We start from the raw sequence: 57,671 nt of genomic DNA, 5'->3' as shown, positions 1-57,671 counted from the left end.
CCCCAACCCGAGCTTTTGCGCATATTGCTCCAGCTTCTCCGCGCCGATACGTTTCGCAGCTTCCGCAAAAACGATGTTGCAGGATTGCGCAAAGCCTTCCTCCAGCGTCAAGTGTCCATGTCCCCCCTTTTTCCAGCAGGTGAATCCATACTTTCCAAGCTCTCCGTTGCATTCAAACGTTTCGTCCGGATGCACCGCTTTTTCTTCCAACGCGGCAGCAGCCGTCACTGTTTTGAATATCGAGCCCGGGACGGTTGCTTTTAGTGCTCTATTGCTCCAATGGCCTTCTGTCGGATCGACGTGTCCGGGATGAAACGAAGGACGGCTTGCCATGGCTACCGTATCCGCGTTCCGAATATCCAGCACGACAACCGCTCCTTCCGCAATCCCGAGCCGCTCCATCTGAAATTCAATATGGCTCTGAATGCCTTTGTTCAGTGTCGTAACCATTTTTAGCGGGTAGTAGGGATTGTCGGGCGATATTATTCTCACATCCAAACCGGGTAAAGGCCGCTTCATCCCGTCGGTAAATAAAGAAACCGAGGTAGCTCCGATGCCTTGCAGCCAATAATCAAACGTTTTCTCCAGACCGGCATTCCCGATTTTACTTGTGAGCTGAAGCTCTCCCTTTTGGATTTGGCCCGAAAACTGCTCCATGATCCGCTCCGGATTTTGTCCGATAAAACCGATGACATGACTTGCCGGCTGCTGCTGTGCATATCGCTGCTTGTAGCGCATCACCCGGACATCCGGTAATCCGAGCGCTTCAATCCGCTCTGCCTGGGAATCCGTAAGCGCGACGGGCCGGCCCGATTCGGACCAGATTTCCGGTGATTTCAGCCCGCTGACGAATATATGCCATTCTTTCCCCGGAATTCCCATCCATTCTGCAATCCGGTTCAGCGACTCCTCCCGCCGTCCTCCCGCACTGCCCTCCTCGCGTACAGGAAACACCGTCAGCACCTTCAACTCTTTACCGGTGAGCGGATCGCCGTTCCGGTCAACGAAATCTCCTCTGCCGCTATCCAGAACTATTCCGTTTTCCCGCTGAATCACAGAGTTCGCCAGTAAATCGATGCCCCTGCCTGTGAAGCTGCGGGTGGCGACGACTTGAATCCAGAATAATCTGATGTTCCAGACGGCCAAAAGACCGACAATCAGAAGTAAAGCAAGGAACATGCGATGCTTTTTCAGCTCGGTTTCGTCATTCATGCCGGAATCTCCTTTAATGCCTGTAATCTAGTAACAGTATGTTCAGTTGTCATGAGCTCCAAACGTTTCTTGACGGCGATGGACGGCAAAAAAAGCCTTCCCCCGCTTACAGGGAAAGGCTTTAGGCTATACCTGGAATTTGGAAAGAGACTCCTTCAACGAATTGGACAGCTCTTCGAGCTTGTCTGACAGCTTCACAAGACTGCTGCTGATGTTCAGCTGTTCCGAGCTTAAGGAAGCAACCTCCTCCGAGGTCGCTGACGATTGCTGCGCCACAGCGCTCACATTCGTCATCGCGTCATTCAATATCATTTGCGAAGATTCCAATTGGCTGATCGATTCCGTCACTTCCGAGAGCCTGTCAATCAACCCGCCCATTTGCGAATCAACCTGCTTGAAGATGGAATCCGCCTCTTTAACGGATTGAATCTGCTCCTGGAATATCGGATAAGCCTGGGAAAGTACGCTTACCGTTTCGTCTATCTCCTTTTGTATCTTCTCGGTAATTTCACCCACAACCGCAATCGATTGACGGGACTGATCCGCGAGCTTGCGGATTTCGTCGGCTACCACCATGAATCCTTTGCCTGCCGCACCCGCTCTGGCCGCCTCGATGGTCGCATTTAAGGACAGGATGTTCGTTTGCTTCGTAATGCTGTTCAGCATTTCCAGAATTTTTCGGATGGAGCTGGTGCTGTCCTTCAGGTTATCTACCTTCTCCACCATTTCCCGGGTCATCGCTTCCGTCGTATTCGTCTTGCCGATCAACTGGGACATATATTCAATCCCTTGTTTACTCGACTTCTGAACTTCCGATGCGGATGAGCCCATAACGATGTTCGCATCCACCACGTTTTTCATTTGCAAGCCGATGTTGTGGGTTAATTCATTCCCCCGCTCCGATTCCACAGCCAGGCTGGATGCACCGTTGGCTATTTCCTCCGTTGCGACGGCGATCTCCTTGGCGGAAATGGCCGTCTGCTTCGAAGCCTCGGACAATTCACCGGCGGTATTGAGCACATCCTGCGCAGACTGATTGGTTTGCTGCACGAGTCCGGTGATTTTCTCCATCATTTGATTGAAGCTTTCACCCAGCTGGCCGATTTCATCATTCCGTTTGACCGTCATCCGGACTCTTAAATCTCCCTGCTCTCCCTGTTTCATCAAGTTCCGGAGCATAATGATCGGCCTTCCGATCATTTGGGCGATAAAATAACCGATGATGACTGAAATCACCGCTGCGACAGCGGTCATCAGCCAAGTCATATTGGATATCGTTTTGGCGTCTTTGACCAACTCGTCCACAGGCATCTCGCCCACGAGCAGCCAATGGTTCTTTTGGGATTTGTAGTACACCAGCTGCATGTTTTTATTGTCGCTGAGCAGCCTGCCCATGTCATTTTCAAACGATTCCTTGGCAACGCCGAGATTGCTGTCATTTCCGATGGTCGTCCGATCTGCATGATAAATCAATTCCATATTCGGACCGGCAATAATCGTTCTTCCGCCTTCGCCCATATTAATGGAGCTTAATTCTTTATCAATGACGTCCAGATTGATCTCCATCAACAAGACCACATGATAATCGTTGGTAACCTTCAACAGCCGTCCCAATGCGAAGCTGGCCGCACCGGGGACTCCGACGTTTTGTGAGAATCCGCCCTGCTTGGTCCCCAGCCAGGAAACGGCTCCGTTGTTGTCCAGGATAGATTTGAACCAGCTTTCTTGTCCCATGCCCTCGCTTTTAAGGGTGCCTCCTGACCCTGCCAACGGATCTCCGGCGGAATTCATTAATTGTATGGAGGTAATGGCTTTATTCGAATATGAATATACGTTTAGCCTTTCTCCAAGCTTTTGACGAAGCACGAGATATTCATAGCTGTTTTTGTCTAGCTGATTCAACTCCTTCAGCACGTTCCTCAGATCTTCGTCGATTAAAATTTGCATGGATAAATCTTCATATGTATTGTACAGAATATCCAGCTTTTGCCCCGCTTGAACAATCGTCTGTTCGGAGGCTTCGGCCACCTTTCTTTGAATCACGTCTTTGGAAATGAAATAAGAAATGAAACCCACGCTCAAGACGAAAAACCAGATACTCAAAAGAAAAATGATAAACAGCTTTGTTCCAACCGATTTGAACAAGTTATTCAACCTGATCCCCTTTATCGCATCGATGGCACGTGAAGCATTGGGCGCCCCTTGACGGTTACGCCTGTTGGAAAATTTCAAACGAATCTGTGCTGTAAATGCTTTGCCGGCTTTTTGCAGGCTGGCTTTGAGTGAAGACCAGTAGTTCTTCACAGAGACCACCACCTAGATTTGGTATAGTTAGCTGAATGTGTAAAAACACAGCTTATACGTATTCGACAAGTTTAGCCATAATCCTTTTCTTTTTCCTGCACAATTCAAAAAAAAATATAGTTCTATCGCCCCAATCCAATAAAAGAGTTTTCCAGCGAATATGACAAAAAACACAGCTGACTTATTATATATCGGGACAAATCAACAAAAAATTTATAGTCTTTTTAGACTATCAATAAAAACCAGCTAATGGTTTGTCAACACTTTTGATTGCTTGACAGATAAATAGTTTGTATACTATTTTCTAAGCATGACAAATAAACCTCCATACAATGGAAGTTTATGGTTTTTTCTACTTATAATTGGTGTTTTATAAAGTGTAGGGTGCCCTTTTTTAGCATAGCGTAGACGTGATGTAATAACTTGTTGGCGCAAACGATCACGGCTACTTTATGGGGCTTGCCCTCACTTTTTTTCTTGCTACGCGTTGTCGGTTCGACGTATGATCGAACCGGAGAGTGTGTTTGGACAAATGAAAAACAACCGGAACTTCCGGCGTTTCCTGCTTCGCGGCTTGCCCAAAGTGAGCCTGGAGGTCGGGTGGCTTTCCCTTGCCCATAATTTATTAAAGTGGGCGGCGATGAACCAAAAAGGTCGAGTAAGAGAGTACGTATAGCCCCCTACTCGACCTTTTTTTCTGTATGGAAACGAGAAGTTAAGAAAACAGGGCCGTCCCTGCGTAGCTAAAAGCTACTTATGGGACGGCCCCTTTTATGCCATACCTTCTGTTTATTTGCCTATCTTCTTTCTCATCAGATCCAGCGGTTGAACCGGCCGGTCCACCTTCATTCGAATAAGCTGCAGCGGATGGCGTGCCGCATCAATCGGTTGACCGTCCTCCGTACGCAGCTCGGGAACGATCTGCTTAAAGAACGTTCCCTTGGGTCCGAAAAACTCCACCTCTTGACCCGGTTTAAAATGGTTGCGCTGCTGTATGAGCGCCGTTTGCGTATTGGCATCGTAATCCGTAACTACGCCAACAAAATCGTACGGCGCAGCCTTGTCCTCCGGCTCAAAGATATGGTCTTCGTGGTCCGGCTCGCCATAGAAGAAGCCTGTGTTCAGCGGCCGGTTAGCCGCTTTTTGAATCTCGTAAAGCCATTCCGGTTTCATCTCGTAATGCTCCGGATCGGCAAAATACGCATCAATCGCCTGTCGATAAGCGTTCACTACCGTTGCCACATAGTGTACGCTCTTCATCCGTCCTTCGATCTTGAAGCTGTCGACGCCCGCACGAATCAGTTCCGGCACATGCTCGATCATACACAAATCCTTGGAGCTCATGGAGAACGGGTTATCTCCTTCCTGGAACAGCGGGATCTCCTTCATGCCGATCTCCTGCTCCACATCCTCTTGAGACGTGAACAAATCGTACTTCCAGCGGCACGACTGACAGCACCCGCCGCGGTTGGAATCCCGGTCGGTAAAATGGTTCGAGAGCACACAGCGGCCCGAGTAGGAGCTGCACATCGCGCCATGCACGAATACCTCGATTTCGATATCCACATGTTTTTTGATCTCCAGGATCTCTTCCATCGTAGCTTCCCTGGCCAATACGACACGGTCCACTCCGTCTTCCTTCCAGAACTGTACGGCCTGACGGTTCATCGTGGACTGCTGCGTGCTTAGATGAATCTCAAGCCGCGGCGCCACGCGTTTGCACGTTTCGATAATGACCGGATCCGCAACGATGATGGCGTGAACCCCGGCATCCTGGATTCCCTTTAAATATTCTTCGAGACCAGGCAAATCCTCGTTATGAGCAAAAATGTTGGTAGCCACAAATACTTTGGCCCCGTACTTTTCGGCAAACTTGACGCCTTCCCGCATCTCTTCGAACGTAAAGTTGTCCGCATTCGAACGAAGACCGTACTGCTGGCCGCCGATATATACCGCATCCGCACCGTAATGGACGGCAAATTTTAACTTCTCCAAGCTGCCCGCCGGCGCCAGCAGCTCCGGCTTCTCGAGCCGGATGCGCTTGCCCAGCAGATCCTGCTGCAATAATGTCATCATTTCCACCTCGCTTTGATTTCTTTTGATCGATTTAATACACTTGCTCTTTAAAGAAAAACCCGTAAGAAAGCTCACGCCGCGGATCCTGCAGCGCGCGGATCGCGTCCAGCCACTCTTCATTGAATTCGTAGCGTTCCGGATCCGCGACATAAGCGTCGATCGCTTGCCGGTAGCTTCGGATCACCGTTTCATTGTACTCGGCGGATTTGAGCAGCCCCTCCACCTTGAAGCTGTCGATTTCGCCCTCCATCAGCTCGTGAAGACTATCCAGCATGCAGATATCATCCGAGCTCATAATGTGCGTACCGTTCTCATCCTCATAAACCGGATAACGTTCGTCCTGGCGTTCCTGTTCGATCAGGAACAGCCCTTCTTCCATTCCCAGCGACAACTTTTGCAGTTCCTCGGGCCTTCCCCGATGCTCTTTATAAATCGTGAGCAGGCTCCGCTTGGAATGATAAATATTCGTCATGCCGTGCACCTGTACCTGCACTTCCATTTCATCGGCCAGCTGCCGCTTGATATCGATCGTCTCCTCCAGGTTCAGTTCGCGGGCCAGCACCATCCGTACGGCGCCCTTACGTCCCCAGTACCGGGCGGTGGCATAATTCGTAGATGTCATCTCCGCGTTCCAATGCAGCGGCATCCCGGGTGCGGCGCTACGGACAGCCATTAACACAGCCGGATCGCCGAAGACAAGCGCATCGGGCCCGATCTCTTGCAGCTTGCTCAAATAAGCCTCCAAATCGGGAAGCACACCATTATCCATAATATTATTTACCGCGACATACACTTTAGCCCCATGCCCGTGAGCCCAGGGAACAAGCCTGCGAAGCTCCTCCGTTGTCACTTCTCCCGGGAGCCGTATGCCAAACTTGTGCTCGCCGACAACCACGGCGTCCGCTCCGGCTTTAATGTAGCGCTGAGCCTCTTCGGCGGAGCCTGCGGAGATCAAAAGCTCGGGTTTCTTCATCTTCAGCCTCACCTGCTTTATCTAAAATCACGGATTGCCCGTCTTGTTGCTCTCGGCAATATTTTTATTATGCTGCTCGAACGTTTCGGCGAACAAATGCCTCCTGGTCCCGTCCTTCTTGGTCACATAAAACAAATAGTTGGTCTCTGCCGGATAAATGGCCGCCTGAATGGAATCAAGACTCGGGCTTGCAATCGGGCCTGGCGGAAGCCCCTTATTCAAATACGTGTTGTACGGGCTTTCGATAAGCAAATCCTGGAAAAGCAGCCGTTCCCTTTGTTTATCGAATAAATATTGAACCGTGGCGTCAATTTGCAGCGGCATGCCTTGCTTTAGACGGTTATGAATAATTCCGCTGACAATAGGCCGCTCTCCGTCCACCACCACTTCCCTTTCAATCAGCGATGCGATGGTCAGCATCTGATGGAACGTCAAATTTCGCTGCGCCATGACTTCTTTCCAGTCCTGCGGCAGCTGGGCGAGCCGTTTGTCGAGCTCCTGCATCATCGAGGCGATCATCTCATTCGCATCGGCGTCCTTCTTCCATTCATACGTCTCGGGAAACAGATATCCCTCAAGCCGATAACGGATGGATGCATCCTCCGGAATAGACGCTCCAACCGTTCCTTCCGCAGCTTTATAGCTTTGCGCCGCCTGGAGGAAGGCCGTGCTGTCCATTCCGTGTTCCGCCTCCAGCTTCTCGGCGATCTGCCGCAGCGTAAAACCCTCGGGAACGGTAAGCCGCAGTCCCGCTTCCTTGACCGTCTCTCCCCGATTCAGCTGACCGATAATCTCATCCGGCGAGATCCCCGGCGTCATGTCGTATTCTCCCGCCTGGAAGCGTGCGCCCTCCCGCTTATACTTCAGGTACCATGTAAAAATGCGGGCATTGCGCACGATCCCCTTTTGTTCGAGCTCCAGAGCCAGCTGCGCCACTCCGGTTCCCGGAGGGAAAGAAATCCGCTGCGCTTCCGCCGATGGCGGCATGGGCTCCAACGCTTTCACCACATATAAAGCAAGACCGGCTCCGGCCCCGGCCATCAGGAATATAATAATAATCAGTCCCGATAAGACGATACGTTTCATCGACCTTCTTCTCTCCACAATGATGCTATCCCGCCCCTTCTTCAAGCCCGGCAAAACAAACGAAAAAGAGCGGATTATCTCCGCTCCAGGCAACGCATTAGGTAAAAAGTTGTATGCTTACAACTGTTCGTCAGCCGGAAAAGTCCATTCGTCGAAGAGCTCGGAGATATTCTCCCATTCATCGTCGTCTTCGATCGTTTCGAGCTCCAGTTCTCCATCGTCCTTGCGTGATACGCGGTACACTTCCGGCTCGTCATCCTTGCCTGGCTTCGCTTTTTCCAGCATAGCATAGGCCTGACCGTTTACGATCAACTCGGAGACGATGCGGTAAACAACGGATTCCTGATGCTCGTCATACAAAATAATATCATTTCCGTAGACTTCCCGCAACTGACGTGTAGGTTCGGCTTCCGACATGCGGTTCAAATGAAGGCCTCCTTTCGCAGATTACTTGGACTCTTCCTCATCTTCGTCGAATTCGTCCATCAGCGTATTGAAGGTTTCCTCCACGATATTCCATTCGTCTTCATCTTCAATCGTATACAGCTGCAGGTCGTCGCCGTCTTCTTCATAACGGAACGCATACACTTCGTCGGATTCCTCATCGGCATCGACAGGAACAACCATCATGTACTTATTGTCCGAGCCGTCCACTTCAAATTTCATGATCACTTCAAATTCTTCTTCATTGCCTTCATCATCGGGAATATAAATAATTTCCGGCTCTTCAAGCACTTGTTCCTGATTGGAACCTTGATCCTTCTGGGACACAGTCCATCACCTCTTCGAGTAAGATTGGGAATCCATGAATCCTTGCAAAATGAGTGCAGCAGCCATCTTGTCAACGACCTGTTTCCGTTTCTTGCGGCTGACGTCCGCCTCCAGCAGCGTTCGCTGCGCCGCAGCCGTCGTCAGCCGTTCGTCCCACAAATGCACCGGCATTTGTAGGGTTTCATGCAGTTCTTTAGAAAATGCGATGCAAATTTCCCCACGGGGTCCGATCGTGTTGTTCATATTTTTCGGAAGCCCGACCACAACTTCCGTTACCCCGTACTGCTGAACCAACGCTTTGATACGGTCCATATCCCGCTGTGCCGTCGTTCGGCGGATCACCTCAAGCCCTTGTGCCGTCCAGCCGAGCTCATCACTGACAGCGACACCGATCGTCTTGTCACCGTAATCTAATCCCATGTAACGCATAGCTGCTCCAATCGGCCTGTCTGCACCTTAAGATTTATACTGTTGGAGATAAGAACGAACGAGCTCCTCGATCAGTTCATCTCTCTCCCGCTTGCGGATGATGCTCCTTGCATTGTTGTGACGTGGGATATAGGCCGGATCGCCGGAAAGCAGATAACCGACGATTTGGTTGATCGGGTTGTAGCCTTTTTCCTGAAGCGCGTCAAACACCGTTAAAATGACCTCTTTGGGTGACGTCTCGATCTCTTCCGCCTTGACGTTATATTTCATCGTTTTATCCATTGAACTCATCTGGAAAAGCACCCCCCTGTATTCATCATAACCCACATATTCCACATATTCGCCATTTGCCTAAATATTCCTCTTGACAAGCAAAATTATTTTAATTCTAAGAGCTTCTCAACGCTTTGGATCGCTTCCTTCAGCTTCGACGGATCTTTACCGCCGGCTTGAGCCATATCCGGTCTCCCGCCTCCGCTGCCTCCGCAGCGTGCAGCCACTTCTTTAATCAGCTTGCCGGCATGATAGCCTTTGGATACCAAATCCGGCGTAACCGCGGCTGCAAGATTCACCTTGCCGTCTGCCGCAGCTCCAAGCACGATGATGGCTGAGCCCAATTTGCTTTTCATCTGATCCACGATGTTCCGAAGCGTCTCCATATCGCCTGCCGATACTTCCGCAGCAAGAACAGCCACGCCGTTCACCTGCTTCACCCGTTCTGTCAGGGATCCCGCTTCAATACCGCTCAGCTTCGCTTTCAGCGATTCGTTCTCACGGGATATCTCTTTCAGCTGTGCAAGCAATGCGTTGATCCGTTTAGGCACGTCTGCAATGTTGGACTTCAGCAGCCCCGCGGCGTCTCTGAGGAACTGCAGTTGGCCGTCCAAATATTCATAAGCGGCGCGACCCGTCACCGCTTCAATTCGGCGCACGCCCGAACCGATACCGGATTCGCCGACAATCTTGAACAGCCCGATTTGGCTTGTATTTTGAACATGGCAGCCTCCGCACAGCTCAAGGCTGTAACCGCCTACGCGCACCACACGGACGATATCGCCGTATTTTTCACCGAACAAGGCCATGGCTCCCATGGCTTTGGCTTCCGCTATCGGCTTTAAGGAAATGTCGACATCCATGCTTCTCCAGATTTGCGCATTGACGCGCCGCTCAATATCCTGAAGCTCCTCTGCCGAAATGCTGCCAAAATGAGAGAAGTCAAAGCGCAGACGTTCTGGCGCCACGAGAGAACCCGCCTGGTTGACGTGATCGCCGAGCACTTCTTTCAGGGCCTTATGCAGCAGATGCGTCGCCGTGTGATTTTTGATAATATCTTCGCGCACTTCCTGGGTTACTGTCGCCTGCACCTGATCGCCTTTGCGCAGCACGCCCGATTCCACTACGACCGTATGCACATGCTGACCATGCGGAGCCTTGCCGACATCCTCTACTTTGAGCACTGTATCTCCGGCGGTGATATAACCGTGGTCGCTGACCTGCCCCCCGCTTTCGGCATAGAACGGCGTCTTATCAAGGATCACCTGACACGTCTCTCCGGTCCCTACCAAATCGACAAACCGATTCTCATGAACGATCGCCAGCACTTTAGCCGCAGTTACCAGATCAGTATAACCAACAAACTCGCTTTTAACCGTGTAGTCGGCCAAAGGACCTCCCTGTACCTTCATGCTGTCCGCATCTTGACGGGCCGCACGGGCACGGTCGCGCTGCTCCTGCATCGCTTGATCAAAGCCGTCGCGATCGACAGTCATCCCTTGCTCGGAAGCGAAATCCTCGGTCAGGTCAAACGGGAAGCCGTAGGTATCGTACAGTTTGAACGCATCGGGTCCGCTGATTTCTGAACTTCCTGCTTTACGCGCTTTGTCTACCATTTCCGCAAGGATGGCCAATCCGTCGGACAATGTCTCATGGAAGCGCTCCTCTTCGGTACGGATCACTTTTTCAATGAACTCGCGTTTTTCTACAACTTCCGGGTAATAAACGCCCATGATCTCGCCGACTACCGGCGTGAGCGTGTACAGGAACGGTTTGTCCAGACCAAGCACCTTGCCGTAGCGAACCGCGCGGCGAAGCAAGCGGCGGATGACATAACCGCGGCCCTCGTTGGACGGCAGCACGCCGTCTCCGACGGAGAACACCACCGTGCGAATATGATCGGCAATGACCTTCAGCGCAACGTCGGTTTCTTCATTCTGCTTGTAAGTTACGCCCGCCAGCTTGCACGTTTGCTGAATGATCGGCTGGAACAGGTCGGTATCAAAATTGGAATCGACGTCCTGCAAAATGGATGCAAAGCGCTCCAGACCTGCTCCCGTATCAATGTTCTTGCTCGGAAGCGGTGTATAGCTGCCGTCTTTATTGTGGTTAAACTGGGAGAACACCAGATTCCACACTTCAAGGAAGCGTTCGTTCTCACCGCCAGGCCAGCATTCCGGATCATTCAAATCGCCGTAGGCATCGCCGCGGTCATAGAAGATCTCCGTACAAGGACCGCAAGGGCCTTCGCCGATATCCCAGAAGTTATCCTGCAGCTTGTAGATGCGCTCCTCCGGAAGACCGATTTTTTTGTTCCAAAGCTCGAACGCTTCCGTATCCTCGGGATAGACGGTGACGGACAGCCGGTCCGGGTCGAAGCCGATCCACTGGGGACTGGTGAGAAACTCCCATGCCCAGGTGATAGCTTCCTCTTTGAAATAATCTCCGATCGAGAAATTCCCGAGCATCTCGAAGAACGTATGGTGACGGCGCGTTTTGCCTACGTTCTCAATATCGTTGGTGCGAATGCATTTTTGCGAGTTGGCGATCCGCGGATTGTCCGGCACGACGCGGCCGTCGAAATAAGGCTTCAACGGAGCCATTCCGGCGTTAATCCACAGCAGCGACGGGTCGTTATGCGGTACAAGCGGCGCACTAGGCTCGATTTTATGTCCTTTGCTTTCAAAAAACTCCAACCACTTGGAGCGGATTTCACTTGCTTTCATGAGATGTTGTTCCTCCTCCATCAACCTTGATTTTAAAACAAAAAACGCCCCTGATAAACAGGGACGATTTGCTCGCGGTACCACCCTGGTTATTGTGCGGCTTGCAGCTAGGCGGCGTCTGCACAATCTCCTCTGAACGGACGTTAACGGGTCCAACCGGCGGAGTTTATCCGCACTCTGAAATGAGCGTTCGGTCATCCTTCATCAGAAAGGCTTTCACAGCTGGAACGATCGCTCAACGCCTTGCGCAAGAACGGGCCGCTCCAAAGCCTTCTCTCTGGCTAATGGGCCTATGACCTACTGAATTTCTTCGACGCTTTCTTGTATAATCAAATTGACCTATTCAAACCAAAATTATACTGATCCCAAGCAGCGCTGTCAACATCCGCTGCAGCCCAACAAAGCTTCGTTACTTTACTCTGCCCAGGCGACCCAGGTTACCAGCCGATGCTTAAACATATGGATAACAAAATCCACATAGAAATCCTTTCTGACAATCCATTGGTACTCTTCATTATGATGTGCATAAAACAGGACGTCGGTGTAGATATCATTATCATCGAAAAAGGCCCGTATTTGTTTGACGGCTTTCTCCACCCCGACGTCGGGCCGGTGCAGCTTCATCCGGAATTCCACATCCGGCCCGTTGATGTGCTCTTCTATCGTCAGCAGTTCTTTATCGTATTCATACTGCAGCATATCTCACCCAGCCTTTCAGGAACGGTTTACATTAAATATCTCACATAGATATATATATTGGCAATCACGACGGTCACCAGCATGAGCGGGAAGGCCACTTTCATGTAGCCCATGAACGTCATCGGATGTCCTTCCCTCGCTGAAATCCCGGCTACAATCAGGTTGGCGCTGGCCCCGATTATCGTGCCGTTGCCCCCGAGGCAGGCGCCAAGCGCAAGGCTCCACCACAGAGGTTCGACGTTGCCCACTCCCATGGCTCCCATCTCCTGGATCAAGGGAATCATCGTGGCCACAAACGGAATGTTATCCATAAACGACGAAGCCAGTGCACTAAGCCACAGGATCAGAATCGCCGAGCGTGCAGGATCACCGTCTGTAATCCCGACGGCATATTCCGCCAGAGAAGCGATAATTTGCGTTTCGACCAATGCCCCTACGAGTACGAAGAGCCCGATAAAGAAAAAGATGGTTGTCCACTCCACATGATGGAACGCCTCCTCCAGGTAACGTTCACCTGTCAGCAGCAGAAGCAGAAAGGCACCGGCCAGCGCTACAGTGGCGGACTCGATATGAACGATCTGATGAAGAAAGAAACCCAAAATCGTCAGCGCGAGAACCGTCAGGCATTTTTTCAGAAGCACAGGATCCTGGATCTCCGCCTTTTCATCAAGCTCCATGATACTCAAACGAAGTTCTTCGGTCGTTTGGATCGATTTCCTGTACAGCAGTGCGAATATAGGCAGAATGACTGCCATGATGACGATGACGACCGGCGTCAAATGGACAATAAAGGCATTGAAGGTCAGTTCCTTCACAGCGCTGCCGATCATAATATTCGGGGGATCTCCGATCAAGGTAGCCGTACCGCCGATGTTGCTGGCCATAATTTGCGAGATGAAAAAAGGAATCGGGTCCACCTGCAGCCGCCGTGTAATGCTGAGCGTGACGGGAACGATCAGGAGGACCGTAGTGACATTATCCAAAAATGCCGAACAGAACGCCGTAACGGCACCGAGGACAACCAAAATGCGGACCGGATAGCCGCCTGCTTTTTTGGCCGCCCATACCGCCACGTATTTGAACACTCCCGTCTTCGCCGTAATTGCTACAATAATCATCATCCCGATCAAAAGGCCGATCGTATTCAAATCGATATGTTGAAATGCCGTCTCCTGATCCAGAATACCAAGTCCCACTACGAAAATGGCACCGATCATGGCAACGATGGTACGGTGAATTTTCTCGGAAATGATAAAGCATAAGAAATTAGAAATAATCCGAGTGCAGTGATCGCTTGCTGACTCATGAAATGTAACCCCTTCCAGAGCTTTGTTTGTAAGACGTATATTACTTAAAAACGAAAAAAAAGCCCCACGCTATGAGCTCCTTCTCTGTACGCCAGCTATGTATCGACGTTGAGCCGTTATCATGGAACATTATACGCCTAACCTCACTTTCTGACAAGAATGAAACCGCCTAAAAAGGGTTAGACGGTTTTGCGATGAATGAAGTACAGAAATACGTGCTGAAGAATCACCTTCATCACCGCGAAGAACGGAACAGCCAGAATCAACCCTGCAATCCCTGCAACTTCTCCGCCCACCAGCAGTGCGAAAATAATGAACAGCGGATGCATGTTGAGAGAGCGGCCAACGACTTGCGGCGAAATGACATTGCCCTCGAGGATTTGACAGATCGTATTTACCAGGATGACCAGCAGCAGCATTTTCCATGATATCGTGGATGCCACGATTAGCGCCGGGGCTGCGCCCAGAAACGGCCCCAAATAAGGGATAATATTAAACACCGCAACCACGCATGCCAGCAGCAATGCATAAGGGAGTCCAATCAACCAGTAACCGATATACGCCAGAAGTCCGACGATCATGCATACGGTAAATTGTCCGCGGATGTAATTTCCCAACGCCGTATCAATGTCCACCAGCATCGAAACAATTTCTTTGCGATGGGCTTTAGGGACGATCGCCAGTGTCGTTTTCTCAATGAGCTGCAGATCTTTTAAAATATAGAAGGCCACAAACGGAATGATTAAAACAAGAAACATCGTATTGATGGTGCTCCCGATCCCGCCCAAATAACCGGCGATCGCAAGCGAAATGCTGTTTTCCAGCTTGGCCAGCGACTGATTGATGCCCTCCCGCACACTGTCCGGCAAAAATTTAAGACCGTTGAAATTGTCCACGACACTTTGTGCTTTAAACGCCACATCCGGCATATGCTGGTTCAGCTCGGCAAGCTGTTTGACCAGCATAGGAATGACATTCATCAGCACTACCGTAGCGGAAATGATAAATACCGCATAGATCGTAAGCACAGCGACCGTACGCGGTACCTTGCGGGCCCCAAGCAGCGAAACCACAGGATTGAGCACATACGAAATAATCAATGCAATGATAAACGGCGTCAGGATTTCGCGCAAAAATAAATAAATGCCCACGATGATCGGACGAAGCTGAAGCAGCATGAACAATATGGCAAGCCCGAGCAGCGTATAGATCATCCCGATGAACACCCGATGCTTCGGAAACTGTTCCATAGACTCCTCCACCACCTTGTAAGCTTAACAGGGTAAAACCACCCTTTACAGTATATGTACAAGCTGACGGTCTTAACCCTGTTCTGCCATTTCCCGCGAAAATTAGCATAGTTGAGCTTCCGGCGAATACAATACATAAAAAGCAGCCTACGGACAAGACAAAAACACCGTTCCCCCAAGAAACCTAAGGCTTCCCGGCAACGGTGTTCATCGGATGGGTCCGGCGACCCCAACGACTTTGTTAATTGGCATGTACTTGCGCTATTTCTTCCTCAAAGAACAAATCGTCCAAGGAGCTCAAAGTCCCGTCCTCTTCCACTTGAAAGACAGACATTTTCTCTCCGTTCACGGTTAATTCGATAAAGCAGCCCCAGCAGTAAAACTGGTGCGAACCGATTTTTCCAATATCCTTGGAATTGCAATTTGGACAACGTAGCATACAATCACCCTATTCTTCTTTTGGTACGAAGATTTCCTCCAACGTATCGCTTGCTTGTACGGGAACAATTAAAGCATCCTTACCGATCTTTACCGAATCCGGCATAGGCAGCCATCTGCGCCCTTCCTTTAAATCAGAAATGAAACCTTCGGTCAATTCATAACCTATTACCTTTATACCCACAACCGGTTCCAAATAAACATCTTCTACCATTCCAAGCTGCTGTCCGTTTACGGTAATGACCGGAAGGCCCTTGAGTTTGGAATCGCCGAATAGCAAGGTCCGAAAAACTTTGTCGGCCTCAATGGAACGAACCGCTTCTTCCGACCTGATGGTGACGGCATCGTCGCCAAGCGCAACGACGTCTGCCGAAGCAATACAAGTCATGTCGGAAAACCAATGCCTGGCCTCCAAAAGTAGCGCCTCCACCTGCCATCCCTCATCCATAAGGAGATCCTTCGTATGGCCTACCTGCTTACCAGTTTCAACGCAAATGATCGGCAAACCGATGACATCCCGCGCTTTCTTCACAAGGTTTGCCTCCTTGAGATTTTTAAACATTTGCTTAACGAATAGTACGCAAACGGCTGACAATGGTTTCAAGGATACCCGCAACTTCTGCAATTTGCTGCTCAGTGTTGTCGGCGCCGAAGCTGAAACGAATGGCCGATGCCGTCACTGCCTCCGGAAGCTTCATCGCTTTTAGCACGTGGGAGACTTCCAATGAACCCGAGGTGCAGGCCGACCCGCTTGCCGCAGCCACACCCGCCAAATCGAGATTCATCAGCATCGTTTCCGTTGAAATCCCCGGGAAGCTGACATTCAAAATATGCGGGAGCACCTCCGTCGGATGGCCATTGATAACAAAAGCATCGGCAGCCAGACGCCTTTCTAACTCCTTCACCATTCCTTGACGTAGTTTTTCCATCTTTTGTTTCAATTCATACCTGTTTTTTTGCATGATTTCTACAGCCTTCGCGAAGCCGACGATGCCTGCCGTATTCTCCGTTCCCGCCCGGCGCTTGCGTTCTTGCGAACCGCCATACAAAAGCGGCGAAATCTTAGTTGTTTTTGATATATATAAAGCACCAATCCCTTTGGGACCGTTCAGCTTGTGCGCGGAAAAACTCATGAGATCGACCGGCAGTCGGCTCAGATCCATCGGAATATGCGCCAATGCTTGAACGGCATCGACATGAAAGCATATCCCCCGTTCTCTTGCCAGGCGCCCGATCGCTTCAACAGGCTGCAGTGTCCCGGTTTCGTTGTTGCCATACATGACGCTGATCAAGATGGTATCCGGACGGATGGCTTCTTCTACATCCGCTAAGGAAACCTGACCGAAACGGTCAACCGGGAGGTAGGTGACCTCATAGCCAAGCTGCTCCAGCCGCTCACAAGCATGAAGAACCGCGTGATGCTCTATGCTTGTCGTAATGATATGCTTGCCGCGGGACCGGTACGCTTCTGCCGCACCGAACAATGCCATGTTGTCGCTCTCCGTCCCGCTTCCGGTGAACACCAGTTCGGAAGGAGAGCAGCCAACGAATGCGGCAATGCGATCCCTTGCCGCATTCAGCGCCGTACGCGCCTGCCGTCCTGCCGCGTGCGTGCTGGAGGCATTGCCGTACATTTCAGATAGATAGGGAATCATCGCCTCCACGACTTCCGGATGTACGGGTGTCGTAGCGGCGTGATCCAAATAAATGAACTTCAAAGCGTTTCACCACATCTGTCTAGTAGGATTTAGGAATGAACCTGATCGGAGGAAAAATCTGCTGAGACTAAATATAAAACATGTAGCTGTCGTTCTGGCTGCCTTCTTCCTTGTAGGAGATCAGATCGGCGAGCGTGGTGGAATCAAGCACATGTGCAATACCGTCGCGGATTCTAATCCATAAGTTTCGCTTTGCAGGATCGTCCTCTTCTGTGAAATCAACCGGACTGATCGGTCCTTCCAGCACCCGGATGATATCTCCGGAAGAGATTTCCTCCGGCGATTTGGATAATATATATCCTCCATAAGCCCCGCGAATGCTCTTGACCAGCCCCGCATTCCTAAGCGGTGCGATCAATTGCTCCAAATAATGCTCGGAAAGCTGGTGCTTCTCCGCGATGCTTTTTAAAGAGGTAGGGCCTTCTCCGAACTTCGTGGCCAACTCCATCATGATTGTAAGCCCGTAGCGGCCTTTAGTGGATATCTTCAAATCGAGCACCTCGTTTATGACATCAGAAAGTATAGATTTGATCTGGTTGATCAGCTTTCTGTCGTTGTGTACCAATCCAAACTGCCTCTATTAACAGTCTGGCATCTTTGAAATAAATGCAATAAAACAATTTTCAGTTAAATAAGCATTTTGCATCGATTCTATCGTAACATAAAACCATGTATTATGGGAGAAAAACCGTGACATATTAATGAAAAATTTTATTCTTTTTGCAATTCGATGTATAATACAAGAATGCCAGTCAAGGAAAGTGGGGTATGAGACATATGACGAAAAAAGCACGCGTCGTCCTCGGCATGTCCGGCGGCGTCGATTCTTCGGTTTCGGCGCTCCTTCTTAAGGAACAAGGCTATGAGGTTATCGGCGTTTTCATGAAAAATTGGGACGATACGGACGAATTCGGCCACTGTACCGCAGAGGACGATGCGGAAGATGTAAGGCGCGTTTGCGACCAAATCGGTATTCCCTATTATACGGTAAATTTTGAAAAACAATACATGGATAAGGTATTCACATACTTTTTGGACGAATATCGCAAAGGCCGCACCCCGAATCCGGACGTCATGTGCAACCGGGAAATCAAATTCGGGGAATTTTTGAACAAAGCGCTGGAGCTCGGCGCAGATTATATCGCAACCGGGCATTATGCCCGTGTGGAGCACCGGGACGGAGCGTACAGGCTGCTTCGCGGGTTGGATTCGAACAAGGATCAAACCTATTTTCTCCATGCTTTGGATCAATACCAGCTTTCCAAGGCAATGTTTCCGATCGGCCATCTGCCGAAGCCTGAAGTACGCGCGATCGCAGAGAAGGCCGGATTGGCTACGGCCAAGAAAAAGGACAGCACCGGGGTATGCTTCATCGGCGAACGCAACTTCAAGGCGTTTCTCAGCAGCTATCTTCCGGCCAAGCCCGGCGAGATGAGAACGCTCGAAGGCGAGATCAAAGGCCGTCATGACGGCCTCATGTACTACACGATGGGCCAGCGTCAAGGACTCGGCATCGGAGGCTCGGGCAGCGGAGAACCATGGTTTGTCGCCGGCAAAGACCTTGAGAACAACATTTTATATGTCGTTCAAGGAGAAAAACACCCTGCCCTCTATTCAACGGGTCTCCAGGCTACCGATTTGACCTGGATCAAGGGAGAGGCGCCGAAGGAACCGCTTCGCTGTACAGCGAAATTCCGCTATCGGCAGCCGGATCAGGACGTCACCGTTCATTTCGGTGAAGGCGGCGCCTGCGAGGTCGTGTTCGACCAGCCGCAAAAGGCCATCACACCGGGCCAGGCGGTCGTCTTCTACGACGGTGACGAGTGTCTGGGCGGCGCAACCATCGATAAAATCATACAATAATCTGTAAAAGAAAAATTCCTTTTAACGCTCTCTTGAACACTTAAAAATGCTGTAACGTCAACAAAGAAGTTATGTTCGCCTTCATGAACATAACTTCTTTGTTTATCCGCCTCGGGCTCATCCTTCATGTGCGGACGGATCGGGGGCGACATCCGATGCCTTTCGTTTCACCAATATTCTCGAAATCCGCAAATGGTCGATTTCATCTATAATAAAATCGTATTCATCATTCCAAGTCAGCTGCTGATGCTTCTGCGGGGGCATCTCCACCTGAGAGTAAATCCATCCGCCGATCGTATCATAGTCATCCGTTTCGATCCGGATTCCAAAGTAGCTGTTCACCTCCTCGAGGAGCATACGCCCGTCGATGGAACAGGTTGCTGCATCCCTCCACTCCATCTTTGGCCGCTCCTCGTCAAATTCATCCTGGACCTCCCCGACGATTTCCTCGATAATATCCTCAAAGGTGACAAGACCGGATGTTCCTCCATATTCATCGATCAACAGGACCATCTGCGTCTTTTTCTTCTGCATTAATTTAAGCAATGCGCTGATTTGCATCGATTCGGGCACTTTGATTATTTCTCTTATGATCACCTGCATATCTTCTGCGGTCTCCGGCAATTTCAACAAGTCTTTAATATGTACGAAACCGATAATATTATCTTTATCCGGGTCGCATACCGGATAGCGCGTATGCATTTCGTTGATAGCGATCATTTTATTTTCTTCATAAGTTCGATTTGCATACAGACATATCATTTCCGTCCGGGGAATCATGATTTCCCTTGCATTCGTCTCCGAGAAATCGAAAATATTGTCCACCAGCGTCAATTCCGTGCTATCAATAAATCCGCTCCGGTTGCTCTCCTTCATCATAACGCGAATCTCCTCTTCCGTATGAGCCGATGGGCGCTCCGCATGAGGTTCGATTCCGGCCAGACGAAGCAGCGCATGGGAGAACCCATTGATAAACCAGATGAACGGGTACATCAGCTTGTAAAAGCCTGCCAAGGGAATCGAAGCATAGAGCGTCACCTGCTCGGACCTGCGGATAGCATACGATTTGGGCAACTGCTCTCCAAGGGCGATATGCAGTACGGTGATGAGTGTGAACGCGGCGACGAAGGCTATCGTCTGTACAACGGCATCCGGCAGCTGCAGCGGCCCCAAAGCCAGTACCAGCCATTTTGCGACAACAAATCCCCCTACCCATCCGAGCCCGAGTGAGGTCAACGTAATGCCCAGCTGGCAAGCGGTTAAATAGGCGTCGAGGTTTCCCATGACGGACTTCGACCATCGGGCCCTCTCCGGGCCTTTCTCCGCCAACGTTTCGATCCGGCTCCGGGACGTCTTTACCATCGCAAATTCGGCAGCAACGAAAAAACCGTTCAGACACAACAGCAACAGAACAAAACTAACGTTCAAAATCAACGTCAACGGATCGCTACTCAATGGCTTTTACCTACCCACCCGCTTCAGGCGAACAGGCGCACCTCCCTTGGATTTACAATTGCTTCAAACCGCTCGACGGCTTTCGCCAGAATCATATTTCACAAATACATTAATACACTATACAATCCACCGTCAGACTAGAACGAAAAATCGCCATAGCTTATTCCATCGGACGAGCTGGTGCCGGAACAAAAAAACGTCCGGCAGTGGAGTTTACCGGCCGACAGTAAATCCTCTTACTGGATCTTCATAGATGTGACACATCTTTTATGGGACAGTACTACTTATGTACGTGTGTACAATAGCAATCGAAAAGAAAACTAGCTGCCACTTACATGCTAATATAAGTGTAGTAAATTGTTCATAAGGAGGTTAAACTATGGGAACAGGTAATCCAGTAACGATAACAGTAGAAACGATCGTTCATTGTCCCGTCGAAAGCGTATGGAAATATTGGACGGAACCGAAGCATATCATGCAATGGAATAAGGCTTCCGATGACTGGCACACCCCTTACGCCGAGAATGATCTAAAGGTCGGCGGTAAATTCGTCTCAAGAATGGAAGCCAAAGACGGCAGCTTTGGATTTGATTTCGGCGGAGTATACGACGAGGTGAGCATTAACGAGAGCATCTCCTATACGATCGCCGACGGCAGGAAAGTGAAGGTCGCATTTATTCGCCAAGACAACGACACGCAAATCACCGAATTGTTCGAGGCGGAAGAGACCAACGCCATCGAGATGCAACAAGCCGGATGGCAGGCGATTTTAGACAATTTCAAAAAATATGTGGAAACTGCAAAAAAAGAAGATTAAAAAACTTTTGCGAGTTTGGTTGTTTAAATTATTCCAAAGGGGCTGTTAAACAATGTCAATCAGTTTGAACCCGTATTTGATTTTTGACGGCAACACGAAAGAAGCGGTCCATTTTTACGAGAAAGCGCTGGGTGGGAAAGTGATAGGCATCATGACGTTCGGAGATATGCCGGCAGACCCGAATCATCCGTTGACGGATGACATGAAGGATCGCGTTATGCATGCGCACTTGAAAGTCGGCGACTCGGATCTCATGTTCTCCGATACGTTCCCAGGCATGCCTTATCAGCCAGGCGATACGGTTCAGATTGCCATCCATCCCAGAGAAGAGGCAAGGGCGAGAGAAATCTTCGCCGCTTTGGAAGACGGTGGACAAGTCGTCATGTCCCTTCAGAAGACGGATTGGAGCCCTTTGTACGGAATCATAAAGGACAAGTTCGGGGTTACTTTCCAAGTGAATGTCCCAATGGAGCAGCCGCATTAATAGCACATAGACTTCCGCTCCGCTTGCAAACAAAGCCTCCTGTTCGCGAATGGACAGGAGGCTTGATTCATTTTGGCACTGCAATTTTTCACTGCAACTAGACCCGCTTACAGCTATTTAAGTTCACATGTTAGCCGGACGATTCATACTCTATGGGGTTATATCGGCAACGGCGTCGGGGTCGGTTTCGCAAAGCCTTTCATGTAAGCCTGATCGATGGCTTTACGGATTTCCTGCAGAGACTTGCCCTCCTGAGTCATCTTGATGGACTGAACGGCGATCTGCAGGCAGACACCGCATCTCGTGCCGTGATCATCCCACACGACGGAGCCGTCTTCATTTTCTTTTTGAATAAAGCAATTCAGGTTGCTGACGTGTCCCGCACTCTCACCGCAGCCGCAGTAGCAGGGCATCCATTGGAGAATGTCCGTCGCTTTCCCCGCCGCTTGATACACGAGACGTATCTCTTCTTGCTGGTTGTCCAAAAAAGAGGGCAGGATATCGGCCGAAGCCGTTTTTTCTTGAATATCGCCAACTGCCGTATGCTCATGCCCCTGGTGTCCGCTTGGTGTCTGGACTTGCTCCGGCTTGCTCCCGCATGCCGAAACAACCACGGTAACAGCGGATAAAATCAAGATCATTGCGATAAGCCGTTTTCGTTTCATGTTATTCACTCATTTCGTTTGGAGTTGGAGGACCGGCGCTTTTCTTGGTTTTGCCGGATTTTATCTTCCGTTCCCTGACCTGTGGCTATATAAAAACGCTCGTGTTTTATCGGACCCGGCAAATACTGCTGCTCCACATAATGCCCCGGATAATCATGCGGGTACAGGTAGCCTTTGTGTCCGAGCTGCTCCGCCCCTTGATAATGCGTGTCCCGCAAATGCAGCGGTACTTCAGCGGACCTCAACCTTTCCATAGCCTCCGTTACCTTGGACAGCGCTAAGGGAATGGCATTGGATTTCGGACTTTCTACCGCAAACAGGATGGCTTGGGCAATCACATATTTCGACTCCGGCCACCCGATTTTATGGTAGGCGTCCATCGCCGTCACCGCCTGAACCATGGCCTGGGGGTTTGCAAGGCCGATATCCTCGCTGCACATGACGATGAGACGCCGCAAAAACGTCATCGGGTCCATCCCGAGCTTCTCCACTGCATACATAAACCAGAACAGCGCTGCGTCGCTGGATCCCCGCAAGCTTTTGTGAAACGCCGACAGCACATCATACTGCGTAGACTCGTCCGCTTTAATGGTAGGCCGGCGAATCGACTCCTCCGCCACCGCCAGCGTAATTCGAACCTTACCCTCCTGATCAGGCGGCGTCGTCAGCGCAGCAAGCTCCAAGGCATTCAGCGCCCGCCGAATGTCACCGCCCGCCATCTTCGACAGGTGCTCCAGCGCCCCTTCCTCTGCTTCGATGGACATATATCCGAGTCCGCGCTCCTTGTCGGACAGCGCCCTCCTCATCGCAATAAGGGAATGCTCATGCGTGAGCGGCTGCAATTGAAACAGCGTCGAACGGGACAGCAGCGCACCGTTCACATGATGAAACGGGTTTTCCGTCGTTGCTCCGATGAAAATGATGATCCCTTGTTCTACCGCAGGCAGCAGAGCATCCTGGCGGGAGGTATTAAAGCGGTGCACCTCGTCCAAAAACAGAATCGTTTTTTTGCCGTACAATGACCGATTACGCTTGGCCTGATCGATCACTTCACGGACATCTTTGACACTGGCATCCACTGCGTTCAGCTTGACGAAGATGCCGGAGGTACGGCGGGAAATAATATGGGCAAGTGTCGTTTTTCCCGTCCCGGGCGGACCGTAGAGCAGAATGGAAGTCACTTGATCGGCCTCGATCGCTCGGCGGAGGAGTTTGCCCGGTCCTATGATATGCTCCTGTCCGATATATTCCTCTAACGTCACCGGACGCATCCGGTCGGCAAGCAGCTTGCCGGACGAATTTTGTTCGGCCGCCATCGTAAACAAATCCATATCCATTCACAACACAACCTCTTAGCTTCATTTGCCTTATCGCATCGATAAATTCAAACTTTACCGTTTGCTGTTTATTATATCAAAAATCCCTCTCATGAGCACACCCGCCAGACCGTCACGCCCGCGACGCGCGGCGCAAACCGATGCCGCCTTGTTTATCGCATTCCAAATATTGCAAAAAAAAGCAGCCCTGAGTTTGTTAGGCTCAAGGTTGCTTTTTCAGTCAAGCGATGTTTTACTTGATGCCGGCTTTCTCCAGCAGTTCCTTCACCACGACACTCACCATGATCAGTCCGACAACGGGCGGCACAAAGGAATTGCTGGCCGGAGGCTGCTTGGCTTTGCGGATATCCGGCGCATTCTCCGGAACGATTTTTTGAGTCACGTCCACTCTCGGCTTCACCGGCTCCTCCGTAGAGAAAACCACCTTCACACCTTTCTTGATGCCTTCCTTGCGCAGCTTGTGCCGGATGACACGGGCAAGCGGATCGACGGAGGTCTTGGAGATGTCGGCCACCTGAAAGCGGGTCGGGTCCATCTTGTTGGCTGCGCCCATACTGGAAATGATCGGAATCTTGCGCTGCAAGCACTGTTTGATCAAATGAATCTTATAGCTGATCGTATCCGATGCGTCAATCACATAATCAAGCGGGTACTCAAATAACTTCTCATATGTTTCTTCTGTGTAAAACATGCGCAGAGCGACAGCATCGCATTCCGGATTGATCTGAAGAATACGGTCTCTCATCAGCTCCGCCTTCGGCTGGCCAACGGTCGACATCAGCGCGTGAATTTGGCGGTTGATGTTTGTGATATCGACGACATCCTTGTCGATCATCACGACCCGGCCAATGCCGGTGCGGGCCAACGCTTCGGCGGCGATCGAACCGACGCCTCCGATACCCAGTACCGCTACCGTACTGTTCTTCATGACCTCAAGCCCTTCCGGACCGATAGCGAGCTCCGTTCGGGAAAATTGGTGCAGCATGAGGGAAGCTCACACTCCTTTTCCAATTCGTTTATTTGTTCGTCGGCGGCTTTAACGCCAACCGTATCGAAAGCTGCTCCAATTGCTTGTCGTCCACCGCTCCCGGCGCATCGGTCAGCAGATCCGTCGCGCTGGCTGTTTTCGGGAATGCGATGGTCTCACGCAGGTTGCTGCGTCCGGCAATCAGCATAACCAGGCGGTCGAAACCGAAGGCGATCCCCCCGTGCGGCGGTGTGCCGTACTCGAAAGCCTCCAGCAGGAAGCCGAATTTTTCTTGAGCGTCTTCTTTGGAAAAGCCCAGAGCCGCGAACATTTTCTCCTGCACTTCCCTTTGATAGATCCGCATGGAGCCGCCGCCCACTTCGTAGCCGTTCAGCACGAGGTCATAGGCTTGAGCGCGAATTTGGCCCGGGTCCGTATCGAAATAGTGCAGATCCTCTTCCTTCGGACGTGTAAACGGATGGTGCTCGGCCACATAGCGCTTCTCTTCTTCGTCATAGCTGAGCAGAGGGAAATCAACGACCCAAGCGAATTTGAACTGGCTGTCGTCGATCAGCCCAAGCTGGCGTCCGATTTTGAGACGCAGGTTGCCCAGCACATCCGCGACTACTTTCTTCGTATCGGCGGAGAACAGCAGCAGGTCTCCTTCTTCGGCTTCCAGACGTTCCTTCAGGGCTTCAAGCTCCTGCTCGCTGAAAAACTTAACGATCGGCCCTTTCAGCTCGCCTTCCTTGTACGTCATCCAGGCAAGACCCTTGGCACCGTAGCGGGCCGCAAACACACCCAGATCGTCGATCTCCTTGCGGCTCCATGTTGCGCATCCCTTAGCGTTCAGCGCCTTCACCTGGCCGCCCTTCTTGATGACGCTCGCGAAGACCTGAACGCCCGAATCGGCAACAATGTCAGACACGTCCTTCAGCTCAAGTCCGAAACGGAGATCGGGCTTGTCGGAGCCGTACTTGCCGATCGCGTCCGCATAGCTGATGCGCTGGAACGGAGCGGGAATTTCCACGCCGGCCGTTTCGCGGAACAGCCTTACAATCAGCTGCTCCATCAGTTCAAGCAGTTGATCCTGCGACAAGAAGGACGTCTCGATGTCCACCTGCGTAAATTCCGGCTGGCGGTCGGCGCGCAGGTCTTCGTCGCGGAAGCAGCGTGCGATCTGATAATAACGCTCCAAGCCGCCGACCATCAGCAGCTGCTTGAAAATTTGCGGCGACTGCGGCAGCGCGAAAAATTCTCCCGGATGAACGCGGCTTGGCACAAGATAGTCACGCGCTCCTTCCGGCGTGCTCTTCGTCAATATCGGCGTTTCGACGTCAATAAACCCATTCTCGTCAAGGAAGTCGCGGAATACCTTGGCCGCCTTGGAACGGAGCATTAAGGTGCGCTGCATTTCCGGACGGCGCAGATCCAGATAACGGTATTTGAGACGCAGCGATTCATCGATTTCGATGCCGTCTTCGATGAAGAACGGAGGATTTTTGGCCGCATTCATAATCTCGATCTCCGTGATCTGCACTTCGATCTCGCCTGTCGGAATATTCGGATTCACCGTCTCTGCATCCCGCTCGACGACTTTCCCGCGAACCGCCAAAACATATTCGTTGCGCACACGGTCGGCCACAGCCAAGGCATCTCCTGAAAAAGCAGGATTGAACACGATTTGCACGATACCGCTGCGGTCGCGCAGGTCGATGAAGAGCACGCCGCCCAAATCGCGGCGGCGCTGCACCCAACCGTTCAGAATGACCGTCTCTCCGACGTTTGCCTTGCTCAATGTTCCGCAATGATGCGTTTTTAACATCTGGGTCATGTTGATTTCTACCTCCAAGTTTAATAAAAAATAAGCTGATGCAACTATGATCGAATCCGGCTCTGCAGCGTTTGAACAAAGCTGGAAAGCGGCAGCGTTTCCTGTTCTCCGGTAGCCATCGTCTTCACGGTGATTTCACCGCGTGCAAGCTCGTCGTCTCCCAGAATGGCTACATAGGTCGCATGATACCGGTCGGCCGATTTCATCTTCGCCTTGATCTTGCGGCCGAGGTAATCCTTCTCCGCCGCCAGACCGGCAAGGCGCAAGCTTTGCAGAAGCTTGACACACTCCTTCTCCGCCGCATCGCCCAGGCCGATGACATACACGTCCAGCGGTTTCGCCGCCGGAATGTCAATCCCCTGCGCCTGCAGCACAAGCAGGATGCGCTCTATCCCGAGACCCAACCCCACGCCAGGCTGGTCGCTTCCGCCGATCTGTCCCACGAGACCGTTGTAACGGCCTCCTCCTCCGATCGTATCGATCGCGCCGATCCCCGCCGCTTTGTATTCAAAGGCAGTATGCGTATAGTAATCCAATCCTCTGACAAGCCGCGGATTAATGCGGAACGGGATATCCATCGCCTGGAGATGGTCCTGCACCGCCTGAAAATGCGCCGAACATTCTTCATCCAGATGCTCCAGAATGGTCGGAGCGCCTTCACAGTACTTTTGATCGATTTTGCAATCGAGAATGCGCATAGGGTTGCGTTCGTAACGGGATTGGCAATCTTTGCAGAGCTGATCCTTCACCGGAGCGAAAAATCTCTGCACGTGCTCGCGGTAGACCTCCCTCACCGCAGGATTGCCGACGGAGTTGATCTCCACGGTCACGTCTTTGAGCCCCAGTTCCTTGTAAAAGGTGAACCCAAGCGCGATGACCTCCGCATCCAGCCCGGGATCCACAGAGCCGAATGCCTCGATGCCGAACTGGTGGAACTGGCGGTAGCGCCCCGCCTGCGGCTGTTCATACCGGAACATCGGCCCGATATAATACAGCTTGCTGATATCCGGTTCGCCGTAAAGCTTATTTTCGACGTAAGAGCGAACGACACCGGCCGTTCCTTCAGGACGAAGCGAGATGCTGCGGTCGCCCTTGTCCAAAAACGTATACATTTCTTTTTCGACAATATCCGTCGTTTCCCCTACCCCGCGCTTGAACAGCTCGGTATGCTCAAAAATCGGCGTACGGATTTCACGGTAATTGAAACGCAGACACAGCTCTCTGGCCTTGGACTCGATATACTGCCATTTCTCGATCTCGCCGGGGAGTAGATCTTGCGTACCTTTCGGTTTTTGAATACTCATCTATCGACCGCTCCTTTCTTTATCGACCACAAGAAAACGCCTTTCTATAATAAAAAACTCCCGCCCCTGAATTTGATTCAGGGACGAGAGATTCACCAACCGTTTGATCTCCCGCGGTGCCACCCACGATTTGAACGAATCCTGCGGCGCATGGCCTTACGGCAGCCTGGCCCACAAGCTCCATTCACACTTCAGCAGCGGATAACGCCCGCCTGCGCAAGAACGGCTACTGTCCGAATAAGATTCCTGCAGCCAAGGTACGTTTTTCCGCTGCTCTTATTCCGGTGTTCCCCGCTTGTCCTCCGGGAGGTCTGTTCGTCCGATTCGCATAAGGAAGCTTGCAGCCGCGGCTTCCCTCTCTGACTATGCAAGATTCGAAGTACTTTGTCCCTTCAACGGATCGTGGAATATGACTCAATCGACTACGTTATATTCTAATCATGAAGATTTCCAAAGTCAAGCCAAAACTAACTCTGTATCGAACGAATTCGACAAGTTATTTCAAATCCTTTACGGCATTGTACACATCCCTGATCATCAAGTAAGTGTCACCGTTCGTAAGCTCCTGTTTATTCGCAATGGCCTCGACCGTTTCCGGCTTCAGGAAGCCTCTGCTTTGCAGAACTTCAACCGCGTTTTCCCGGGTGGCATCCACCTTGAGCATCAGAGCAACCATATATGCCGCTTGCTCGATGGAAACTGGCAGATTTTTCGGATCCGTGTCTTTTCCTAAAGCAGCCGAAGGGCTGCCGGACAGCGTCTCCGGCTTGAATTTGCGCATACCCTCCAGCATATTCGCCACCCTCTGCTGGTTGCTTTTGTCGTCCAGGGCAAAATTGTTATCATACCCGCCGGTAGCAAGCCCCAGCGAAACCGCAACCTTCAGTCCGTCATACGCTTTGTGCTCCATGAACGGCTGCGGCTTGATGCTGAAAGGCTGAAGCACCATGCCTTGGTTGTTCAACGTTTCCTGCAGCAGCGTGATCGCATCTTTATTCGCAGCCATTTGCCGGAACGTGAGTCCCTTTTCTTTGGCAATCTTCACTGCGGCTCCCGCTGCTTCACCGGTAGCCATCCCGACAGGAATCACGCGGGCCGTACCGTGCGGAAGCGTATCGAAGCTTGCCGAGCGTCCGACGACCAGCAATCCGTCCACCTTGAGCGGAACGATGCTGCGGAAAGGAACGGCATACTGCTGCGGTACGGTTACCACAGCTCCGGTATCCGCAGGCGACATGCGCTGGATATCAACCGGATAGGAGCCGAAGGCGATCCGGTCCCATTGATCGCGGTTCTCCAGCACGTCAATGATGCTCAGCCTGTATTCTCCCTGAATATGCCTCGTCTCACGAACATACAGCTCAGGGGCAGTCGCGTCCAGCTCGATGCCGGCAAACTCGGGATACTTCTTTTTCATATAATCAACGATATGCGGAAGCTCTTCCTTGCCAAGTTGAAACGCTTCTTCCTTCGATTTCGGATCCGTGCCGTCGATTCCAAAAATTTGCAATGCGTTGATCAGCATCGTACCGTCGTTCTGCCTGCCGATATTGAGCCCGCGCATCGCGACCCGTTCCTTGTTCATCGGCGGGTAATCCTTCATATCCTTGTAACCCCAAGCGCTCATTTCGTTGATGCCCGTTCCGGGATCATTGTCGTTTTGCAGCCGCTGCGCCATCTTCTGCCAAACCTCAGGCGTGATATTTTTCAAACGGAACACAAGCGTAACGGCCATGCGCGACTTTTGATCGCCCAAATCCTCCCGGCCCGTGGTGTAAGGTACGCCGGCTGCCGCGGCCATATCCGCATCCTGGGTCGCATCGATCAGAGCCTTGGTCTGAACCGTTTTGACGGTGCCGTCAGCCAAGGTGATCTTCAATCCTGTGACGGTAGACGTCGATCCCGACTCGCTGACTACCGGCTCCATCTCTTTCACCTTGAGCAGCACATCCACGTTCTTCTCATTGGCCACAAGCTCATTGAAGGCGTTTGCCGCCGTAATCACATCAAAAGAATCGCCTTCGATTTTGGCATACCACTCTGCGAAAATACCTTTATTCAAAATCTCTCTTTTATGAAGCACCCCTTTATCGGGCTCATAATTCATATCAAGGCTGTTCAGCCAACCCAGGGACATCAAACCACCGAGAATTTCCCGGTTGTGCCCATCGACAAGCAGTGTTTTCAACCCGTTGCGGGATGCGGAAACCGCTGCTGCAACACCTTCAGGATCCGTGCCGGCCACAATGACGTCATAACTGTCTTTAGGAACCTCCACCGTTTTCACATCAGTAAGCTTTTGGGGTACGCCTGTACGGCCTTCGTACGCCTTCGTGCTTTCCGATTTCCACCAATACAAACCGCTGGCTCCTGCCGCAATCAACACCATCAGCGCCAGTAACAAAACATATCCTTTTGCGCTGCCGCCATTGGAAATTCTCGCTTTTACCGCCATACAACACCTCTTAATCATGTAATAAAGAAAATGTAAGTTCCAAATTATGCCTCGGAAGTCAGCCATAGGGGGACAGACAGTGCGTTTATACGTAAACGGGCGCAAATGGTTTCAAAAAATTACACCTTTTTCACCGCAACATCGTAAGCTTCATTCAAAAGTCGAATTTTTTTGCCGATATATTCCTTATAGGCCTGATTATAGACAGACGGCTCTTTCGGATTTGGGAAACGCTCGATACGCTGCTCGAAGCCGTCCTCGTGTGCTACCTTGGGAAACAACACCTTGCTTACCGCTCCGCAGCCAAGCCCGATAATGGTCTGCCGCTCTTCCATCATCAAAATATTGTACAAGCTTTCAAAGCCCTCCAAAGAATAACCTACATTTTCTTGGTTGCCGAGAATATTTTTTTGCCGATACATGTAATACGGCTTATAACCGTTACGCTCCGTCCACTCCGAAGCAGCCCGGATCATTTCAGTAATCTCGTCTCGCTTGGCCACCTCATAATCGTCCTTGTTCTTGGTCATCCGGGAAGCGCGCTTGAACGACAGCGTGTGCACCGTAAGCGACTCCGGCATCAGCTTCGCCGTTTCATCCAACGTCCGCTGCAGCTCATTCATTCCTTCATTGGGCAGCCCGATAATCAGATCCATATTGATGTTGTTCATGCCGAGCTTACGGGCCAGCTTGAAGGTGTCAATCGTTTCTGTCACGGTGTGATGACGCCCGATCGTGTCCAGTGTCGCCTGGGTGAAGCTCTGCGGGTTGATACTGATCCGGTTTACCTTCCAGCGCTTCATCACCTCGATCTTGTCCTCGGTAATCGTATCGGGACGTCCCGCCTCGACGGTCAGTTCACGCACTTTATCAATCGCGGGAAACGCTTCATGCATCGCAACGAACAACGCGTCCATCTGCTCGGCGGTAATGCTCGTCGGAGTGCCCCCGCCCCAATATATCGTAGTGATCGCAACACCGGCTTCGCGCATCCAGCGTCCCATTTCGTGAATTTCATAGTGCAGCCCCTCCAGAAAAGCTTCGACAGATCCGTTGCTGCCCCGGATGTCATAAGCCGGAAAAGTGCAGTAAGCGCATTTGGTCGGGCAAAAAGGGATGCCGATATAAATGCTCACCTCGCGTTCCAGACGGAACAAATCCGGAATCACCCTAAGCTGACGTTCGGCAATGCCTGCAAGCAGTTCCACCTTAGCCTCCGAAACCAAATATTCGTCACGCAGGATCTGCTTGCAGCTCTCGATGCTTTTGGTCATCATCATGTTGTGCATCAGCTTGGTAGGTCTAACGCCGGTAAGCGTCCCCCAGGCCTGTTCCATCCCCGTATAATCGCCAAGCACTTTCAGGAGGCCATAGCCGATGGCCCGCTTCACGGAACGTTTAACCCCTTCGTCACCGGACTTTATCGCCCGGCTGTGCCGGTTTTCATAGGTTTGTCCGCCGATTCTGTCGACCATCCGAACGTAGGCCGTCATCATCCCGTCCGACGTATCCGCTTGCACCTGGATGAGCATGTGCAGCCGCGCATCGGACGCAGGCTCGTATACCGCCTCGACTTCATCAAAGAACAGCTTACAGATATGGAATATCTCCGTCGTCTGCCCTTCAAAGCCAATCCGTTCAAATTCGATCTTCATCCATCATCCCCCTGTCATGATGAAATATTGACAAAACAAAAGCCCCATCCGGAGCCCTTTTTCGTTTGCTTTAGTTCTGGAATACGCCCGCGGTTTCGAAGGGTTAGCGGGAAGTTTTGCGCATGGTCCGCTTAAGCTGCTCGCTTACGGAAGAAAAGGCTGAGCCCGCTTCGCCATCAGCAAGCCCGGAAGGCAGCAGCGCAGCCGCTTCTTCCGTACGTCCAGAACCCAAACTCAATTGGAGCTCGGGCAATAACATCCGTTGTTCTTTTGGAGATCGGTACATGGTATGGAGTCAGCTCCTTATTTAGATACGAATCGGCAACATCTACGCCATGTCCCCATTTTCCCCAAAACCTTACGGACTTATCCTTCCTGCCCGGCAAAGCGCGGTTAGGCTTGCCTGCTTTCCACAATCAAAGTCACCGGCCCGTCATTCACGAGCGATACATCCATCCTCGCTCCAAAGCGTCCCGTTTCCACCTGAAGCCCCCGCTCCCGCAGCAAATCGTTAAACCGGTCGTACAGCGGCTCGGCGTGTTCGGGACGCGCAGCTCCCATAAAATTCGGGCGGCGTCCTTTGCGGCAGTCCCCGTAAAGGGTAAATTGCGAAATCGAAAGCACCTGCCCTCCCGTCTCCAGCACGGAAAGATTCATCCTGCCGGCCTGATCGTCAAAAATACGCAATCCGGCCACTTTCTCCGCGATATAGGCGGCATCCTGTTCGGTATCGCCGTCGGCAATTCCGACGAGCAGCACCAGCCCGTGAGAAATCTTGCCCACGGTTTGGCCGTCCACGGTTACCGCGGCGTTCTTGCTGCGCTGCAATACGACTCTCATGTATCAACAATCTCCGTTTCCTATCGTAGTAGATCGCGGGTCAAGCCTGCATAATGCGCTGAACCGAGTATACATCCTTGATCCGCTTGATTTTCTCGACAACCGAATGCAAATGATCAATGTTCTTGATCAGGATCGTCATGTGGATCATCACCATCTTGTTCTTGTCCGAGCGCCCGGATACGGCGGATATCGTCGTTTTGCTCTCGGACACGACCTGCAGCACTTCGTTGAGCAAGCCGCGCCGGTCATGGCCGGTAATTTCAATCTCCACGTTATAGTTGGCTTCGACATCCTCCACCCACTCGACCTCAATCACGCGGTTTCCTTCATCGCTGAACTCGGGCGAAGGAATATTCGTACAGTCATCCCTATGGACGGAGACCCCGCGGCCGCGGGTAATATATCCGATAATCCTGTCGCCCGGAACCGGATTACAGCAGCGGGCAAAACGGACAAGCAGGTTGTCCACGCCCTTGACCCGAACTCCGTTCGTCGGACGGCCTTTGCGCTCCTTCTCCGCAGGAGCTTTCATCTCCTTGACTTCGGAGGTGAGTAGCGCTTGCTGCTGCGCTTCCTGGGCCTCTTTGCGGATCTTCTCCGTCAAGCGCGTAACGATTTGCGCCGCCGTAATCCCGCCGAAGCCGACAGCAGACAGCATATCCTCTACTTCCTGGAAGTTGAATTTGTGGGCAACCTCCAGCATCTCATCGTCTTTCATCAGCGCGGATGGCTCCAAACCAAGCCGCTTCAGCTCGCGTTCGATCATCTCCCGGCCCTTTAAGACATTTTCCTCACGCCGCTCCTTCTTAAACCATTGGCGGATTTTCGAGCGCGCATGAGACGATTGGGCCAGCTTTACCCAATCCTGACTCGGGCCGTACGAATGCTTGGAGGTGAGAATTTCCACAATGTCGCCTGTTTTAAGTTTATGATCCAGAGGCACAATTCTTCCGTTCACCTTGGCACCGATCGTCCGGTTGCCGACCTCCGTATGGATCCGGTAAGCAAAATCCAGCGGTACGGATCCCGCGGGCAGCTCGATGACTTCCCCTTTCGGCGTGAAAACGAAAACCAAATCGGAGAAAAAGTCCATTTTGAGCGATTCTACAAACTCCTGGGCATCCTGCGTCTCGTTTTGCAGCTCAATAATCTCACGAATAAAATGCATTTTATCTTCATAGCTGCCCGACGGTACGTTTGTGCCCTCCTTATACGCCCAGTGAGCCGCAACCCCGTATTCGGACGTACGGTGCATTTCGAATGTACGGATCTGCACCTCCAACGGTTCGCCTTTGGGGCCAATGACCGTCGTGTGCAGCGACTGGTACATATTCGGCTTCGGCATCGCGATATAGTCTTTAAACCGGCCCGGCATCGGCTTCCAGAGCGTATGAATAATGCCTAGCGTCGCATAACAGTCCTTAATATTGTCCACGATGATCCGCAGAGCAAGCAAATCGTAGATCTCGTTGAACTGCTTGTTTTTTACGGTCATTTTTTTATAAATGCTGTAGATGTGCTTCGGCCGGCCGGAAATATCTCCATCGATCCCCATCTCATGCAGTTTGTCGCGTACCGTGGAAATCACGTCATTGATATATTGTTCCCGTTCGGCCCTCTTCTTCTGCATCAGGTTGACGATCCGATAGTACTGCTGCGGATTCAAGTAGCGCAGTGCGATGTCTTCCATCTCCCACTTGATCGCCGATATGCCAAGCCGGTGCGCGATCGGGCAAAAAATCTCCAGCGTTTCGTCGGCAATGCGCCGCTGCGCTTCCTCCGACTGATGCTTCAGCGTACGCATGTTATGCAGCCTGTCCGCCAGCTTGATCAAGATGACGCGAATATCCTGAGCCATGGCGACGAACATCTTGCGATAATTTTCATTCTGATGCTCTTCCTTGCTTTTGAACTTGATCTTCTCCAGCTTGGTCAGCCCGTCAACGATCATCGCACATGTCGCGCCGAACTTCTCATGTACAACTTCCAAAGAAACGGTCGTATCCTCCACCACGTCATGAAGCAGTGCGGCAATCACCGAAGTCGTATCCATCTGCATATTGACGAGAATGTCAGCCACCGCGAGCGGATGCAAAATATAGGGCTCCCCGGATTTGCGCACCTGCCCGTAATGGGCCTGATCGGCAAACTCGTAAGCCTCGCGTATCCGGTTCAAATCATACTCTTTTAAATATGTGGATGCCTTCTCAAGAAGCTGCTCTATCCCCATCCGTCCATCCATTCCCTTAAATTGATTTTAATCCATTATGCCCTTGGAATAGGCTCTCCGTCAAGAAAATACGGGACAAACCGACATTTTGCGCGCCAAATAGAACCAGCTTAGCCGTTTTCTCTTAAACGCAAGCGATTTCAATGGCAATGAAGGCCATGCATCCTGCTTTTTTTCGGGCACAAAAAAACAGCTCACTGTCTTCTGACGGTGCGCTGTCCGCCGTTTGGGTCAAAGCTCTTTTATCGCCTCGGTCACCAGGGTACGACGCTCTTCGATATATTTGCGAATGAACTGCAGTTCCCCGTCAAACACATGAATAGGCCATTTCCTTACCGGCTCCCATTTCATATAAGGCTTGATTTGGTTATGCATGGATTCGGCAGCCGGAAGAATCCGGGATACGGTAAACTCGGTTTGCAGCAGCTTGACCAACAGCCGTTTGTATTTCCTGCGTACTTCAGCATATTGCAGCAGCTTGCGTGTCAGCCGATTATAGCCCGTAATTCGTACCAAATCACTGCCGCAAGGCTTTCCGTAACAGTTGCGGCCCCATGTTCCCTCATAATCCCATGGAATCATCCTGTATTTTTGCGCAGCCCTATGACGATATATCGCATAGTTTTGTTCGAATCCGTCGTAATTCCCCGTCAGCACAGCTCCGGCAAGCCATCGCAGATAATTATCGATATCGATTCTGCGATACAGATAAGCCTTCAGTTCATGGGCGCCTTTCGTTGTATTCAGCCGATGGATGAACCTTTTCAGCTTCCGCCTGTCCGCAGGGTTGCCCATGATTTGCTGATAGCCCGAGAACAGCTCCGCCTTCCTCCGTTTCGATCCGGGCTTTAGCAGATCGAAATTCGCATGATCGTTCACCGCATAAAAGAGCGATTGAACAGAGATTCCCCGCTTGCGAAAGAACGACCGGTCCACCCCCTCGATTTCGAGGTAAACGCCTAAGCACACCCCGTTAACAAAAAGCAAGCAGTGCTTCGTCGCCGGGCCCGGAACACCAATCCAATTGAAAAACCGGAAAGAAAGCGCATTGCGAATCAGGGAGGGATCGTCATATTCCGCGTTGTAATGATACGTTTTGCCTCCGCGTATTACCTCGTACGAACGCTTCGGGTACTCCCGCGTATGTCCGCCCCGATAACGGATTTGTATGTTCGCCTTGTTCCCGCCCGCCGTCATGACCGCTTGAACATACCGGTCGCTCCATACATTCTTTTGCAGCTGCTTCAGCTGCTGACTTCCGATCACAATATGCTTTGCCGGCAATTCCCCAGCCATCCTTTAGTTCCGCCTTTCCTTGGGAAAGACAAAAAACCTATTCGTAAGGAATAGGCTTTTTGTGCTGCTTTAGGATATTCGCCCTGAAGAACTTCTGCCACGGCATCTGTCACGCCCGGCGCGATTTCAAGGATGGCGAATGGATGGACACGCTGTTTATATCAATATTGCACCAGCGAGAGCACTTCGATGCCCTCCAGCTTCTCTCTTCCCTTCAACTCCAGCAGTTCAATCAGAAAAGCCGCGCCGACAACTTCGCCGCCAAGCTGCTTGACCAGATTTATCGAAGTCGCGATTGTGCCGCCCGTAGCGAGAAGATCGTCTGCAATCAGCACTTTTTGTCCCGGCGCAATGGCATCTTTATGCATGGACAATTTGTCTTTGCCATATTCAAGAGCATAATCCGCCTCGATCGTTTCACCCGGCAGCTTTCCGCTTTTGCGGATCGGGATAAAGCCTACGCCCAGCGCCACGGCCAAAGGAGCTCCAATGACAAATCCGCGCGCTTCCGGGCCGGCAATACAATCGATCTGAATGCCTTCCAGACGTCTTGTCATTTCGGCGATCACTTCCCTGTATACCTTTCCGTCCTTTAGCAAAGTGGTAATATCCTTAAAGCTGATCCCCGGCTGAGGAAAGTCCTCAATCACTCGAATATGTTCCTTGAAATTCATATGATTCCCTCCAACATGGTTTGGGTTTGCTTATGCCGGGCAAAGAGCCTTGACAGCAGTTCCTTTGCTGACGAGTACATCAGTTCCTGCTCCACATCCTGCCGCTTCATCCGGCTTTGATAAAGTAAAGAAGCGGTCAAATCCTTCTTCTCCGTTGACTCAATGATCCTATAGCCGTCACCCAGAGATTCCATCAAGTCCAATTCTGTAAATACATCCAATATGAAACGGGTCAGCGGAAGCGGCACTCCGGAACGCCTGGCTGTCCATTCTGCGCTCGCGGGTTTCGGCTTCAATGCCATGACCGCGCCGTAAACCGATTTAAACATATCCCGGCCGGGTAAGATCCCGGATTGCTTATCTTCTTCCGTGCCGCCGAAAGCGGCGTAATACCGCTGAACCGATGCGGCCTCCGCCGCCAGAGCGTCAAGCTGCTCCATTCGATCCGGCAGCGAATACAGCATCACATCGTGCGCCTCGGATAATGCGTTGTCCTTGGCGGCCTCATTGCACGGACGGAACCGGCCGTGCAATGAGGCACACCAGAGAGCAAAGCCGGCTCCGGACAGTTTCAGGTTAGGGGGCGGCTCCGGACCGAACACCACCACGGCCGGCGGCCGTCCAGGTCCCTGAGGGTGCCGTTTAAGCCGTCCGCACAGCTCCGACAGCTTCCGGTCGGGCCTTGGCGTCCCGCGCCAATCAAACAATTGGACGCGATGAACCCCCAAGTCTTGAATCATGATCTGAGGCCGCTGCACCCCGTTCCATTCGTTGACGGACAGCTCGCCAAGAACGTCGATGGAGGCGGTTGGGGAAATCCATTCAGCCAGCCGCCCTTTGCCGAAGCCGACGGCATCTACAGCAGCGGCCGTCTCGTTTCTTGCGCACTGCAAGGACAGCTTCAAGTGCTGCTGTTCTTTCCCTATCGTACGCATATCTTTTAGCGCCAGTTCCTTGAATACGAACCGGGGTGAAGGATTGCCCATGCCAAACGGACCGAGCAGCTCCAATTGGCGGATGCTTTCCAGATCGACTTCGCTAAATTCACAAAGCATGTCCGCATGCATCACGGGAATAAAATCCTCCGGAGCGAGCCACTCCATCGCCAATGCCGACATTCGCCGCGCAAGCTCAGGCAGATGCTCCCGCGCCAGCGTCATTCCGGCAGCCATTTGGTGGCCCCCGTAATGCTCCATCAGATCCTGGCAATGGGTAAGCGCCCGGTACATATCGAACCCGGCTATCGAACGTGCAGAGCCTTTCGCCATCCCCGTTTCTTTGTCGATCCCCAGTATGATTGTCGGAAGGTAATATTTGTCGACGATTTTCGAAGCAACAATACCGATGACGCCGACATTCCAATCCTCCTGGGCAAGCACAATCGCCTTGGGGAGTTCTCCGTCCACGCTGCGCTGCTCTTCGACCATCGCAACGGCCTGTTTTGCCATCTCGTCCACGATGCGCTGCCGTTCTTTGTTCAACTGGTCCAATTCAACCGCAAGTTCTTCCGCTTCCTGCTCGCTGGTCGCCGTAAGCAGTCTTACGGACGTATCCGCACTGAGCAGACGCCCGCTTGCATTAATGCGCGGAGCAAGAGCAAAACCGATATGAGTGGAATTTACGTCCTTCAGCGGGATTCCCGCCACACGAAAAAGCGCCCGGATACCAAAATTCGCAGTCTGCCGCATCCGCTCCAGTCCTTGCTTGACAATGATGCGGTTTTCTTCCGTCAGCGGCATCAAATCAGCTACTGTCCCAATCGCCGCAAATTCCAGCAGCTCTTCCGGCCAACGTCCCAAGATCGCTTGCGCCAGCTTCAGCGCCACGCCCACGCCTGCAAGCTGCTTGAACGGATAAGGACATCCGGGCTTCTTGGGATTGATGATAGCATACGCCGGCGGCAGCACATCCGGCGGTTCGTGATGGTCGGTGACCACCACATCAAGACCAATCGAATTGGCATATGCAATTTGCTCCACAGCGCTGATCCCGGTATCCACGGTTACGATCAGCTTGACTCCCTGCTCTTTAGCCGCGTCCAACGCGGCGATATTCAGTCCATATCCTTCATGTATCCGATGGGGTATGTAATAGTCAAAGCGGCAGTTCATTTGTCGCAGCAGATGAACCATCAGTGTCGTGCTGCTTACTCCGTCCGCGTCGTAATCACCGTACACACGGATCTTCTCGCCGGCCTCCATGGCCCGGCGAATACGTTTTACAGCATCGGCCATACCATCTAAAAGGAACGGATCATGGGTCTGATCCGTTCCTCCATGTAAAAATCGGGCGGCATGTCCGATATCCGTCAAGCCTCGTACCGCAAGCAGACGGGCAATGAGCGGCGATACATTCAATGCTTGGGAAAGCGCATCTGCCGCTTTTGGATCTACGCTGCCGATACTCCATCTGGCTTTTGTTGGTAGCATGCCTTCCCTCCCATCATTTAGTGAAGCAGTGTAGGCATTTCATCGGCCTGCAAGTCATGATTTTTGTATGGATATCCGGGATCGTACGGGCTCACATGAACGAAAACGTCAGATACATGAATAAAACGCTTCATCAGTGTAAATTTGATAATCTTCGCGATATCGTGGCCTTCCTGAATGCTGATTCGGGGGTTTACGCTGATTTTGATCTCGACGATGACGTAATGGCCGTGTTCCCTTGCGCGCAAATCATCGATCGTGATGACTCCCTTCACGCGCTGAACCGTATCAAGCATCTCCGCCGAATCCTCTTGATGCAGCTCATGGCCGTGCTTGTCATGTATCGATTCTATCAGAAGTTGATATCCCGTGCGAACGATAAGTCCCCCAATGACCAGCCCGGCCAGCGGATCAAGATAATAAAGCGCAGTATTTCCCAGGTAATAGCCAAGCAGCGCACCCGAGACACCGATAAACGCGGCAATGGAGGCATACAAATCAGAGCGGTGCTTGCTTGCGCCGGAGGTTCGTTCATGTCCGGAAAGCTTTTTGTCCCTCCGGTATTTAAATTGAAACAGTGCTTCCTTAACCGCAATAGAGATAACGATAATGATCAGAGCGAAGGCCTCAGGCGCCTTGTCGACACCGTAATAAACCGATTTTATGGAAGAAATACCCGTTTCCAGGCCCAAAATAAGCAGCAGTACCGCGATCAGGATTGACACTTTCGATATGGCTTTGATCTGCCCGTAATCAAGGTCTCCATCCGAAAACCTTTTGGCGGCGGGGCGTAAACCCGCGATGGAGCTGAATGCATCCGATGCGGAATGGAGCGCGTCCGCAATCAACGCTTTACTTTGTGACAAATATCCTGCCGTGCCCTTCAAGACCGCCAAGGCGAGATGGCCTGCTATACCGATCCGCACGTGGGCGGCCGCTTGTTTGCTTCGTTCTTCCGTCATGGGGCCACTCCTCCATGATATTGATAGAAAGGCCGCCGAAACTCGCCGTTTCGCGCGGCCGCGCTTGCTAAACCGCTTAAGCTGCGGCTTTCTTGTTAGCACCTAACGTCTTGGATTTCAATACCAGCCAGATCGGGCTTGCGATAATGATGGAAGAATACATACCGCTTATAAGCCCGATAATCATGGCAAGCGAGAAAAGGCGAATGGATTCGCTTCCCATAACGAACAGCAGCACCGCCGCAATCAGGACGGTCAGCACCGTATTGATAGAACGAGTCATCGTTTGCCAAATACTGCGGTTAACGATCTGGGACAAATCGTCAAAGGTCTTCACCTTGGCAAACCGCATGTTTTCACGAATTCGATCGAAAATAACGATCGTATCGTTAATAGAGTAACCGATAACGGTCAGTACGGCCGCGACAAACGGCAAATTGACCTCTAACTGGAAAATGGAGAATATAGCTATGACCATAAACGCATCATGAAGCAGTGCGGCGATCGCTCCAACAGCAAAACGCCATTCGAAACGAATGCTTACATAAAGCATAATCCCCAAGCTGGCAATCAATACCGCATAAATGGCTTTCAGCGCCAGTTCTTTGGCTAATTCCGTATCCACCGTGTTTTCTTCCTTGGAAATTTGATCCCCGAATGCCGTTTTGAAGCTGGCCTCGATCTGATCGATTTCCTGGGTAGTGAGCACCTTATCGAAACGCAGCGTGACCCGGTCCTCGGCCGCTCCTCCAACAACGGGGGGTGTCGCTGTCTCCAGACCGGCGCTTCTGACGAGTTCAACAGCTTGCGACTGCTGAATCGCCTTGCCTCCCGTTGAGATATCAAGCGTCGTACCCGCTTTGAAATCGACCCCGAGATTCAAACCGAATATCAGCATCATAACGATTCCGATGACGGTGATGGCTATTGAGATGCCAAAAAATTTCCTGCGGTGCTTCATTAAATCATATTTGGCGTTATAGAGCATTGATTTCGGACTCCTTTACCCCAAAATAAGCTGGTTTTTTTACAATGTTGCTGCGTACGAGAAGGGTTAACAGCCATCTTGAGAAGAAGACGTTCGTCAATATGCTCACCAAAATGGTAAAAATCAGTGTCAGTGCAAACCCTTGAATCGCGCCCGTTCCAAGGAAATAAAGTACAGCTCCGGCAAGAATTGTCGTAAGATTGGCATCCAGTATGGTACGGAACGAGTGACGGGAGCCCGCTTTCAGCGAGGACATAATGCTCTTGCCGCTGCGCAGTTCTTCCCTGATCCGCTCATAGGTAATAATGTTGGCGTCCACCGCCATTCCGACCCCCAGAACAAATGCGGCGATGCCCGGAAGCGTCAATGTGGCCTTCATCAGGTAGGTGACAAGCAGCATTAACCAGATAAAAGTCACGATGGTGATGGATGCAACCAATCCGGGCACCCGGTAATACACGATCATGAACAAAACGATCAATATGGATGCGATGATGCTCGCTTTAACGGTTTGCTGCAGCGACAGCTGGCCAAGCGATGCCCCGACGGATTGCGTATACTTTTCCGTAAGCTTTAGCGGAAGCGCGCCGAGGTTGATCGTGTCGGCAATTTTCTTTGCTTCTTCGTACGTGTAGTTGCCGCTGATCGTGGCCGTGCCGTCCGTCAGTACCTGGCGTACGATCGGAGCCGATAGCTCCACCTCGTCCAAATAGATCGCAAGCGGCTTCCCAAGCAGCTTCTGCGTCACCTGACGAAATTTCTCGGGATCTTTTACTTTAATATTAACGAGCGGTCTGTTCGCCTCGTCGAAGCCGAGTTTGGCGGCACCGACTTCAAAGTCGCTTCCGACCATTTCCTTGGTGCCATCCGGACCGCGGAAAGACAGCTCCGCAGGCTTCTTCAATATCTCCCGGACCTCGGCTTCATTCTCAATACCGGCGAGCCGCACACGAATCCGGTCTTTTCCCTCCGTAGTCACTTCTGGCTCGCTTACCTTCTGAGCGTTTGCCCTCTGTTCGATGCTCCGGGCGGTTTCAAGCAGCGACTCCTTGGTCACCTGCTGTCCCGGTTCAACCGGTTCGGCAACGTACAGGATTTCAAAACCGCCTTTTAAGTCAAGACCCAACTTTATATTGCTTACAAGATGAGGACTCGTCCAAATGGCTGCAGCGAAGACGATCGCTACACTCACGAAAAACGCCACGATTCTTTTGATGTCCATAGCTGTCTCCTTCCAAACTCAATATTCCTATTATACCTACCTGCGAAAATCGAGTCAATTTAAGGAGAGCTGTAGCAGATAGGGGGAGCAGTGCAAAAAAAGAAGCCCATTTATCATCGAAAATGGGCGTTGTCCTTATATATGCTCATCGTCATCCAATTCATAAATTGCGTCACTTTGAGAGACAGGATATCGTTCACGATCCGGTGCAGCGGCGGGATGCCGGTCTTGTTGTATTTGTCGCTTACGCATTCCCAAATTTCCTGGCCGGTCACATGCTCGTAACCGAGCATACGGAATTCCTGAGCTTTACTGCGGCATAGATCTTCAATCACCCGGTTCAATTCCTCGTCTTCCCCGGTTCCTTCTTCTCCGGTACCGGAGCTGCTCGCATCTGATTCTTCCTTTTCTGCTTCCGCGTCTTCGGCCGACGGCCGTTTTGTATCGTGCTCCGCCATTTCTTGCTCCCCGGCTTCCGCTCCGGCTGCGGCCGCCATGTAATGAAGCTCCATATAAGGCACCATGCTTTCGGCCTTCCTTTCGGAAGCCGAATCCGCCGCTTCCTCCGGACCTTGTTCATCCGGTTTCGGGTCTATGCCGCTATGACCCGGCTTCCATTCGTCTTTATCCATCCAGCATCCCTCCCGCATGCGAAGCCTTGTCTTAACTACCTATTCGCTGCCGCCGTTCGTTTTCCTGCCGCCGCCGGTATTTCCGCACTCAGAAAAATTGTTGCATGCGCAAGGACAGGTTATGCATATCCATTTAGTAACACCAGGGTCCAAGCCCATGGGAAAGAAAGAAGGTCATTCCCTTGACAAAACAATCGTTTATCAAAGGTACGCTCATATTGCTTGCAGCCGGTATCATTAACCGTATCCTGGGGTTTATTCCGCGGATAGCCCTTCCCAGGGTCATAGGTCCTGAAGGCATCGGTCTCTATCAAATGGGCTGGCCATTCCTCGTGGTTATACTTACCGTCGTAACGGGCGGGATCCCGATTGCGGTGGCCAAGCTGGTCGCCGCCGCCGAAGCGGAAGGAAACGAGGCGCGTGCCAAAAGCATATTTCGCTTGGCCCTTGCCGTGGCTCTCTTACTCGGCATCCTGTTTACGGCAGTGATCTTCTTTGGCGCGCGCTGGATCACCGACCACCTGTTTACCGACCCGCGCGTATACTTTACGTTCCTGTGCATGACGCCAATCGTTCTCTTTGTCGCTGTATCCTCTGTCTTTCGCGGATATTTTCAAGGACGCCAAGATATGATTCCGACAGCGCTTTCTCAAGTCATGGAAACCATCGTTCGGATCATAACCGTTCTGGCCTTCGCTTATTGGATGCTTCCTTACGGGATCGAATACGCCGCTGCCGGAGCGATGGTCGGGGTGGTGGCGGGAGAAATTTGCGCCCTGCTCGTCCTGATCCTGTATTACCGCCAGAGCCGCAAGCAGCGCACGCCCCGCGGACAAATCGGTTCCCACCGCTCGCTTTCACGTATCGCCAATCTGAAGCAGATCTTTAAGCTGGCTGTCCCCATCACCGGGAGCAAACTGGTGGGCTCGGGTTCATACTTTCTGGAATCAGTTCTGATCGTCCAAAGCCTGGCCATGGCCGGTATCGCCACAGGGCTCGCGACAGCGCAATACGGAGCGCTGCAAGGGATGGTCATTCCCGTACTCATGCTGCCGAGCGCCCTTACTTTCTCGCTTGCCGTATCGCTGGTGCCGTCGTTATCGGAAGCCGCCGCCAAGAACGATATGCTCACCATTCATATGCGGCTGCACCAATCGCTAAAGCTCGCTTTGGTAACGGGCGCCCCCTTCGCGGTATTAATGTACGTTCTGGCCGAACCGATATGCTTATATATGTACGGTCAGCCCGGAGTCGGTTCCATGCTGAAGATGATGGCCCCGGCTGCCCTGTTCATTTACTTCCAGGCCCCGCTTCAGGCCGCCTTGCAGGCGCTCGAAAGACCCGGAAGCGCTCTAATGAATACGCTCATCGGGTCAGCAGTCAAGCTGTCGCTGATCTATTTTCTGGCCAGCCGTCCTGAATACGGAATCTTGGGTGCCGTCATTGCCATTACGGTCAATATTATGCTCGTTACAACCCTGCACTGGCACAGCATCGTACGGCTTCTGCATTTCCGGATGCAGCTTTCCGATTTCATAAAAGCAGCCTTCTGCATGGCGGGCACGGCATTCGCAAGTCACACCGTCATGCAATCGAATTGGATCTCAGATGGTTTTGCCCGCTTTTTTGCCGCATGTATCATCGGTATGATCATCTATCTGCTTTTGGCCATCCTGGTGAGGCTTATCGACCGAAATGATTTGTTCCGTGTCATCTGGCTCGGCAAAAGGTTCGTAAAGTAAAGCTGTACGCCGCATTTTATTTTTTTTTATCGATAAACCATTTGCCCCGATGATCGATCGAGCAAAAAAATACTTCTTTAAAATCCTTTACCCCTAGAGACTGTAGCTCATGCTTCAGCCAAAACCTTGTTTTTCCCAGCTTCTGAAGACTCTCGTCCTGCACTTTTCCATCCATGATCAGCGGAAGCGGCAGGCCTTCATAACGAATGGATGCCTGTCCTGTCGAGGAGCGATCCAGATGATCTTTCTTTTCCGAGATCGTCAGCTTGCCCGAAGGCTCCAGAACGGCAAATTCCACATCGGCCACGTTCATCACCTTATTCTCACGAAGCTGAAGCAGCAGATCGTCAAGATTGTAACGCTGCTTGCGCATCTCTTCACGGTTCAGCTTGCCGCCGTCAATGATGGCCGACGGCTTGCCTTCAAACCACCGGCGTAATTTCTCGCTTTTCAATGAAATATACGCAATGAGAAGCTGGACAGCCACGAGCGTCACCATGGGAAGAATCCCTTCCAGCATCGGCTTGTTCAAGTCCTCCAGCACGAACACGGCAATCTCCGCGATCATAATGGAAATGACAAGGTCGAAAACAGACAGCTTGCCTATTTCCCTTTTCCCCATAATCCGCATCATCAAGAACACGATCAGATAGACCAAGACTGTTCGAACAAATAATGTCCATATCTCCATTGGCTCTTCCTCCCGGTTACTCTTCAGGGAATATTTTGACCTTGGCCGCTGCTTGTCATGCGGGAGAATTGTTGGTAATTGCCTGAGGAACCTGTACTATTTTCTGGTACATGCCCATACAATGGGAGTGAAGCAGCGAGCTTGCGGTGCAGCGCCTCTTGTCCCGGCGAGCAGGAGCGAGCTTGCAGCCCTGAACCATACTTCAGGGGATCACGGATCGGATTAGGAGGAATGAGGTGACTATGAAAAAATCACCCTTGTTATCCGGATTAACGTATGCTGTCGGTGTTATGCTGATCGGCACGCTGATCGCCTCGCTCATCTTGCTCGCAACCGATATTCCGGAAGACTCTTGGCGCAAAACAACCTGGATGATTCATAGTTTGGCCATGCTGATCGGAGGGATGGTATCCGGAAAGCGAAGCGGCAGCAGAGGCTGGTATCAAGGCATACTGCTCGGAGCCTTGTACGTCGCCGTGGTTTGGCTGGTCGGCTTTTTGGCTTATGACTCGGGACTTACAAAGGACACGTTGATTTTGGCGGGATTGGCGGTGCCGTCCGGAGCCATCGGCGGTATGATCGGAGTGAATTTGAAACGGTGATTTAAATTAAATAAAAGCCCGTGCCTCGCGTCAATCGCGATAGAACGGGCTTTTATTTGCGGCGGGATATCCCGCTGCCAAGTTGTTTTATTCCGCCGAACCTGACGAGCTCTGTACGGTGTTCACCGCAGAACGTTCGAATGTCAGCTTTGTCACGTCATTGACGCGCAGGATGACCGTATCGTCCGTCAGTTCGATAATCGTACCATGCAAACCTCCGATGGTAACGACCTTGTCCCCTTTTTTCAAATTGCTCAGCATCATATTGCGTGCCTTCTGGCGTTTTTGCTGAGGACGAATAAGTAAAAAGTACAGGACGACAAACATCAAAACAAGCGGACCGTAAGTAACCAAGTATCCCTCGATTCCCGGTGCCGCTGCAGCATCACTTGCCGCTAACCACATTAACTTTTCCCCTTTCTTGTAATATCTATGTAATATTGGTTAAAACCCTTTGCTGTTTTCGTCGATTCCGTATCGGGCGAAGAACTCGTCGCGAAAATCAAGCAGCCGGTCCTCGCGAATCGCCTGGCGCACCCCACGCATCAACTCTAATAAAAAATGGAGGTTATGATACGTCGTAAGCCGGATACCGAACGTTTCATCGGCCTTAATCAAGTGACGGACGTAGGCGCGGGAATAGTTGCGGCAGGTGTAACAGGAACATTCCGGATCAAGCGGGCCGAAATCTTCCGCAAATTTGGCATTTCGGATCACAAGCCTTCCAGAGCTGGTCATCACGGTCCCGTTACGGGCAATGCGCGTCGGAAGAACGCAATCGAACATATCGATGCCGCGAATGGCGCCTTCTATCAGCGCATCCGGGGAACCTACACCCATCAAATAACGGGGCTTGCCGAAAGGCAGCAGAGGAACAGTATAATCCAGCACCTCAAACATCAGATGCTTCGGTTCGCCCACACTCAGCCCTCCAATAGCATACCCCGGGAAATCCATGGAAGTCAACTCGGCGGCGCTTTGTTTGCGTAAATCTTCGTACATGCCCCCTTGAACGATGGCAAAAAGCCCTTGCTCCTCCGGCCGGCTGTGCGCTTTCAAGCAGCGTTCCGCCCAACGGGTCGTCCGTTCCAGCGATTGTTTGGCATAGCTGTGATCCGCCGGATACGGCGGGCATTCATCGAAAGCCATAATAATATCGGCGCCGAGCGCATTCTGGATTTCAATCGATTTTTCCGGAGAAATAAACAGCTTGTCCCCGTTCAGATGCGAGCGGAACTGCACGCCTTCTTCGCTGATTTTGCGCATTTCGCTAAGACTGAACACTTGAAATCCGCCGCTGTCGGTCAGTATCGGCCTGTCCCAGTTCATAAACCGGTGCAGCCCTCCCGCCGCTTTCACGATGTCGTGTCCGGGACGGAGAAACAAGTGATACGTATTGCTGAGAACGATGTGCGCATCCATCTCCCTGAGTTCTTCGGGACTCATCGTTTTTACGGTGGCCTGTGTGCCTACCGGCATGAAGGCCGGGGTCTCCACGATCCCGTGCGGGGTATGAACCCGGCCGAGTCTGGCTCCGGATTGTTTGCACGTTTTGATATGTTCATAGGTGATAGCCATTAAAAATCACTTCTTTCCGGGCATTGCCTCGATCTAATAAATGAACATGGCGTCGCCGAAGCTGAAAAAGCGGTATTCCCGCTCCACGGCTTCTTTGTAAGCGGCCAGTACACGTTCTCTTCCTGCAAGGGCGCTGATCAGCATCAACAATGTCGATTTGGGCAAATGAAAGTTGGTAAGCAGCGCATCGACAATACGAAATGGGTAGCCGGGGTATATAAAAATACCTGTCCACCCCTTTCCGGACACCAAAGTACCGTCTTCTCGCGCGGCCGATTCCAGCGTTCTGGCCGAGGTCGTGCCTACAGCGACAACCCGTCCTCCCTTTTGCCTGGCCGCATTGACTACTTCGGCCGTCTTTTCGGAAACCTCATAATACTCTTTATGCATTTCATGCTCTTCCACGTTTTCGACGGAGACCGGCCGAAAGGTGCCCAGCCCGACATGCAGCGTAACATAGGCTAATTGTATACCTTTTTGTTCCAGCCTATGCAAATATTCCTCTGTAAAATGAAGCCCTGCCGTCGGCGCTGCGGCTGACCCCCGGTGTTTGGCGTACACCGTCTGGTAGCGCTCCTTCTCGGGAAGCTGTTCTTTAATGTAAGGCGGCAGCGGCATATGACCGAGCCTGTCCAAAATTTCATTAAAAATGCCTTTGTAGCTAAATTGAAGCACCCGGCTGCCCATATCCCCTTCGGATTCAACCGTGGCCGTCAGCAGCGGCGCAGAGTCTTGTTCGCCGGTTTCGCCGCCAAAATGAAGGCGTGCGCCCACTTTCAGCCGTTTGGCGGGACGGACCAGCGCTTCCCAGCGGTCCCCTTCCAACGGCTTCAGCAGCAGTACCTCCGCCTTTGCGCCCGTATCCGCCTTCACGCCAAAAAGCCGGGCTGGAATGACCCTTGTGTCGTTTAACACCAGCACATCCCCGGCTTGCAAATATTGCTCCAATTGTTCAAACCTGTGGTGGCCGATCCGTCCGGTGCGCTTATCGAGCGTCAGAAGCCGCGATGCCGTGCGATCGGCAAGCGGCGTCTGCGCAATCAGCGACTCGGGGAGATCGTAATCGAACAAATCTACCTGCATCGTTATCGTTTCATCCCTTGGAAATCGAGACCCCTATATAGTAAGTCTGGAGTATTTTGTGGTAATCGTAGCCGAGCTCCGCATACCCTTTGGCCCCCCATTGGGACATGCCCAAACCATGGCCAAAGCCGGTTCCCCGAAAAACAAACTGCGGGCTCCGGGTTGCAACCCGAACCGTTCCGTCCGCGTTCAGCAAGAACAGCTCCTCATCGCGGTGCTCCTGCACCGTCTGACCCCCTCCTGAAGTATAAACCGGCTGTGCGGAGGAGGATTGGGTACGAACGGTTCCGTCCGCTCCCAATATAGTATACCGTCCTGTTTCTTCAATTTCAAACTTCGTGCTGGGCAATCCTCCCAGAAGCGTCCGAAGCGCATCGGGATATGCGGCAGCCAGCGGCTGCCCGTTCGCCGCAACCTCAAGCGCCCTTCCGGAAACGCCGCGCTTCGTTACTTCCAGCCGTTGCAGCTCCCCGCCCGCGGTCATCGCGGAACCTAACCGCTTTTTCATCTCCGATGCCTCATAAGGCCCGCGAATCCAGGCATAGGCGTTGGATTCCGTTTCCTCGCCGATCACAACGAAACGGTCACGGACATCGACCTTAAACACCGCCGCATTGTCTGCATTATCCACATAAGGAGCCGGGCGGACATTCACCCCGTCCTGCACGGATTCGTAATAAGGCAGGCCTGCCGGGTTTTTCAGTCCCGTATCCCGTGCATAATCGGAATGAATATACCCGGACATGCCATTGGGAAGCACGATACGGTACCACTTCTTTTTGCCCTCTTCGGCTCCCTTATCCTGAGAAGAAACGCTTTTCAGGTAAGCTACTTCATTGCCCCATACCTCGGTGGAGTCTGCCGTTTGCCCGCCTGCATTGGAATAGTAAAGCGGATCGATCAGAGCATTGTTATAAGTCAGCACCTCTCCGGCCGTTGAATCGACCGCCTGGAGCGCAGCCGGAAATTCCACAGCCATGCCTTTGTAGGATTGATCCAGTGTCGTATCCGAAACATGGGCGATCTGATACTTCACGCCTTGCTTCAGCGCATAGGTGCGAGCGGCGACCGCCTGAGCCTTCAGCGCTTCTATAGGCCAAGCCGGGTTGAGCTCGGAGCCGAGAACCGCATACAAATACTGCTGGAAAGACAGCTCATTGATCACGGCCAGCCTATGGTTGTGAAGAGACAGTTCGAGGCCGCCGCGGTACATCCGCCCAAAGCGCTCTTTGACATAGACTGCACCCTGAGGATCGTTGGAAGCCGCCCACAGCTTTGCGTTTCCGCCAAAGACCATTGCGGTCAGCGGCTGCGCTGCACTATCGGCATCGGCGGCAAGCTCCGTGCGCAGAAGCACATAGCCCTGAGCGGCATCCATCGGCGTCAATACTACCGCAGGCAGCGCCGCAGCGATTTGGGCCCTTAGTGCTTCAAGCCCCGCGCTGTCTGCGGCGCCGCCGACCAGCACGGCATAGCTTCCTGCGCTCAGCTGCGCTACGTTGGCGTCGAACCCGGCCTGCGCGATAGCTGCCGCCTGCGCCTGTGCTTCCGCGGCTGCGGCATACGTGCCCGCATTCCAGCGCAGCGGGCCCGCGAGTACCGCGCCCGGCCTCGCTGCCGCGGCTGCGGCCGCCTCTTCCTTGGTCGCGAAAGGACCAAGATATACGCGATAGGCCTGCTTGCCCCGCGCTGTGTTCTGCACGATGCCGGCATCGGCTCCGCCAGCTGCGGCCTGTTGCGCTTGTGTCCGGGCTTCAGCGGCGCTGGCCGTTTCCGGTAGCAGCGCATAATAGCCGTCCGCGGACACACGGACCTGTTCCTTCGCCGCCGCCTGATAGGCAGGCGTGACGCCCGCGGCTCCCCGCAGGCTCAGCGTCAGTCCGGCATCGGCGGACAGCGTCACGGCTGACGCACGGCTGACGTATTTGCCCGTATCAATAAACAGCGCGACACGGATCGTATCCAGCTTCGGTACGGCCGCTTGTGCTGCCGGAATGGCCGGCGCCGCAGCCAGAGCGGCTTCCGGCGCACCGATGCTTCCGGACAGCAGCAGCGCCGCCGCAGCCGTCATTTTCAATACGATGCCGCAAAGCGGTCGTACGGCCTGATTGGAAGCTCCCGAAGACGCTTCCTCCGACAAGAACGGCCGTTTGATACCTTTCATCATGAATATTCCCCTTTCCAACCGTACGGTTACTCGTCCCTCTCCGTCAGGTCAGGAACGGCTGGGCATAGGCAGCCCCAGATGCTTGCATGCGCTGGCCGTTACCATGCGGCCGCGCGGGGTGCGTTGAAGAAAGCCGATTTGCAGCAAATACGGCTCGTATACATCTTCGATCGTTTGGCTTTCTTCACCGATCGAAGCGGCTATCGTATCCAGTCCGACCGGGCCGCCCTGAAAGCCGAGAATAATGGCGCGGAGCATTTTATGGTCGATTTCGTCCAAACCGAGCGCGTCGACTTGAATGCTGGCAAGGGCCGCCCGGGTGATCTCCAGCGTGATGATGCCGTCCCCCTTGACTTGTGCGAAATCGCGGACGCGCTTCAGCAGCCGGTTGGCGATCCGTGGCGTACCGCGGGAACGCATCCCGATCTCACGGGAGGCTTCGCCGATGATCTCAACCTGCAAAATGTCAGCGGTCCGGCTGACGATGTAAGAAAGTTCATCCACCGTATAGTACTCCAAGCGGCTTACGACGCCGAAGCGGTCCCTCAGAGGCGCCGACAGCAGCCCCACGCGGGTCGTGGCGCCCACAAGCGTAAACGGCGGCAGATCCAGCCTCACCGAACGGGCGCTGGGCCCTTTGCCGATGATAATATCGAGCGCGTAATCCTCCATTGCAGGATAGAGCACCTCTTCCACCGTCCGGTGAAGCCGGTGAATCTCATCGATGAACAGCACGTCGCCTTCCTGTAAATTCGTCAGAATGGCGGCCAAATCGCCAGGACGCTCAATCGCAGGTCCCGATGTCGTGCGCAGATTGACGCCCAGCTCATTGGCGATAATGTTTGACAGCGTCGTCTTGCCCAGGCCGGGAGGGCCGTACAGCAGCACATGGTCAAGCGCCTCTTTGCGCATTTTGGCCGCCTCTATGTATACCTTCAAATTTTCCTTCGCCTGCGATTGGCCGATATATTCCGCCAAGTACCTTGGCCGTAGACTGAACTCCATCCCCTGGTCTTCCATCATCAGGTTTGCCGAAATGATGCGGTCTTCCATCTTGCAGCTCCTTTCTCCGGGTTCAAGCCTGCCTGGCGGGCAAGCCCTTATCCGGGTGTTCTCATTTCATCAGGGATTGCTGATACAGCGCCTGCAGGGCTAGCTTCGTTACGGCATCCGCCGTTTCATCACCCTTGAGCTTCGGCTTGACGATTTGGCCGGCCCGGTCCGCTTCCGCTTCGGTGTATCCGAGCGCCAGCAGCGCCGCTTTGGCCTCGGCCCAAGCCCCGCCGCCTGCCAGGGCAGCCGCCGCAACCTCTATGCCGTGAACGGCAGAGCTTTCATCGGCAGAGGATAATGCCCCAAGCTTGTCCTTGAGATCAAGCACCATCCGCTGCGCCGTTTTCTTCCCGATTCCCGGAAGCTTCGTGAGAAACGCAAGGTTTTCCTGCCGTATGGCCGAAGCAATCACTTCCGGACGTCCGCCGGCAAGCACGCCGATGGCCACCTTCGGACCGATGCCGTTGACATCCAGCAGGAGGCGAAAGAGCGACTGCTCCTCCCGGGACGTAAACCCGAAAAGCAGGTGCGCGTCCTCCCGCACATGATAATGGATGTACATCGTGACTTCGCCGCCGTCCTTTCCAGAGGCTACGGCATAAGGATTGGCGCAAAAAACACGGTACCCCACGCCTTGCACGTCCAGCACGACGTAATCTGCTTCCCGGTGGGCTACCGTTCCTCTCAAAAAGTCAATCATCGTTTATAGGCTCCGTTCAATTTTTGTTGTAAAGCTGAGGAATGAGCGTGGCAGATCGCGACGGCCAGGGCATCGGCCACGTCATCGGGCTTGGGCACTGCGGTTAGATGCAGAAACATCCGCACCATCTCCTGCACCTGCTTCTTTTCCGCCTTTCCATAACCGACAATCGCCTGCTTCACTTGAAGCGGAGTATATTCTCCAATCGGCAGGCCCTTCTGCTCCGCAGCCAGCATCAGCACGCCGCGCGCCTGACCAACGGTTAAAGCCGTCGTAACATTGCGGTTGAAAAACAACTTCTCTATCGCCACCGCATCAGGCTTGTATTTATCTATCAGTTGAACTGCCGCTTCATAGATTTGCTTCAGGCGCTGGGCGTCAGCCGTATGGGCTTCCGTTTGGATCGAGCCGTATTGGACCGGCACCAGCCTATGTCCTTGTTTATCTATAAATCCGAAACCGACAATGGCGATCCCGGGATCAATGCCTAAAATCCGCACCTTTGCGCAACTCCCCTGCTCTGCTCTTTTCGCCGCTTTTCCAATAAGCGAACATATGTATTCCATTGCCATTATATCAGATAATGAGAGGGATGAATACGCCGTGCGGCAAAACGTTCAGTAAGCCGAAAAAGTTCTGGAGGCTTGAATGAAACCGGCGGATTAGCAACAAATAAACGAAGATTATTCTCTTCTTCCTTCCGAAACGCGCCCTCCGATAAAGCGGTCCGCGTCTTGGTCGGCTTTGCTCTGATTACAGTCGTAGCAGGAACAAACGCAGTTGACAGGCGTGGTATGGCCGCCCTTGGATTTCGGCACGATGTGATCGATCGTATCGCCGATTTCACCGCAGTAGTAGCAGGTGTATCTATCCCGCTGCAGGATCATTTTGCGGAAATCGTCGTTGCTGTACAGTCTCCGGATCATGTAGGGATTCAAAACAACTGCAGCCCGCTGCTCCACGAGCAGCACCGCCAAGCTCCAATCGATGTCCTGAATCCACCGCTTGCCGTTATTGCTTTTTCCTCTCATCCGGATGATGCCCTGCCGGTCCCGCCGAAGCAGCTTTGCCGCGCCTTCTTTGCTTGAAGGAGGCGGAGCAGGAGGGGCTAACCGTCTCGCCGGCGTCTCCATCGTTTCCGCAGCACCGGCATGCGTCGGCTCCTTCACGCCAAGCGCTTCGATATCCGAAAGCTTCGGCTTTGCTTTCTTTCTCGCACACTTGCGGCAAATATTTTTTCTTGCCCCGTTCCGAGATCTTCTGGAGCCTTTGGTGGGAAACTGAAGATAATATTTCGTTTGTCCGCACCGGCTGCAAGGCTTGTGCAGCAGGCAATGCGCGCCCGGTTGCATAGCCGCCCTCCTCTCCTTTGGATCGCCTTCTTCCCTAATCCTGACATTTTTCAATTATATCAGATTTGCTTCCGGAGCAACCACAGCTTTCATAAAGATCTCCGCACAGCAAAAAAAGGGCGGCCACAGCCATCCCTCCGGTTATATAGTCCACTGGTCGTGAATGATCCCGACCAATTGCCAAATGTTATTGTTTTTTTCAAAAACGAGCCGCAGACTCCTCCAGTCAAGGCCCTCAAACTGCGCCTCGAAGCCCTCAAAATGGAACTCGACAAACGAGTACCGGTCCGGGGGATACACTTCCGTGAGATTGGAACGCGTCGTGCCTTGCCCGATCTGCCGATTGACAGCGGTTTGGTGCGCTTTTGCAAAATCCGCGTCATAAATAAATTTGGCATAGTAATCAGCAAAAGTCAGTCGGATCGGTTCGCCCGATCCGTCGTAAACGCCCCACTCATAAACGGTTTTGACGGTAAATAGCTCCTTGAGCTGCTCCGGCTTGAACACAAGATCATTCCGGGTGTCGACAAACCCGTAAGGCGAAAACCGGATTCCCTTGTCCGGGAGCGCCAAACCGGACAAGAGCTTCAGATTCTTTTCCTTCAGCGCTTGAATGGCTTTGCGGGCTTGTTCCGCCACATCCGATGCTTGCCCCTCTTTATTTGGAGCATCGGCATCAGTCGGCTGCGCTGCCGGGTTTTCCGGGGAAGGCGGGACATGGCCGGGCGCTTTCGGAGTGCAGGCCGAAAGAACAAGCAGACCGGCCGCAAGCAGACCAAGTAATACGGCTCGTTTCATCACGCCATCCCCTTCCGATCCAAGTGTCGGATGAAGCGTCTCATCCTTACCTAAATAAACGCAACTTCCCGTGGAAAGGTTGCAGCACGGCATTGATTTGCAGTCCTGCCCGACCGGCTAACGATTGGATGATTTTTGCAGCACATTCTCCGTCTCTTCCATCGCGTAATCGCTCAAAGTCGAGAGCACGCTGTTGTAATCATCCAGATCTCTTACCCGGATTCCGCGATACAGCTGCTTCACCGTTTCCCGCGGAAGACTGCTTTCCAAGTGCTCAATGTTTAGCTGGAAAAACGTCCGGATTATACTTTCCCCGCCGGATCCAGGCACGCCCTCGAACAGAGAAAGATTCCCTTTTGTATCCAGTCCGAAGTAGGCGTTTTCTTTACACTGTGGAGACAAGTCGTCCACCGTTTCCGTAAAATAGACTTTGTTTCCTTCATCCAGGCTGACCTTATAGGACGGATGTGTCCGGTGATAGGCCAATATATCCGTCGAACTCATCATACCGAGCCGTTGAAACTCCTCGCCGCATACATAAGCTTTTTTCATGTAGGCCTCCCTTTGGCCGTCCATTCCCGCCACCATCTTAAGGACCTCATCCTCCGGCTGCCTAAATTCCTTCATGTTCCGGCCGAATACTGCTTGTTCCTGCTCTTTCCAAGCCGCAGGTCCCGCCAACCGGTCACTGAACAGCCAGAAGCCGGCGGCAAGTGTGCCTGCCACAAACAGAAAACCCGCCAAATTCATCCAACGGCGCCTGACACGCAGCTTTTTTTTCAATTGTTTTTTAAACTGGTTCCAGAAGCTGAGCAAATTCATTCGATCCCCTTCTGTCTTTAAATGCTGGATTGTTTTTACTATTTTTCCCGTAAGGATCGACTCTTATACTATTTGGATGTATACTTAGGACGAAACCAGCAACTAACACACTGAAAGGAAGGATCCGTTCCCGATGCAACCGGTCATGAAAGAAATTTGGGCCTGGGTTCGCTCTCTTGCCGCCGCATTCGTGCTGACGATTTTGATCGGTTTGTTTGTATTCCAACCGACGAAAGTACTGGGCCATTCCATGGATCCCACTCTGCATAACGAACAGCGTATTTATGTATCCAAGCTGTCGCATACGTTTGGTTACCAGCCCGATTACGGCGACATTGTTATCATAGACAGCAGGGTCGACCGCGTGCGTTCCTTCAAGGACGATGTGCTCGAGCATCCGCTGCTTCGTTGGATTCGCGGGGATAACGATCCGAACATGTATGTGAAGCGTGTCATCGGTAAGCCCGGAGACGTGCTCGAGCTCAAAAACAGCAAGCTGTACCGAAACGGCGAGTTGCTGGAAGAGCCGTATTTGAAAGAAGCCATGCAGCCTGAGCCCAATCGGAAGTGGACTGTGCCGGAAGGAAATATTTTCGTGATGGGAGACAATCGCAATCACAGTAAGGACAGCCGCGAGATCGGCTTCATTCCGTTCAGTCATATTTTGGGCATAAAAATCTGAATCTGGCCCCCCAGCGGATGACGGCTGTGTTATATTGAATGTACAAAAGAAGCCCTCCTTTGAATGGTTGCTCGTCACTTCCATTTTACCAAGGTTTGGCTTCTTTTTGTTTTGGCTCTGTTATATTTCAATGTTGATAATTATATCAAAATAAAGGAAACCCCAAGGCATTAGCGTTTCCTACAACATTCCCCAGAATAAATTTGTTTGAGCAGTTACAAAGTAAAGAAGCAATCCTATGGTAGTCACTTTGCTTATCTGTTTTGGAGACTGATATAAAACAAAAATCGTGGCTATCCAGAGCAACAATTCCAAAGTGTTTAAAATATCAAAATACCAAAACCCAAATGCAAAAGTCTGTCTTGAAATAAACATAATTATTATAGATGAAATAGAAATAGCAATTATACCTTTCCCTTTTGCATACCAACATACAAAAGCCAAAAATGGCGAGATAATAGTCATGATAATCCAAATCATCATATATGATTTAGGAAAAAAACCAGCTATCAAAATAGTATAAAGATAATAGCTACCTACCATGCCTACAAAAAACAAAAAAACATTTATAGCAGACCTAATAGGTGATTTGCAATACACAGATATTAGCACCGCAAGGAAAATCCAAACCCCCATACGAGAAAAGAAGTTCCTTAAATCCAACGTTTCAAGAAAATATGGTAATAAATTACTGGCTGTTTCATCAAGTAACTTTGAAATTATGCCTAAAATAATCCCTGCGATAAATATTAAAGTCGAATATAAAAATTTTCTTGATAGCGATATATTTATTGGTCTTCGAATTTCATTCAAGAAGTCTTTCATTTATACCCTCCCAAATATAAATAATCATTATTCAAATTTATCTGCTAATGGATATTAATCCTCTGATTTTTGTTTTATTTTCTGGAACATTAATACGTCTAATTATATTTTACAGCAGGAGAACATTCCTATTGTGACTTCTTGTTGAGCAAATCCGCTTCGTTAATTGAATAAGGATTACACATTGAATTTTGATACCTCA

At 51.8% G+C, this 57,671-nt stretch carries 52 protein-coding genes and 3 pseudogenes (2 of these 55 cut by a window edge); 7 read left to right on the top strand and 48 right to left on the bottom strand.

The window, feature by feature from the left end; genetic code table 11:
* Together EXW96_RS06625 and EXW96_RS06620 are read right to left on the bottom strand one after the other, a co-directional pair.
* Positions 1 to 1,212, bottom strand: partial view of a peptidoglycan D,D-transpeptidase FtsI family protein gene (locus EXW96_RS06625; protein WP_174350172.1) — the 5' portion only. 594 nt of this gene lie to the left of the window's left edge; 1,212 of the gene's 1,806 nt are visible here — the first part of the coding sequence; its start codon is at positions 1,210 to 1,212; the stop codon falls past the left edge of the window.
* Between the two features lie 126 nt (positions 1,213 to 1,338).
* Positions 1,339 to 3,516: a methyl-accepting chemotaxis protein gene (locus tag EXW96_RS06620; protein WP_309225035.1), complete on the bottom strand. Its 2,178-nt coding sequence runs from the start codon at positions 3,514 to 3,516 to the stop codon at positions 1,339 to 1,341.
* A gap of 481 nt (positions 3,517 to 3,997) precedes the next feature.
* Here EXW96_RS06620 and EXW96_RS06615 point away from each other — a divergent pair.
* Positions 3,998 to 4,192: pseudogene (locus EXW96_RS06615) on the top strand (transposase); the annotation flags it as partial.
* A gap of 113 nt (positions 4,193 to 4,305) precedes the next feature.
* Here EXW96_RS06615 and EXW96_RS06610 read toward each other — a convergent pair.
* The 15 genes and pseudogenes from EXW96_RS06610 to cymR form a co-directional block, all read right to left on the bottom strand.
* Positions 4,306 to 5,589: a peptidase U32 family protein gene (locus EXW96_RS06610; RefSeq protein ID WP_062409193.1), complete on the bottom strand. Its 1,284-nt coding sequence runs from the start codon at positions 5,587 to 5,589 to the stop codon at positions 4,306 to 4,308.
* Positions 5,590 to 5,623: 34 nt separating this feature from the next.
* Complete coding sequence (locus EXW96_RS06605) at positions 5,624 to 6,565, bottom strand: peptidase U32 family protein (protein ID WP_174350171.1); 942 nt, start codon at positions 6,563 to 6,565, stop codon at positions 5,624 to 5,626.
* Between the two features lie 27 nt (positions 6,566 to 6,592).
* Positions 6,593 to 7,651: an endolytic transglycosylase MltG gene (gene mltG / locus EXW96_RS06600; protein WP_174350170.1), complete on the bottom strand. Its 1,059-nt coding sequence runs from the start codon at positions 7,649 to 7,651 to the stop codon at positions 6,593 to 6,595.
* Between the two features lie 117 nt (positions 7,652 to 7,768).
* Positions 7,769 to 8,068: a DUF1292 domain-containing protein gene (locus EXW96_RS06595; protein WP_373864973.1), complete on the bottom strand. Its 300-nt coding sequence runs from the start codon at positions 8,066 to 8,068 to the stop codon at positions 7,769 to 7,771.
* A 30-nt stretch (positions 8,069 to 8,098) separates the two neighbouring features.
* Positions 8,099 to 8,422 carry a DUF1292 domain-containing protein gene (locus EXW96_RS06590; RefSeq protein WP_054819000.1) on the bottom strand — a complete coding sequence of 108 codons (324 nt, stop codon included), beginning with the start codon at positions 8,420 to 8,422 and terminating at the stop codon, positions 8,099 to 8,101.
* Between the two features lie 6 nt (positions 8,423 to 8,428).
* Positions 8,429 to 8,851: a Holliday junction resolvase RuvX gene (gene ruvX, locus EXW96_RS06585; RefSeq protein WP_054819001.1), complete on the bottom strand. Its 423-nt coding sequence runs from the start codon at positions 8,849 to 8,851 to the stop codon at positions 8,429 to 8,431.
* Positions 8,852 to 8,878: 27 nt separating this feature from the next.
* Complete coding sequence (locus tag EXW96_RS06580; protein WP_054819016.1) at positions 8,879 to 9,142, bottom strand: IreB family regulatory phosphoprotein; 264 nt, start codon at positions 9,140 to 9,142, stop codon at positions 8,879 to 8,881.
* Between the two features lie 86 nt (positions 9,143 to 9,228).
* The gene (gene alaS, locus EXW96_RS06575) at positions 9,229 to 11,850 is read right to left on the bottom strand and encodes an alanine--tRNA ligase (RefSeq protein ID WP_137670135.1); all 2,622 of its coding nucleotides are present in this window, start codon (positions 11,848 to 11,850) and stop codon (positions 9,229 to 9,231) included.
* Positions 11,851 to 12,264: 414 nt separating this feature from the next.
* Positions 12,265 to 12,549 (bottom strand): hypothetical protein, encoded by a 285-nt coding sequence (locus EXW96_RS06570; protein ID WP_174350169.1) that lies wholly within the window; start codon positions 12,547 to 12,549, stop codon positions 12,265 to 12,267.
* 26 nt (positions 12,550 to 12,575) lie between these two features.
* Positions 12,576 to 13,855 (bottom strand): annotated as a pseudogene (locus EXW96_RS06565) (ArsB/NhaD family transporter).
* Between the two features lie 180 nt (positions 13,856 to 14,035).
* A complete protein-coding gene (locus tag EXW96_RS06560) occupies positions 14,036 to 15,106 on the bottom strand; it encodes an AI-2E family transporter (RefSeq protein ID WP_062409196.1) in 1,071 nt (356 codons plus the stop codon).
* A 241-nt stretch (positions 15,107 to 15,347) separates the two neighbouring features.
* Positions 15,348 to 15,545, bottom strand: a complete 198-nt coding sequence (locus EXW96_RS06555) for a hypothetical protein (protein WP_054819003.1) — start codon at positions 15,543 to 15,545, stop codon at positions 15,348 to 15,350.
* A 9-nt stretch (positions 15,546 to 15,554) separates the two neighbouring features.
* Complete coding sequence (locus tag EXW96_RS06550) at positions 15,555 to 16,076, bottom strand: PRC-barrel domain-containing protein (protein ID WP_054819004.1); 522 nt, start codon at positions 16,074 to 16,076, stop codon at positions 15,555 to 15,557.
* Positions 16,077 to 16,110: 34 nt separating this feature from the next.
* Entirely contained in the window at positions 16,111 to 17,262 is a 1,152-nt protein-coding gene (locus EXW96_RS06545; protein WP_074727184.1) for a cysteine desulfurase family protein, read from the bottom strand.
* 67 nt (positions 17,263 to 17,329) lie between these two features.
* A complete protein-coding gene (cymR, locus tag EXW96_RS06540) occupies positions 17,330 to 17,752 on the bottom strand; it encodes a cysteine metabolism transcriptional regulator CymR (RefSeq protein ID WP_054819017.1) in 423 nt (140 codons plus the stop codon).
* A 287-nt stretch (positions 17,753 to 18,039) separates the two neighbouring features.
* Here cymR and mnmA point away from each other — a divergent pair, with 287 nt between their 5' ends.
* A complete protein-coding gene (mnmA, locus tag EXW96_RS06535) occupies positions 18,040 to 19,125 on the top strand; it encodes a tRNA 2-thiouridine(34) synthase MnmA (protein ID WP_137670132.1) in 1,086 nt (361 codons plus the stop codon).
* Between the two features lie 117 nt (positions 19,126 to 19,242).
* On the opposite strand, the gene EXW96_RS06530 is transcribed toward mnmA, so the two are convergent.
* A complete protein-coding gene (locus EXW96_RS06530) occupies positions 19,243 to 20,580 on the bottom strand; it encodes a hemolysin family protein (RefSeq protein ID WP_254611269.1) in 1,338 nt (445 codons plus the stop codon).
* A 379-nt stretch (positions 20,581 to 20,959) separates the two neighbouring features.
* On the opposite strand from EXW96_RS06530, the gene EXW96_RS06525 reads away from it, so the two are divergent.
* Positions 20,960 to 21,397 (top strand): SRPBCC family protein, encoded by a 438-nt coding sequence (locus EXW96_RS06525; RefSeq protein ID WP_062409199.1) that lies wholly within the window; start codon positions 20,960 to 20,962, stop codon positions 21,395 to 21,397.
* 52 nt (positions 21,398 to 21,449) lie between these two features.
* Positions 21,450 to 21,881 carry a VOC family protein gene (locus tag EXW96_RS06520; protein ID WP_062409200.1) on the top strand — a complete coding sequence of 144 codons (432 nt, stop codon included), beginning with the start codon at positions 21,450 to 21,452 and terminating at the stop codon, positions 21,879 to 21,881.
* A gap of 158 nt (positions 21,882 to 22,039) precedes the next feature.
* On the opposite strand, the gene EXW96_RS06515 is transcribed toward EXW96_RS06520, so the two are convergent.
* From EXW96_RS06515 to EXW96_RS28270, 17 genes are all read right to left on the bottom strand, one after another.
* Positions 22,040 to 22,546: a PCYCGC motif-containing (lipo)protein gene (locus EXW96_RS06515; protein ID WP_062409201.1), complete on the bottom strand. Its 507-nt coding sequence runs from the start codon at positions 22,544 to 22,546 to the stop codon at positions 22,040 to 22,042.
* A 5-nt stretch (positions 22,547 to 22,551) separates the two neighbouring features.
* Positions 22,552 to 23,877: a replication-associated recombination protein A gene (locus EXW96_RS06510; protein WP_174350423.1), complete on the bottom strand. Its 1,326-nt coding sequence runs from the start codon at positions 23,875 to 23,877 to the stop codon at positions 22,552 to 22,554.
* Positions 23,878 to 24,115: 238 nt separating this feature from the next.
* On the bottom strand, positions 24,116 to 24,868 hold the full coding sequence (locus EXW96_RS06505; protein ID WP_062409217.1) for a tRNA threonylcarbamoyladenosine dehydratase: 753 nt from the start codon (positions 24,866 to 24,868) through the stop codon (positions 24,116 to 24,118).
* 31 nt (positions 24,869 to 24,899) lie between these two features.
* Positions 24,900 to 26,684, bottom strand: coding sequence for an aspartate--tRNA ligase (aspS, locus tag EXW96_RS06500; protein WP_062409218.1), 1,785 nt, complete (start codon positions 26,682 to 26,684; stop codon positions 24,900 to 24,902).
* 44 nt (positions 26,685 to 26,728) lie between these two features.
* Positions 26,729 to 27,988, bottom strand: a complete 1,260-nt coding sequence (hisS, locus tag EXW96_RS06495; protein WP_137670129.1) for a histidine--tRNA ligase — start codon at positions 27,986 to 27,988, stop codon at positions 26,729 to 26,731.
* A gap of 496 nt (positions 27,989 to 28,484) precedes the next feature.
* The gene (locus EXW96_RS06490; RefSeq protein ID WP_062409220.1) at positions 28,485 to 30,443 is read right to left on the bottom strand and encodes an FAD-dependent oxidoreductase; all 1,959 of its coding nucleotides are present in this window, start codon (positions 30,441 to 30,443) and stop codon (positions 28,485 to 28,487) included.
* Positions 30,444 to 30,562: 119 nt separating this feature from the next.
* Positions 30,563 to 32,098 carry a coproporphyrinogen III oxidase gene (locus EXW96_RS06485; protein WP_062409221.1) on the bottom strand — a complete coding sequence of 512 codons (1,536 nt, stop codon included), beginning with the start codon at positions 32,096 to 32,098 and terminating at the stop codon, positions 30,563 to 30,565.
* Between the two features lie 103 nt (positions 32,099 to 32,201).
* On the bottom strand, positions 32,202 to 32,384 hold the full coding sequence (locus tag EXW96_RS06480) for a hypothetical protein (protein WP_054819007.1): 183 nt from the start codon (positions 32,382 to 32,384) through the stop codon (positions 32,202 to 32,204).
* Between the two features lie 107 nt (positions 32,385 to 32,491).
* Complete coding sequence (gene dtd / locus EXW96_RS06475; RefSeq protein WP_062409222.1) at positions 32,492 to 32,938, bottom strand: D-aminoacyl-tRNA deacylase; 447 nt, start codon at positions 32,936 to 32,938, stop codon at positions 32,492 to 32,494.
* A 40-nt stretch (positions 32,939 to 32,978) separates the two neighbouring features.
* Positions 32,979 to 35,171 carry a RelA/SpoT family protein gene (locus tag EXW96_RS06470; protein WP_062409223.1) on the bottom strand — a complete coding sequence of 731 codons (2,193 nt, stop codon included), beginning with the start codon at positions 35,169 to 35,171 and terminating at the stop codon, positions 32,979 to 32,981.
* 231 nt (positions 35,172 to 35,402) lie between these two features.
* Positions 35,403 to 36,467, bottom strand: coding sequence for a CotH kinase family protein (locus EXW96_RS06465; RefSeq protein WP_174350168.1), 1,065 nt, complete (start codon positions 36,465 to 36,467; stop codon positions 35,403 to 35,405).
* A 161-nt stretch (positions 36,468 to 36,628) separates the two neighbouring features.
* Entirely contained in the window at positions 36,629 to 37,141 is a 513-nt protein-coding gene (locus EXW96_RS06460) for an adenine phosphoribosyltransferase (protein ID WP_054819009.1), read from the bottom strand.
* Positions 37,138 to 39,570, bottom strand: coding sequence for a single-stranded-DNA-specific exonuclease RecJ (gene recJ, locus EXW96_RS06455; protein ID WP_174350167.1), 2,433 nt, complete (start codon positions 39,568 to 39,570; stop codon positions 37,138 to 37,140). The genes EXW96_RS06460 and recJ overlap by 4 nt, the downstream gene beginning before the upstream one ends.
* A 17-nt stretch (positions 39,571 to 39,587) precedes the next feature.
* Positions 39,588 to 40,532 (bottom strand): cation diffusion facilitator family transporter, encoded by a 945-nt coding sequence (locus EXW96_RS06450; RefSeq protein WP_174350166.1) that lies wholly within the window; start codon positions 40,530 to 40,532, stop codon positions 39,588 to 39,590.
* 76 nt (positions 40,533 to 40,608) lie between these two features.
* On the bottom strand, positions 40,609 to 41,520 hold the full coding sequence (gene secF, locus EXW96_RS06445) for a protein translocase subunit SecF (RefSeq protein ID WP_174350165.1): 912 nt from the start codon (positions 41,518 to 41,520) through the stop codon (positions 40,609 to 40,611).
* A complete protein-coding gene (gene secD, locus EXW96_RS06440) occupies positions 41,510 to 42,742 on the bottom strand; it encodes a protein translocase subunit SecD (RefSeq protein ID WP_174350164.1) in 1,233 nt (410 codons plus the stop codon). Before secD ends, secF begins: the two co-directional genes overlap by 11 nt.
* Before the next feature lie 113 nt (positions 42,743 to 42,855).
* Positions 42,856 to 43,374, bottom strand: coding sequence for a post-transcriptional regulator (locus tag EXW96_RS28270; RefSeq protein ID WP_307722568.1), 519 nt, complete (start codon positions 43,372 to 43,374; stop codon positions 42,856 to 42,858).
* 182 nt (positions 43,375 to 43,556) lie between these two features.
* Here EXW96_RS28270 and spoVB point away from each other — a divergent pair, with 182 nt between their 5' ends.
* Complete coding sequence (gene spoVB, locus EXW96_RS06430; RefSeq protein WP_062409226.1) at positions 43,557 to 45,116, top strand: stage V sporulation protein B; 1,560 nt, start codon at positions 43,557 to 43,559, stop codon at positions 45,114 to 45,116.
* Between the two features lie 16 nt (positions 45,117 to 45,132).
* Here spoVB and EXW96_RS06425 read toward each other — a convergent pair whose 3' ends face one another.
* Positions 45,133 to 45,807, bottom strand: coding sequence for a DUF421 domain-containing protein (locus EXW96_RS06425; protein ID WP_062409227.1), 675 nt, complete (start codon positions 45,805 to 45,807; stop codon positions 45,133 to 45,135).
* Positions 45,808 to 46,049: 242 nt separating this feature from the next.
* Here EXW96_RS06425 and EXW96_RS06420 point away from each other — a divergent pair, with 242 nt between their 5' ends.
* Entirely contained in the window at positions 46,050 to 46,409 is a 360-nt protein-coding gene (locus tag EXW96_RS06420; RefSeq protein ID WP_062409228.1) for a TIGR04086 family membrane protein, read from the top strand.
* 87 nt (positions 46,410 to 46,496) lie between these two features.
* Here EXW96_RS06420 and yajC read toward each other — a convergent pair whose 3' ends face one another.
* The 10 genes from yajC to EXW96_RS06370 form a co-directional block, all read right to left on the bottom strand.
* The gene (gene yajC / locus EXW96_RS06415; RefSeq protein ID WP_062409229.1) at positions 46,497 to 46,814 is read right to left on the bottom strand and encodes a preprotein translocase subunit YajC; all 318 of its coding nucleotides are present in this window, start codon (positions 46,812 to 46,814) and stop codon (positions 46,497 to 46,499) included.
* Between the two features lie 39 nt (positions 46,815 to 46,853).
* Positions 46,854 to 47,987, bottom strand: a complete 1,134-nt coding sequence (tgt, locus tag EXW96_RS06410; RefSeq protein ID WP_174350163.1) for a tRNA guanosine(34) transglycosylase Tgt — start codon at positions 47,985 to 47,987, stop codon at positions 46,854 to 46,856.
* 33 nt (positions 47,988 to 48,020) lie between these two features.
* Positions 48,021 to 49,070, bottom strand: a complete 1,050-nt coding sequence (queA, locus tag EXW96_RS06405; RefSeq protein ID WP_054819013.1) for a tRNA preQ1(34) S-adenosylmethionine ribosyltransferase-isomerase QueA — start codon at positions 49,068 to 49,070, stop codon at positions 48,021 to 48,023.
* A 10-nt stretch (positions 49,071 to 49,080) separates the two neighbouring features.
* Entirely contained in the window at positions 49,081 to 51,237 is a 2,157-nt protein-coding gene (locus EXW96_RS06400) for a SpoIID/LytB domain-containing protein (protein WP_254611268.1), read from the bottom strand.
* Between the two features lie 48 nt (positions 51,238 to 51,285).
* Positions 51,286 to 52,290, bottom strand: coding sequence for a Holliday junction branch migration DNA helicase RuvB (gene ruvB, locus EXW96_RS06395; RefSeq protein WP_062409231.1), 1,005 nt, complete (start codon positions 52,288 to 52,290; stop codon positions 51,286 to 51,288).
* 61 nt (positions 52,291 to 52,351) lie between these two features.
* A complete protein-coding gene (gene ruvA / locus EXW96_RS06390; RefSeq protein ID WP_062409232.1) occupies positions 52,352 to 52,990 on the bottom strand; it encodes a Holliday junction branch migration protein RuvA in 639 nt (212 codons plus the stop codon).
* The gene (gene ruvC, locus EXW96_RS06385) at positions 52,987 to 53,490 is read right to left on the bottom strand and encodes a crossover junction endodeoxyribonuclease RuvC (RefSeq protein ID WP_054820295.1); all 504 of its coding nucleotides are present in this window, start codon (positions 53,488 to 53,490) and stop codon (positions 52,987 to 52,989) included. The genes ruvA and ruvC overlap by 4 nt, the downstream gene beginning before the upstream one ends.
* A 183-nt stretch (positions 53,491 to 53,673) precedes the next feature.
* Entirely contained in the window at positions 53,674 to 54,342 is a 669-nt protein-coding gene (locus EXW96_RS06380) for an HNH endonuclease (RefSeq protein ID WP_062409234.1), read from the bottom strand.
* A gap of 141 nt (positions 54,343 to 54,483) precedes the next feature.
* A complete protein-coding gene (locus EXW96_RS06375; protein WP_174350162.1) occupies positions 54,484 to 55,140 on the bottom strand; it encodes a hypothetical protein in 657 nt (218 codons plus the stop codon).
* A 117-nt stretch (positions 55,141 to 55,257) separates the two neighbouring features.
* The gene (locus EXW96_RS06370) at positions 55,258 to 55,962 is read right to left on the bottom strand and encodes a BofC C-terminal domain-containing protein (RefSeq protein WP_054820292.1); all 705 of its coding nucleotides are present in this window, start codon (positions 55,960 to 55,962) and stop codon (positions 55,258 to 55,260) included.
* Positions 55,963 to 56,095: 133 nt separating this feature from the next.
* Here EXW96_RS06370 and lepB point away from each other — a divergent pair, with 133 nt between their 5' ends.
* On the top strand, positions 56,096 to 56,644 hold the full coding sequence (lepB, locus tag EXW96_RS06365) for a signal peptidase I (RefSeq protein ID WP_062409237.1): 549 nt from the start codon (positions 56,096 to 56,098) through the stop codon (positions 56,642 to 56,644).
* 180 nt (positions 56,645 to 56,824) lie between these two features.
* On the opposite strand, the gene EXW96_RS06360 is transcribed toward lepB, so the two are convergent.
* Complete coding sequence (locus EXW96_RS06360; RefSeq protein WP_062409239.1) at positions 56,825 to 57,469, bottom strand: DUF6518 family protein; 645 nt, start codon at positions 57,467 to 57,469, stop codon at positions 56,825 to 56,827.
* A 177-nt stretch (positions 57,470 to 57,646) separates the two neighbouring features.
* Positions 57,647 to 57,671, bottom strand: a pseudogene (locus EXW96_RS06355) (IS1595 family transposase) (it continues 864 nt past the right edge of the window).

This window comes from Paenibacillus sp. JMULE4 (assembly GCF_013337105.1).
GTDB lineage: Bacteria > Bacillota > Bacilli > Paenibacillales > NBRC-103111 > Paenibacillus_G > Paenibacillus_G naphthalenovorans.
Note: the sequence above shows the minus strand (reverse complement) of the source record. Positions and strands in the feature narration are given on the sequence as shown.

Coding starts and splice junctions, on each gene's coding strand:
- EXW96_RS06610 (WP_062409193.1), bottom strand. CDS start 5,589: ATGACATTATTGCAGCAGGATCTGCTGGGCAAGCGCATCCGGCTCGAG.
- EXW96_RS06605 (WP_174350171.1), bottom strand. CDS start 6,565: ATGAAGAAACCCGAGCTTTTGATCTCCGCAGGCTCCGCCGAAGAGGCT.
- mltG (WP_174350170.1), bottom strand. CDS start 7,651: ATGAAACGTATCGTCTTATCGGGACTGATTATTATTATATTCCTGATG.
- EXW96_RS06595 (WP_373864973.1), bottom strand. CDS start 8,068: ATGTCGGAAGCCGAACCTACACGTCAGTTGCGGGAAGTCTACGGAAAT.
- ruvX (WP_054819001.1), bottom strand. CDS start 8,851: ATGCGTTACATGGGATTAGATTACGGTGACAAGACGATCGGTGTCGCT.
- EXW96_RS06580 (WP_054819016.1), bottom strand. CDS start 9,142: ATGAGTTCAATGGATAAAACGATGAAATATAACGTCAAGGCGGAAGAG.
- alaS (WP_137670135.1), bottom strand. CDS start 11,850: ATGAAAGCAAGTGAAATCCGCTCCAAGTGGTTGGAGTTTTTTGAAAGC.
- EXW96_RS06570 (WP_174350169.1), bottom strand. CDS start 12,549: ATGCTGCAGTATGAATACGATAAAGAACTGCTGACGATAGAAGAGCAC.
- EXW96_RS06560 (WP_062409196.1), bottom strand. CDS start 15,106: ATGGAACAGTTTCCGAAGCATCGGGTGTTCATCGGGATGATCTATACG.
- EXW96_RS06555 (WP_054819003.1), bottom strand. CDS start 15,545: ATGCTACGTTGTCCAAATTGCAATTCCAAGGATATTGGAAAAATCGGT.
- mnmA (WP_137670132.1), top strand. CDS start 18,040: ATGACGAAAAAAGCACGCGTCGTCCTCGGCATGTCCGGCGGCGTCGAT.
- EXW96_RS06525 (WP_062409199.1), top strand. CDS start 20,960: ATGGGAACAGGTAATCCAGTAACGATAACAGTAGAAACGATCGTTCAT.
- EXW96_RS06520 (WP_062409200.1), top strand. CDS start 21,450: ATGTCAATCAGTTTGAACCCGTATTTGATTTTTGACGGCAACACGAAA.
- EXW96_RS06515 (WP_062409201.1), bottom strand. CDS start 22,546: ATGAAACGAAAACGGCTTATCGCAATGATCTTGATTTTATCCGCTGTT.
- EXW96_RS06510 (WP_174350423.1), bottom strand. CDS start 23,877: ATGGATTTGTTTACGATGGCGGCCGAACAAAATTCGTCCGGCAAGCTG.
- EXW96_RS06505 (WP_062409217.1), bottom strand. CDS start 24,868: ATGCTGCACCAATTTTCCCGAACGGAGCTCGCTATCGGTCCGGAAGGG.
- aspS (WP_062409218.1), bottom strand. CDS start 26,684: ATGACCCAGATGTTAAAAACGCATCATTGCGGAACATTGAGCAAGGCA.
- hisS (WP_137670129.1), bottom strand. CDS start 27,988: ATGAGTATTCAAAAACCGAAAGGTACGCAAGATCTACTCCCCGGCGAG.
- EXW96_RS06490 (WP_062409220.1), bottom strand. CDS start 30,443: ATGGCGGTAAAAGCGAGAATTTCCAATGGCGGCAGCGCAAAAGGATAT.
- EXW96_RS06485 (WP_062409221.1), bottom strand. CDS start 32,098: ATGAAGATCGAATTTGAACGGATTGGCTTTGAAGGGCAGACGACGGAG.
- EXW96_RS06480 (WP_054819007.1), bottom strand. CDS start 32,384: ATGTACCGATCTCCAAAAGAACAACGGATGTTATTGCCCGAGCTCCAA.
- dtd (WP_062409222.1), bottom strand. CDS start 32,938: ATGAGAGTCGTATTGCAGCGCAGCAAGAACGCCGCGGTAACCGTGGAC.
- EXW96_RS06470 (WP_062409223.1), bottom strand. CDS start 35,171: ATGGGGATAGAGCAGCTTCTTGAGAAGGCATCCACATATTTAAAAGAG.
- EXW96_RS06465 (WP_174350168.1), bottom strand. CDS start 36,467: ATGGCTGGGGAATTGCCGGCAAAGCATATTGTGATCGGAAGTCAGCAG.
- EXW96_RS06460 (WP_054819009.1), bottom strand. CDS start 37,141: ATGAATTTCAAGGAACATATTCGAGTGATTGAGGACTTTCCTCAGCCG.
- recJ (WP_174350167.1), bottom strand. CDS start 39,570: ATGCTACCAACAAAAGCCAGATGGAGTATCGGCAGCGTAGATCCAAAA.
- EXW96_RS06450 (WP_174350166.1), bottom strand. CDS start 40,532: ATGACGGAAGAACGAAGCAAACAAGCGGCCGCCCACGTGCGGATCGGT.
- secF (WP_174350165.1), bottom strand. CDS start 41,520: ATGCTCTATAACGCCAAATATGATTTAATGAAGCACCGCAGGAAATTT.
- secD (WP_174350164.1), bottom strand. CDS start 42,742: ATGGACATCAAAAGAATCGTGGCGTTTTTCGTGAGTGTAGCGATCGTC.
- EXW96_RS28270 (WP_307722568.1), bottom strand. CDS start 43,374: ATGGATAAAGACGAATGGAAGCCGGGTCATAGCGGCATAGACCCGAAA.
- EXW96_RS06425 (WP_062409227.1), bottom strand. CDS start 45,807: ATGGAGATATGGACATTATTTGTTCGAACAGTCTTGGTCTATCTGATC.
- EXW96_RS06420 (WP_062409228.1), top strand. CDS start 46,050: ATGAAAAAATCACCCTTGTTATCCGGATTAACGTATGCTGTCGGTGTT.
- yajC (WP_062409229.1), bottom strand. CDS start 46,814: ATGTGGTTAGCGGCAAGTGATGCTGCAGCGGCACCGGGAATCGAGGGA.
- tgt (WP_174350163.1), bottom strand. CDS start 47,987: ATGGCTATCACCTATGAACATATCAAAACGTGCAAACAATCCGGAGCC.
- queA (WP_054819013.1), bottom strand. CDS start 49,070: ATGCAGGTAGATTTGTTCGATTACGATCTCCCCGAGTCGCTGATTGCG.
- EXW96_RS06400 (WP_254611268.1), bottom strand. CDS start 51,237: ATGATGAAAGGTATCAAACGGCCGTTCTTGTCGGAGGAAGCGTCTTCG.
- ruvB (WP_062409231.1), bottom strand. CDS start 52,290: ATGGAAGACCGCATCATTTCGGCAAACCTGATGATGGAAGACCAGGGG.
- ruvA (WP_062409232.1), bottom strand. CDS start 52,990: ATGATTGACTTTTTGAGAGGAACGGTAGCCCACCGGGAAGCAGATTAC.
- EXW96_RS06380 (WP_062409234.1), bottom strand. CDS start 54,342: ATGCAACCGGGCGCGCATTGCCTGCTGCACAAGCCTTGCAGCCGGTGC.
- EXW96_RS06375 (WP_174350162.1), bottom strand. CDS start 55,140: ATGAAACGAGCCGTATTACTTGGTCTGCTTGCGGCCGGTCTGCTTGTT.
- EXW96_RS06370 (WP_054820292.1), bottom strand. CDS start 55,962: ATGAATTTGCTCAGCTTCTGGAACCAGTTTAAAAAACAATTGAAAAAA.
- lepB (WP_062409237.1), top strand. CDS start 56,096: ATGCAACCGGTCATGAAAGAAATTTGGGCCTGGGTTCGCTCTCTTGCC.
- EXW96_RS06360 (WP_062409239.1), bottom strand. CDS start 57,469: ATGAAAGACTTCTTGAATGAAATTCGAAGACCAATAAATATATCGCTA.